This window comes from Nocardia sp. NPDC005978 (genome assembly GCF_040614455.1).
Lineage (GTDB): Bacteria > Actinomycetota > Actinomycetes > Mycobacteriales > Mycobacteriaceae > Nocardia.
In genome coordinates this window covers 115,343-173,013 of record NZ_JBEXUS010000003.1, presented here as the reverse complement: position 1 = coordinate 173,013, position 57,671 = coordinate 115,343, and the positions used below count along the sequence as shown (strand labels likewise).

Here is a 57,671-nt window from a genome sequence, read left to right as displayed (position 1 = left end):
CGTTGCGGGCCCGGGGCGCGGCGTACCAGCGCACCAGGTCGCCGGTGCGGAGCATGCGGGAGCCGGGGGCGCCCCACGGGTTGGCCACGAAGCGCACAGCGGTGGTGGCGCGGCGCGCGTGGTAGCCGCGGGCCAGGGCCGGACCGGTGAGGTACAGCTCGCCGGGGACGCCGGGCGGCACGGGGTTGAGGCGCTCGTCCAGGATCAGCGCGGACAGGCCGTTGACCGGATGGCCGAGGGTCAGGTGCCGGCCGGGTGCGGGCTCGGCCAGGGCGGCCACGACGGTGGCCTCGGCCGAGCCGTGCAGCTGCCGGTAGGCGCGCTCGGGCCGCTGCCACGAGCCGACCAGTTCCGGCGTGCTGTGCCCGCGCACCGCGACCAGGCGCAATCCGGGCAGGGTGCCCGGCTCCAGGGTCTCGGCGACGCGCGGGGTGAGCAGGGCATGGGTGACCTGCTCGGCGCGAATGACATCGGCCAGCGCCGCACCGTCGGCGGCGGCGGCCGGCGCGATGACCAGGGTGGCCCCGATCTCGAAGGCCGACAGCCATTCCAGGACCGACAGATCGTCGGCGGGGCTGCCCGCGTGCAGCACCCGGCTGCCGGAGTCCAGGCCGAACCGGCGCACGACCGATTCGAGCAGGCCCTGCGCACCGGCGTGCGTCACGACCACACCGCGGGTTCCCGCGGTGTACACGACATAGGCGGGATGGTCCGCGCGCAGCGGCGCGTTGCGATCGGCGTCGGTCACCGGATCGGTGGCCTCGGCCACGCACCGCGCGTCGGTGTCGGCGTCGTCGAGGCACAGCCATTCGACCGTGGCCGGCAGCACCGGCAGGAACGCCTTGACCGTGATGCCCACGGTGGCACCGGATTCGGTGATCCGCCGGGCGGCCGACGCGGCATCGGTGGGATCGACCGGCACGTACGCGCCACCGGACTTGGCGACCGCGAGCACCGCGGCCACGGCCTCGAACGAGCGCGGGAACGCCACGGCGACCAGGCTTTCCGGCGCCACCCCGCGATCGATGAGCACCCGCGCCAGCTGCGAGGAGTAGTCGTCGAATTCCCCGTAGGTCAGCGAATGCCCGCGGTAGCGCACCGCGACGCGGTCCCGGCCCAGACGCGCGCCGGCGGCCAGCAGATCCGGCAGCAGCCGGGTGACCGGCGCCGAATCGGTGACCCGGGTGAGCAATTCGTACTCGTCGTCGCCGAGCAGCGGCAGATCGCCGATCGGCGTCTCGGAGCTGGTGACCACGGCCGCGAGCAGCCGCACGAAGCGGTACGCGAACACGTCCACGGTCTCGTCGTCGAACAGGTCCCGCGCGAAACTCAGCGTGGCGAACAGCCCGGCGTCGTGATCGGTGCGCTCGCGAATGCTCAGCGCGAGATCGGTCGCGGTGTACTCGATTCCGGAATCGAGTGTGCTGACCCGCAATCCGGGCAGCTCGAACTCGGTCTGCGCGGGCCGCTGGAAGGACAGCGCGACCTGCGCGGCCCCGACCGGCAGTTCGGCCTGGGCGAACGCCTCGGCCTGGGCGTCCCCGGCCCGCGCGAGCAGCTGCGCGAACTTCAGGTGGCCTTCGACCCGGGTGCGCAGCACCACGGTATTGGCGTAAACGCCGACCGAGTCGTGCAATCCGGCCGCGTCCCGCCCGGTGACGGGGGTGCCGATGGCGATGTCCTCGGTCCCGGACAGCCGGGCCAGGAACAACGCCAGCGCGGTGTGCACCACGGAGAACAGCGTGGTGCCGTGCTGGCGGGCGATGCGATCGAGGCCGCGGTGGATGGCGGCGTTGACGGGGAACCGCACGCTGCCGCCGCGATGACTGGGCGTCGCGGGACGCGGCCGGTCGCCGGGCAGTCGCAGGTCGGCGAATCGCCGGGTGTCCGTGCGCAATCCGGTGTGATCCACCGAGCGCATGGGCAGCGGCGCCCACTGCGGGGCGGCGCCGGTGGTCCGGGACTCGTACGCGGTCACCAGATCTCGCACCAGCGGCCCGACCGAGCCCTCGTCGGCGCTGATCGCGTGCACGACCAGGCCGAGCACGTGCTCGATCTCGCCGCCCAGATCCACGCGGAAGAGCTCCGCCCGCAAGGGCAGTTCGGCGGCCACGTCGAACCGCCGGGTGAGCAGCCGTTCCAGCCGGTCAGGCAGGGTGTCGACGTCGATCAGCTCGGGGGTGACCTTCGGCGCGATCTGCACCCCGGGCAGCACCCGCTGATACACCTCGCCGTCGACCACCGGGTACAGGGTGCGCAGCGACTCGTGCCGCCGCACCACGTCCCCGAGGGCCTGTTCGAGGGCTCCGGCGTCGAGCTCACCGGTGAAGCGCAGCACGACGGGCAGGTTGTCGACCGCCGATCGCTCGCGGGACCAGATGCGCTGCTGGGCCGGGGATACCGGAACTCGCACGGTTTCCTCCGATTCGCCGCGTTCTCGGTCGGCGCGTTCGATGAGCTCCGCCAGCTTCGGTCCGATTTCGGCGAAGGCTTCGGCGGTCGTCATGAGCTGATGTCGTGTCTCGACAGAGTATTCACCGATGGGCCCGGTGACGTACGGTCGCCAGTCCGCGGCCGAATGCGGTTGTCCCGCGCCGTCCGGGCCGAATGTGGCCCGGAACAGGTCCAGGCTGCCGTCGAGTACGGCGTGGCGGTACTCGGAGCCGAGTTCCATGCTGCGCACCGCACCGCGATAGATCTGCCGGAAGCGTTCGAGCGTGAGCACCGCGAGGTCGACGGGGATGGCCGCGTGCACCGCGGCCAGCGCTTCGCCGTCCAGGTTCAGCAGATCGCCGTCCGGGAACGCGTCGGGGCCCACGCCGACCTGCGCGAGTTCGTCGAGCAGCGAACTGCGGAAATCGGTGAACTCCGATTCCGGGTAGGAGTCGAGAATGGCGAGCAGGTCGACGGTCTGGCCGTCGGCTCGCAGTTCGGTCGCGATGGCGTGCGCCAGGATGCCGCCGAGCGAGTAGCCGAGCAGCCGGTACGGCCCCTCCGGCTGGACGGCCCGGATCTCGGCGACGTAGCGGCGCGCGACCTCGCCCAGCGTGGCCGGGTCGTAGCCGGGTTCGGTGAGCGCGGGCGACTGCAGACCCAGGATGGGCTGGTCGTCGGGCAGGAACCTCGTCAGCCCCGCGTAGCACCAGGACATGCCCGCCATGGGCGGCGCGCAGAACAGCGGTGTCCGGGTGCCGGTGCCGCGAATGGGCAGCACGACCTGCAGGCCCGCTTCGGAGTTCTCGTCGTAGTCGCGTTCACCCGCGAGCGCGGCGACGATCTGCCCGGCGATCCCGCCAACGCTCGGATCGGTGAAGAACCACGCGACCATGACCTGGGCGCCGGTGAGGGTGCGCAGGCGGCTGACCACCTGGGTGGCCAGCAGCGAATTGCCGCCGAGGCCGAAGAAGTCGTCGTCGAGCCCGACCCGTTCGACGCCGAGCGTGTCGCCGAAGACGTCGGCGACCGTCTGCTCCAACGGCGTTCCGGGCGCGCGGTATTCGCGGGCCGCCACCTCGGGCCGGGGCAGCGCCTTGCGATCGAGCTTGCCGTTGACGTTGAGCGGCAACGCGTCCAGCACCACGAAGGCCGCGGGCACCATGTACGAGGGCAGGGCGGCCGACAGCGCCGACTTCACCCGCGCCACATCGATATCCGTGCCGACGAGGTAGGCGATGAGCCGGTCCCCGGTCCGCGCGTCGGAGGTGGCCAGCACCGCGGTCCGATCGACTTCCGGCAGCGCGAGCAGCGCGGCCTCGATCTCGCCGAGTTCGATGCGGAAGCCGCGAATCTTGACCTGGAAGTCGGTGCGGCCGCGATAGTCCAGCTCGCCGTTGCGGTTCCAGGCCACCAGGTCGCCGGTCCGGTACATCCGGGCGCCCGGGGCGCCGAAGGGATCGGCCACGAACCGATCCGCGGTGAGGTCCGGCCTGGCGAAGTAGCCGCGCGCCAATTGCGCTCCGGCCAGGTACAACTCGCCCGACACTCCGGCCGGGACCGGCCGCAGCCGCGAATCCAGCACGTAGGCGCGGCTGTTCCATTCGGGCGCGCCGATGGAGACCGACACCTGATCGCCGGAGTTCACCCGGTGACTGGTGATGGACACCGCGGCCTCGGTGGGGCCGTACAGGTTGAACAGCTCAACCTGCGGGAAGGTGGTGCGGTAGCGCTGGGCCAGCGCACCGGGCAGCGCCTCGCCGATGGCGAGTACCCGGCGCAGCGCACCGGCGCCCGCGGTGGCGGCGTCGGCCAGCAGCGCGTCCAGCATGGACGGCACGACGTGCAGGGTGGTGACCTGCTCGCGACGCATGAGCTCGTTCAGGTAGGCGGGATCGCGATGCCCGTCCGGCCCGGCGATGACGAGCTGTCCCCCGCAGACCGCGGCGGACCAGAACTCCCAGACCGACAGGTCGAAGGTGGCCGCGGTCTTGAGCAGCACCGCGTCGTCGGAACCGAGCGCGAATTCGTCCGTCTTCCAGAGCAATTGGTTGACGATGGCCGCGTGCGGCACCGCCACGCCCTTGGGCCTGCCGGTGGAGCCGGAGGTGAAGATGACGTAGGCGGTGTGCTCGGGCAGCAGGGTCCCGGACCGGTCCGCGTCCGAAATCGGGTCGCTCGCAACGGCTTCGAGATCCAGCTCGTCGATCCGCAGCACCGGCGCGAGGTCGGTGCGGAAGTCGGCGTCCGCGTTCGTCAGCACGCAGATCGGCGCGGCGGTCTCCAGGATGTACCCGGTCCGTTCGGCGGCCTGGTCCGGATCCACGGGCACGTACGCGCCGCCGGCCAGGGTGACCGCGTACATGGCCACGACCAGATCGGCCGAGCGCCGCAGCGCCAGCGCGACCCGCGTTTCGGGGCCCACCCCGGCCGAGATCAGGTACCGGGCCAGGCGATTGACCCGCTCCCCCAGTTCGGCGTAGGTCAGATCCGAGCCGGTGGCGTCCTCGAACAGGGCGATGGCCGACCCGTGCCGGGCGATGCTCCCGGTCAGCAGCGCGGCCAGCGTCGCCGTCGAATCCGTCTCGTGCGCGGTGGCATTGGCGTCGCGCACCAGGTGGTCGTACTCGGTGCGGGTCAGCAGTTCGTAGTCGCCGACCGCGCCGCCCGGGTTCGCCACGACGGCGTCGAGCAGGCGCATGAAGCGATCCGCGAAGCCCTGCACCGTGGCGCGATCGAACATGTCGGCCGCGTAGGTGACCAGGCCCGTGATGCCCGCCGCCGCGCCCGCTTCGTCGTGCGAGTCGGAGATGAGGAAATGCAGATCGAACTGCGACAGTTCGGTGTCCACCGCGACCGGCGCGACCGTGAGTCCGGGCAGTTCCAGTCCTGCCTGGGCAAGATTCTGGAACGACAGGCCCACCTGGAACAGCGGATGCCGGGCGGTCGAGCGCACCGGGTTGAGCACCTCGACCAGCCGCTCGAAGGGCACATCCGCGTTGGCGAAGGCCGCGAGGTCGGTGGTGCGCTGGCGGGCGAGCAGGTCGGTGAACGCGGCGCCCGCGTCGACCCGGGTCCGGAAGACGAGCGTGTTGACGAACATGCCGACCAGGTCGTCCAGAACCGCTTCGCCGCGGCCCGCGATGGGGGTGCCGACCGCGATGTCGTCGGTGCCGGAGAGCCGGGCCAGCAGCACGGCGAGCGCGGTGTGCACGACCATGAACAGGGTCGCGCCCTCGGCCCGCGCCAGATCCAGCAGGGCCTGATGGGTGCGCGGGTCGACGCGGAGTTCGGCCGTGCCGCCGGTGAAGGACTGCACCGGCGGGCGCGGGCGATCGGTGGGCAGATCCAGCTGGTCGGGCAGGCCGTCCAGGGCCTGCTTCCAGTAGGCGATCTGCTGCGCCGCGGGCGATTCCGGATCGTCCTCGCGGCCCAGGACCTCGCGCTGCCACAGCGAGTAGTCGGCGTACTGCACCGCGAGCGGTTGCCATCCGGGCGCCGCGCCGGCCGTGCGCGCGGCGTAGGCGAGCATGAGGTCGCGGGTCAGCGGACCCAGCGACCACCCGTCGGAACTGATGTGATGCGCCACCATCACGAAGACGTGCTCCGCCTCGCGGGAGGCGGTGTCGATGTGGAAGAGCTTGGTGCGCAACGGAACTTCGGTGGTCACATCGAACGGGCGCAGGAACAGCCCGCCCACGCGCTCCAGCACGTCGGCCGATTCGATGGTCTCCGGTGCGAGATCGGGGGCGACCCGCCCGACCGGCAGCACGACCTGATGCCCCACCCCGTCGATCTCGGGGTAGACCGTGCGCAGCGTCTCGTGCCGGGCCACCACATCGGTGACCGCGAGCCGCAGGGCCTCGACGTCGAGTTCCCCGATGAGTCGCAGGGCCACCGGCAGGTTGTAGGCGACCGAGGCGTTGTCGAGCTGATTGAGGAACCACATGCGCTGCTGCGCCATGGACAGCGGAATGTTCTCCGGGCGTTCTACGGCCGTCAGCGGCCGCCGGGCCCCGGTTCCGCGATGCTGCTCCACGCGCACCGCCAGGGCGCTCACGGAGGAGGCTTCGAACAGCGCGCGCACCGGCACCTGGATATCGAGCGCCGCGCCGAGGCGGGCCGCGACCTGGGTGGCGATGAGCGAGTTGCCGCCGAGCTCGAAGAAGTCGTCGTCGGCGCCGACCCGGTCCAGTCCGAGCAGATCGGCGAAGACGCCCGCCACGGTTTCCTCGACCGGTGTTGCCGGAGCGCGGAATTCCCGGGCCTCGAAGACCGGTTCGGGCAGCGCCTTGCGATCGAGCTTGCCGCTGGTGTTGAGCGGGAACTCCGTCAGCGTCACCACGGACGCCGGAATCATGTACGCGGGCAGGGTTTCGGCGACCCCGGCGAGCAGCGCGCGGCTGTCGACGACCTGTCCGGGCGCGGGCACCACGTACGCGACGAGCTGATCGCCGAGCGCGGTGGGCACCACCAGCGCCGCGGCCTGGCTGACCGAAGGCTGCGCCAGCAACGCGGTCTCGATGTCACCGAGCTCGATGCGCTGACCGCGGAACTTCACCTGGAAATCGGTGCGGCCGATGTACTCCAGCCGCTGCGACTCCCCGGCGGGCTCACGCCACACCACCAGGTCACCGGTGCGGTACATACGCTGCCCCGGCTCGAAGGGGTTGGCCACGAAGCGATCCGAGGACAGATCGGGACGGCGCACGTAGCCGCGCGCCAGCTGATCACCGGCGAGATACAGTTCGCCCGCCACGCCCACGGGAACCGGGCGCAAACGCGAATCCAGCACGTAGACACGGCTGTTCCACTGCGGAATACCGATCGGCGCGGTCCGGGTGTCGGCAGCGGTCACCTGCCAGTAGGTGATCGACACCGCGGCCTCGGTCGGACCGTACAGGTTGTGCACCGCGATATCGCCGAGTTCACGCACCGCGGCCGCGGTCTCCGGCGGCAACGCCTCACCGATCACGAACACATCGCGCAACGTCGGCAGCGAACCCGCGGGAGTGTGCGCGGCGAACACCGTCAGCATGGACGGCACGAAGTCGGTGACCGTCACCCCTTGCGCGGCAATGGTGTTCGCGATGTAGGTGGTGTCGCGATGACCGTCGTGGCTGGCGACGACCAGCTTCGAGCCCACCCGCAGCGGCATGAAGTAGCCCCACAGCGACACATCGAACGTCGTCGCGGTCTTCTGGAAATACACATCCGCAGCCCCCATCGGGTACTCGGCCAGCATCCACTCGATCTGATTGTCGATGGCCGCGTGCGTGACCGCGACACCCTTCGGGCGACCGGTCGAGCCCGAGGTGAAGATGACATACGCGGTGTTCGAGCCGCGCAGCGGGCCGAGCCGTTCCGCGGCGGCGATGGGCGTGCCCGGGTAGCCGGACAGGTCCTCGCGATCGATGTCCAGCACCAGCCGGTCACCCGCGTCGAAACCGTCACGGCTGGTGGACAGTACGCACACCGGTTCCGCGGTATCGAGCACGTGCCCGATGCGCTCGGCCGGATGATCGGGATCCAGCGGCACGTACGCGCCACCGGCCTCGAGCACCGCGTACATCGCCACCACGAGATCGACCGAACGCCGGATGCCCAGGGCCACCAGCGATTCCGGTCCGACCCCGGCCGCGATGAGGCGCCGGGCCAGCCTGTTCACCCGTCCGGCGAACTCGCCGTAGGACAGACTCGTCCCGCCGGACACGACGGCGGGCGCGTCGGGGGTGCGCCGGGCCTGGGCCACGAAGGGCGCGGTCAGCGTCGTACCGTGCAGCGCGGCCGCGGTCGCGTTCCAGTCGGTGAGCAGGCGCTGACGCTCGTCGACCGCGAGCAGGTCGAAATCGCCGACGGGCAGCTCCGGGTGCGCCGCGACCGCGACGAGCACGCGGCGGAAGCGATCGGCGAAACTCTGCACGGTCGATTCGTCGAAAAGGTCGGTGGCGTAGGTGAAGATCGCGGTGAGCCCGGTGGGCTCGCCCGCGTCGCCGGTCTGCTCCACCATCGAGAGCTGCAGGTCGAACTTGGCCAGCGGTACATCCAGATCGACCGCAGCCACCGCCAGGCCCGGCAGATCCAGCTCGGCCTTGGCCATGTTCTGGAACTGCAGCATGGTCTGGAACAACGGGTGCCGCGCCTGCGAACGCGCCGGATCCAGCAGTTCCACCAGGCGTTCGAACGGCACGTCCGCGTGCCCGAAGCCCTCGATGTCGCCACGCCGCACCGTGTCCAGCAGCGTGCCGAAGCTGACCGCGGGGTCGATGTCGGTGCGCAGCACCAGGGTGTTCACGAACATGCCGATGAGGCCGTCGAGTTCGGCCTCGCCGCGGCCGGCCACCGGGGTTCCGATGGCGATGTCGCGGGATCCGGACAGCCGGGCCAGCAGCACCGCGAAGGCGGCGTGCACGACCATGAACAACGTCGAATTGTGTTCCTGCGCGGTCGTGCTCAGCGCGCGATGCACGTGGCGGTCGATGTCGAAAACCAGTGTCGCGCCGCGACCGGTGGCGACCGCGGGCCGGGGCCGGTCGGCGGGCAGATCCAATTGGTCGGGCAGCCCGGACAATTCCGCGCGCCAGTACGCGACCTGCTGCGCCAGTGACGAATTCGGGTCGTCCTCGGCGCCGAGAGCTTCGCGCTGCCACAGCGCGTAGTCGGCGTACTGCACCGGCAGCGGCTCCCACCGCGGCGCCTCGCCCTGGATCCGATCGAAATAGGCGGTCATGAGATCGCGTGTGAGCGGGCCCATGGAGAAGCCGTCACCGGCGATGTGGTGCACGACCGCGACCAGCACGTGCTCGGTCTCGCTCAGCCGCAGCAGTCGCATGCGCAGCGGCGGCGCGGCCGTCACGTCGAAGCCCGCCATCGCATCGGCCGCGATCAGGGCCTCCAGCTCGCCCGCGGCCACATCGGTGACCGGCAACTGGGGCAGGGCCAGCGGATCGGTGACGGGCAGCACCAGCTGGTAGCCCTCGCCGTCGATTTCGGCGTAGCGCGTGCGCAGGACCTCGTGCCGCTCCACCACGTCCCGCAGCGCGGCACGCAGGGCCGCGGCGTCGAGCGCACCGGTGAGCCGGACCACGAACGGCAGGTTGTTCACGCCGCTCTCTGGATCGAACCGGTTGAGGAACCACATGCGCTGCTGCGCGTACGACAGCGGCACCCGGTCCGGGCGCGGCATGGGCCGCAGCGGCTGCGCGGCAGCGGAATCCGCGTGCTCGGCCAGATGGGCCGCCAGCTGCGCCACGCTCGGCGCGGTGAACAGCGCTCGCACCGGCACCCGGCCGCCGACCGCCGCGCCGAGCCTGGCCACGACCTGGGTGGCGCTGAGCGAGTTGCCGCCGAGTTCGAAGAATTCGTCGTCCGCGCCGACGCGCTCCAGGCCGAGCACGGCCGCGAACACCTCGGCCACGGTGTTCTCCAGCGCCGTGGCGGGCGCGCGGTAGGCGCGGGCCTGGAACTCCGGCTCCGGCAGGGCTTTACGGTCGAGTTTGCCGCTGGCGTTGAGCGGCATGGCGTCCAGGCGCACGATCGCCGCGGGGACCATGTACGACGGCAGCGCCTCGCGGGCGGGCGCGAGCAGCGCGGCGTCCGCGGGGTCGGCGCCCGGTTCGAGGACCACGTAGGCGACCAGTCGATCGCCGCCCGCGCCGCGCACCAGCGACACCGCGGCCCGGTGCACGTCCGGGTGCGCGAGCAGGACGGTCTCGATCTCGCCCAGCTCGATGCGCTGACCGCGCAGCTTCACCTGGAAGTCACTGCGCCCCAGGTACTCCAGGGCTTTCCCGGTCCAGCGCACCACGTCGCCGGTGCGGTAGAGCCGCTGCCCGTCGGTGTGGGCGACGAAGCGCTCGGCGGTGAGGGCGGGCGCGCCGAGGTAACCGCGCGCCAACTGCACACCCGCGACGTAGAGTTCACCGGCCGCGCCGACGGGCACCGGCCGCAGCTGGCGATCCAGCACGTGCACAAAGGTATTGGCGACCGGGCTGCCGATCGGCACCGCGAGTCCGGTGATCTCGCGCGCCGGATGGGCGGTGACCACGGTGGCCTCGGCCGGGCCGTACCAGTTCAGCAGGGCGGTGCCGGGCAGCCGGTCCGCGCATTTGGCGGCGGTCTCGGCGGTCAGCGCCTCACCGGCGGCGAAAATGCGCCGCAGCGACGGGAATCCGGCGCCGGTGGCGCCGTCCAGGAAGGCGTCCAGCATCGACGGCACGAAGTGCACCGTGCCCACGCCGTAGGCGTCGATGACCCGGGCCAGGTAGGCGGGATCGCGATGGCCGTCCGGCTCGGCGACGACCACGGCCGCGCCGGTCTGCAACGGCCAGAACAGTTCCCAGGTGGAGATGTCGAAGGTGATGGGGGTCTTGTGCAGCACCACGTCACCGGGGCCGTGCGGGTATTCGCGCTGCGCCCAGCGGAACTGGTTCGCCATCTGCCGGTGCGTGATCATCACGCCCTTGGGACGGCCGGTCGAGCCGGAGGTGTAGATGACGTACGCGGCGTTGTCCGGGTGCACCTGCGCGGCGGCGGCGACCACCGGGACCGAGCTGCCCGAGGTCAGCGCCTCGAGATAGAAGAGCGGTGTGCCCGAGGCGGTTTCGAACTCCTCGGCCCGGCGGGTGAGCACGCAGACCGGTGCGGCGCTGTCGAGCACGTACTCGTTGCGCTCGGCCGGATGGTCCGGGTCGACCGGCACGTACGCGCCCCCGGCGCGCAGCACCGCGTACACCGCGACGACGAGATCGATACTGCGCCGCAGCGCCACGGCCACCCGCGATTCGGGCCCGACCCCGCGCAGGCGCAGTTCCTCGGCCAGCACCCGCGAGCGCGCGTCGAGTTCGGCGTAGCTCAGCGTGGTGTCTCCGAAGATGACCGCGGTGGCCTCGGGGGTCTTCGCGACCTGCGTGTCGAACAGCGACAGCAGCGTCGAATCGTCCAGCAGCTCGGCGACTTCGGTGTCGTTGATCGCGGCCAGCGCGGTGCGCTCGCCGGCGGTGAGCGCGTCCACGTCCGCGACGCGCGCGGTGGGTTCGGCGCCGAATCGGGTCAGCAGCAGCGACAGTCGCTGCGCGAGCGTCTCGGCGGCGGCCTCGTCGTACACGTCGCGCAGGTACTTGACCTGGATGAGCAGCTTGTCGGCCCCGGGCAGCACCATGATCGTGACCGGGTAGTGCGTGCCGTTGACCATCTGGGTGCCGAGCAGATCGACGCCCGCCACCGGCGCGGCGGCCTCGGCCAGCTTCTCGCTGTCCACCGGGAACGAGGAGAAGACCACCAGCGAGTCGAAAAGTCCTTCGACGCCGACGATGTCCTGAATATCGCTCAGACCCAGGTAGTGATGCTCGAGCAGCGCGGCCTGCTCCCGCTGCAGTTGCCGCAGCAGTCCGGCCAGGGTGTCCTGCGCCCGCAGCCGCACGCGCACCGGAATGGCGTTCAGGAACAGCCCGACCATGGACTCGATGCCCGCGAGCTGCGGCGGGCGACCGGAGACCGTCGCGCCGAAGACCACGTCGTCGCGGTCGGTGCTGCGGCCGATGAGCAGACCCCAGGCGGCCTGCACGATGGTGTTGACGGTGACGCTCGCCTCGGCCGCGACCCGGGCCAGGGCGGCCGTATCCGCCACCGGCAGTTCGAATTCGACCTGCCCGATGCCGTCGGTGATCACGCGGGAGCGGTCGCCGGGCGCCAGCGGGGTGGGCTCGGTGATCCCCGCGAGCGCGGTCCGCCACGCCTCGTCCGCGGCCGTCCGGTCCTGGCCCGCGAGCCAGCCCAGGTAGTCCCGGTACGGGCGGGCGGGCGGCAGGTCCGCCGCCGCGTCGCCGAGCGCGTAGAAGGTGAACATGTCCTGCATCAGCAGGGGCATGGACCAGCCGTCGATCAGAATGTGATGGCTGGCGACGACGACGCGGTAGGCGTCGGCCGCGGTGCGGATGAGAGTGAACCGCAGCAGCGGCGCGGCCGCCATGTCGAAGTGGTCCGCGAGGTCGTCGGCGAGGATCCGGGCGGTCTCGGCGGCAGCGGCCTCGGCCGGCAGTTCGCCGAGATCGACGTAGCGCCAGGGCACTTCGAGGCCGTCGACGACGACCTGGACCGGATTACCGTCCCCGTCCTCGGCGAAGGCGGCGCGCAGATTCTGATGTCGGTCCAGGACCGCCTGCGCCGCGGCGTGCAGTCGCTCGATGTCGACCCCGCCGCCGATGTCCACGGTGAACTGGGTCATGTACGCGTCGACCGAGGACTCGGCCAGCAGCGCGTGGAAGAGCATGCCGGACTGCAGCGGGGTCAGCGGCCAGACCTCGGCGAGGCCGGGGTACTCGCGACGCAGTCGTTCCAGATCGGCCGCCGTGGGTTCGGGCAGCGCCGCCGGCACGAAATCCGGTTCGGCCCCGGCCTCTTCGGCGATCAGCGCGAGTTCGGCCAGCGTCCGGTTCTCGAAAAGATCCTTGGGTTTGAACGCCACACCCTGCGCACGAGCCCGCGAGACGATCTGGATGGAGGTGATGCTGTCCACGCCGAGCGTGAAGAAGTCGTCGTCCAGGCCGACGCGCTCGACCTTGAGCACCGCGGCGATGATGTCGGAAATAGTCTGCTGCACCGCGGTTTCCGGGGCCCGGAACTCGTTGACCGGCAGTTCGGGTTCGGGCAGCGCGGTGCGATCCAGCTTGCCGACCGGGGTCAGCGGGATCTCGTCCAGCACCATCACCGCGGCGGGCACCATGTGGCCCGGCAGCGTACGTGCGGCCAGGTCGGCGAGCTCGGCGACGTTCACGACGGCGCCGGGCGCGGGATGCACGTAGGACACCAGAACCGTGGCCCGGCCCGCGATCTCGTGTCCGACCGTCACGGCGAAGTCGACGCTCTCGTGCCCTGCGAGCACCGCGTCGATTTCCTCGAGCTCGATCCGCAGACCGCGGATCTTCACCTGGAAGTCGTTGCGCCCGAGGTATTCCAGCTCGCCACCGGCCGTCCAGCGCACCAGGTCGCCGGTGCGGTACAGCCGAGAACCGCTCTCCTCGAAGGGATTCGCCACGAACCGCGCGGCGGTGAGATCCGGCCGCCGATGGTAGCCGCGGGCCAGCAGCGCCCCGGCCACGTACAGTTCGCCCGCCACGCCCTCCGGGACCGGGCGCAACCGCTCGTCCAGCACGTGCGCGGTCGCGCCGCGGATGGCGGCGCCGATGGTCACCGGCCGATCCGGCGTCAGCTCGGCGCAGTTGGTCCAGATGGTGGTCTCGGTCGGGCCGTATCCGTTGAGCAGGCGGCGCTCGCCGTCCGCGATCGGCGCCACCCAGCGCCGCACCAGTTCGGGCGGGCACGCCTCACCCGCCGCCAGCACCACACGCAGTGCGTCCAGGCCGCTCGGATCGATGGAGGCCAGCACCGACGGCGTGATCACCGCGTGGCTGACCGCCTCGCGCGCGAGCAGCGCGCCCAGATCCTCACCGCCGTAGACCTCCGGCGCGGCGACGACCAGGGTGGCCGCCGATCCGACCGCCATCAGCAATTCGAAGACCGAGGCGTCGAAGGACGGCGACGCCACGTGCAGGACGCGGGATTCGGCGGTGATCCGGAACCGCTCGCGCTGCTCCTCGCAGAGGCCGGCGAGGCCCGCGTGGGTGACCAGAACGCCCTTGGGCAGGCCGGTGGAACCGGAGGTGTAGATGGCGTAGGCCGGATGCTCGGCGCGCAGCGGGCGCACCCGGTCGGTGTTGGTCACCGGTTCGGCCGAGAACGCCTGACCGAGGTCGGCGAACTCGGGGGTGTCGAGCTCGAGCCAGGTCAGCGTGTCCGGCAGCGCCGCGCGCCGGGCCGCGACGGTCAACCCGAGGACCGCCCGGGAATCGGACACCATGTGCAGAACGCGATCGGCGGGGTAGTTCGGATCCACGGGGACGAATCCGGCGCCGGACTTGGCGACCGCCCAGATCGCGACGATCGACTCCACCGACCGCGGAACGGCGATCGCGACCAGATCCTCCGGCCCGACGCCGCGATCGATCAGCACGCGCGCGAGGCGGGTGGAACGCTCGTCGAGTTCGGCGTAGCTCAACCGGGCGAGGGTGGCGGCGCCATCGGCCAGCACGAGGGCGGTACCGGCCGGCTCCGCCTCGACGGCGGTGGCCATGAGCTGCGGCAGCGTGGGAATCCGCGGCCGACGGGTGCGGGTGGGCCGGACCCGAGCGGTGCGGGTCATGCGCACACCGCCCCGGTCTCGTAGTGCCGGTCCCCGACCACCCGAATCATAAAGATGTTCCTCATCCTGTCCGTCGTTACTGCGCCGCCACGTCCATCGAGAACCATCGAGTTGACGTGGACCGTGTTACTCCTGCGGTTACTTCACCCCAGTGGGCGCGCGCCCGCAAACCCGGCGGTCCGAACTCACCTCATCACTCGCCGTCGACCGGCAGACCGGGTAGTGCGAGCACCGCCTCGACCTGCGTCCATGCCCCCGGCGCGGGCACGGCGTCCACCACGATCGCCCGCAGATCCTCGAGCACCTCGGGATCACCGAGCCCGGTGAGCCGATCGCGCGCCGCGAACAGGTGCGTCACCCATTCCTCGGCCAGATCGGCCAGGGCGGGCTCGCCCTCGGCCGCCGTCAGCACCACCGAGGCCCCGACCGCGCCGGCCGCGACGAGTTCGACCAGTGCGAGGACGGATTCGGGCGCGCCGTACTGATAGGTGCGGGATTCGAAGGTCAGCTCACCCGCCACGCGGACCCGTTCGACCGCGGCGGCGAGAGCGTCGTAGCTCAGGGTCGTCCCGGTCACGTATGCCGCGTCGTCGCCGCGCAGCGCCCGGGTCCGGCTGGCGTAGGTGACCGGCCGGGCGGATTCGGCGGCCGTTTCGGCGATGACCGCCGGATCGTCGAGCAGCAGCCAGTCCACGCCGTCCGCGGACACGGGCGCGACCCCGGCCGCGAGACCCACCTTCACATCGAGCCCGGGCGCGATGCCGTCCGAGAACGGCACCAGCGCCGCTCCGGCCTGCAGGATCGCCCAGGTCGCGACCGCCAGGTCCACCCCGCGATCGAGGCGGACCGCGACGCCGGTGCCCGGCCCGCTGCCCCGCGCGATGAGGATGCGGGCCAGTCGCGCCGACCGGGCCGCCAGTTCCTGGTAGCTGACCGCGTCCTCGCCCCACACCAGGGCGGGGCCGTCCGGATCGTCGTCGGCGGCGGTGACGAGCACCTGGCTCAGGGCCGTGCCGCGCGCCACGGCGACGACCGGCTCGGCGGGTGTGAGCGGCGCCGGTGACTCGGCCGCCTGCGCGCGCTCGTGCTCATCGAGCAGGTCGATGTCGCCGACCGGAATCTGCGGGTCGGCCGCCACGGCCGCCAGCACGCGTTCGAGCCTGCGGCCGAACGACCGCACCGTCGCCTCGTCGAAAAGGTCGGTGGCGTACGAGAACACGATGCCGAGATCGCCGAAATCACCGTCCACCGCGGGGCGGGGTTCGACGCCGATCTGCAGATCGAACTTGGCCACGGTGAGGCCGGAGTCCAGGGCCGAGACCGTCAGACCGGGCAGTTCCACCACCGGCTGCTCGGTGTTGAGCAGCGAAAGCACCACCTGCAGCAGCGGATTCGCGGCGCCGCGACCGGCGGCGGCCACCTCGGCGACCCGTTCGAACGGCACGTCGGCATTGGCGAAGGCCGACAGGTCGGCCTCGCGCGCCTGCTCGACGAGGGCGTCGAAGGGCGCGGTGGGATCGACCACCGTGCGCAGGGTCAGGGTGTTGACGAACATGCCGACCAGGTCGTCCAGCGCGCGTTCCCCGCGCCCGGCGACCGCGGTGCCCACGGCGATGTCGTTACCGCCGGACAGTCGCGCCAGCACCACGGCCAGCGCCGCGTGCACCACCATGAACAGCGAAGCGTTGTGGCGGCGCGCGATTCGATTCAGTTCCGCGTGCACCGCGGCGGGGACCGTGGTGTCCACCAGCGCGCCGCGCATGCTCGACACCGCCGGGCGGGGGCGGTCCAGCGGCAGCACCGGCGTGTCGGGGAGACCTGCCAGGCGATCCCGCCAGAACGCCAACTGCTGTGCCGCGCGCGAGGTCTCGTCGTCGTCGGCGCCGATGACCGTGCGCTGCCAGACCGCGAAATCACCGTACTGCACGGTCAGCGGCGTCCAGCCCGGCGTCGCACCCGCGGTGCGGGCCAGGTACGCGGTCATCAGGTCGCGCGCCAGCGGGGCCATCGACGAGCCGTCGGCGGCGATGTGGTGCGCGACCAGCACCAGCAGGTGATCCTCGGGATCGGTGCCGGTGAGCAGGCGCACCCGCACCGGAACCTGTGCCGCGACATCGAATCCGGCCGAGGCCAGTTCCACCAGTCGCGCCGGGACGTCGGCCATGCGCTCGGTCTCGAGCCCGCGCGGCAGCACATCGGCGACCGAGAGGATCTCCTGGTACGCCGGCGCGCCGGGCGCGGATTCGGGGTAGCGGGTGCGCAGCACCTCGTGCCGCAGCAGCACGTCCTCCGCGGCCTGCCGCAGCGCGGCCACATCGAGCGCGCCGGTCAGGCGGATGGCCATCGGGATGTTGTAGGCCGGGGACTCGGGATCGAACTGGTTGAGCACCCACATGCGCTGCTGCGCGAGCGAGAGCGGCAGCCGCTGCGGGCGCTGCCCGGCGGTCAGCGGCGGCCGCGCCCCGGCGCCCGCGCCGGGCACGATGCGCGCGGCCAGTCCGGCCACGGTGGAGGTCTCGAACAGCTCGCGCACCGCGACGTCGGCGTGCAGGGCCTCGTTGACCCGGGCCACCGCCCGCGTCGCGACCAGGGAGTTGCCGCCGAGTTCGAAGAAATCGTCGTCGGCGCCGACGCGCTGGGCGCCCAGCAGATCGGCGAACACCTGCGCCACGATCTCCTCGATCGGGGTCCCGGGCGCACGGAAGGCCTTGGCCTCGAACACCGGTGCGGGCAGGGCCTTTCGATCCAGCTTGCCCGAGGCGTTCAGCGGGAAGGCGTCCAGCACCACGGTGGCGGCGGGCACCATGTAGCCCGGCAGCGTGGCGGTCAGCGCGGATTCCAGTGCGGCGGTGTCGATCACCGCGCCGGGTTCGGGAACCACGTATCCGACCAGGCGATCCCCGGCGTGCGCGTCGGCGCGCACCACGACCACCGACTGCGCGATGCCCGGCTGGGCCAGCAGCGCCGCCTCGATCTCGCCGAGTTCGATGCGCAGACCGCGCAGCTTCACCTGGAAGTCGGTGCGGCCCAGGTATTCCAGCTCCCCGGAGGCGGACCACTTCACCAGATCGCCGGTGCGGTACATCCGTTCGCCGTCGACGAAGGGATCGGCCAGGAATCGATCCGCGGTCAGATCCGGGCGCCGCACATAGCCGCGCGCCAGCTGCGCACCGGCCAGGTAGAGCTCGCCCGCGACGCCGACCGGAACCGGCACCAGGCGCGAATCCAGCACGTACACGCGGGTATTGAAGACCGGGCGGCCGATCGGCACCGACACCGTGTCGGCGGCGGTGACCTCGTGATAGGTGACGTCGACCGCGGCCTCGGTGGGTCCGTAGAGATTGTGCAGGCGGGCACCGGTCAGCTCCCGCAGTCGCTGTGCCGTCGGCGCGGGCAGCGCCTCACCCGAGGCGAAGACGTGCCGCAGGCGCAGATCGGGGGTCGCCGCGTCCAGCCCGGCCACGAACACCGCGAGCATCGACGGCACGAAATGCGCCGTGGTGATGCCCGCTTCGGCGATGACGCGGGTCAGGTAGGCCGGATCCCGATGCCCGTCCGGGGTGGCGACCACCAGGCGCGCACCGACCTGAAGGGGCCAGAAGAACTCCCACACCGAGACGTCGAAGGTCGCCGGGGTCTTCTGCAGCACCGCGTCGTCGGCGGTGAGCCCGTATTCGGACTGCATCCACACCAGGCGATTCACGATGGCCGCGTGCGAGACCGCGACGCCCTTGGGGCGGCCGGTCGAACCCGAGGTGAAGATGACGTACGCCGAATTCTCCGGCCGCAGTGGGCCGGTGCGCTCGGCATCGGTGAGCGGTGCGCCGCTGTGCCCGAGCGCGGCGCGCTCGAGGTCCTCCACCAGGGCCGCGTCGGCCGCGGTGAATTCGTCACGCGCGGTGCTCAGCACCAGCCGGGGTTGCGCAGTGTCGAGAATGTGCGCGATGCGGTCCAGCGGCTGATCCGGATCCAGCGGCACGTACGCCGCACCGGTCCGCAGCACCGCGTACATCGCCACGACGAGTTCGGTGGAGCGCCGAATGGCCAGGGCCACCAGCGATTCCGGACCTGCTCCGGCGGTGCGCACCAGTTCGCGGGCCAGGCGGGCGGACCGCTCGGCCAGTTCCCGGTAGGTGAGCGCCTCGTCCTCGAAGACCAGGGCCACCGCGTCGGGGGTGGCCGCGACCTGCGCGTCGAACTGCGAAACCAGTGTCGCGGCGGGCATATCGACCGCGGTGGCGTTCCAGTCGTGCAGCACGCGCGCCCGCTCGCCGACGCCGAACAGGTCGATGTCGCCGACCGACGCGTTCGGGTCCGCGCTCACCGCGGCCAGAATCCGCGCGAACCGGTTCGCGAAGCCCGCGATCGTCGATTCGTCGAAAAGATCCAGCGCGTAGGAGAACTCGGCGGCCAGACCGGTGGCGTCGCCGCGCTCGTCCATCTCCTCCTGCACGGTGAGCTGCAGGTCGAACTTGGCGAACGGCACCTCGAGATCGGCGCCGGACACGCTCAGGCCCGGCAGTTCCAGCCGCGTGGGGGCCAGGTTCTGGAAGGCGAGCATGACCTGGAACAGCGGATTGCGCGCCTGGGAGCGCGCCGGATCGAGCAGTTCCACCAGTCGCTCGAAGGGCACGTCGGCATGCCCGAAGGCGCGCACGTCGTGCTCGCGCACCTGCGCCAGCAGTTCGTCGAACGACCGCGCGCCATCGACCTCGGTGCGCAGCACCAGGGTGTTGACGAACATGCCGATCAGATCGTCCAATTCGGCCTCGCCGCGACCCGCCACGGGCGTGCCCACGGCGATGTCGGCCGTGCCGGACAGCCGCGCCAGCAACACCGTGAGCGCCGCGTGCACGACCATGAAGAGCGTCGAATTGCGGCTCTCGGCCAGCCGGCGCGCGGCGGCGTACACATCATCGGCGAGCGTGAATCGGTAGGTCCCACCGCGATACGAGGCGACCGGGGGCCGCGGGCGATCCGCGGGCAGCACCAGTTCGTCGGGCAGATCCGCCAGCGCCTCGCGCCAGAACGCGATCTGCCGGGCCAGCACCGAGGTCTCGTCGTCCTCGCGGCCGAGCGTTTCCCGTTGCCACACCGCGTAATCCGCGTACTGCACGGACAGCGGCGCCCAGGACGGGGCCACCCCGCGCGCGCGTTCGGCGTAGGCGGTCACCAGATCCCGCGTCAGCGGTCCCATGGAGAAACCGTCGGCGGCGATGTGGTGCACCACGCACACCAGCACGTGCTCCTGCGCGCCGACGCGCAGCACTCGCAGGCGAATCGGCGGCGCTGTGGTCACGTCGAAACCGCCGGCGACCACCTCGCCCACGCGGGCGCGGATATCGGCGAGGTCGATGTCGAGCACGTCGAGCGCGGGCACCGCGCGGGGATCGTTCAGCGCCAGCACCTGCTGGAAGCCTTCGCCGTCGACCTCCGGGTAGATGGTGCGCAGCACCTCGTGCCGCTGCACCAGATCCCGTGCCGCGGCGCGCAACGCGTCGATGTCGATGGCGCCGGTCAGGCGCACCGCGAGCGGGATGTTGTTCACCGCGCTGGCGGGATCGAAGCGATTGAGGAACCACATGCGCTGCTGGGCGAACGAGAGCGGCACCCGCTCCGGGCGGGCCAGGGTGCCCAGCGCGGGACCGGTGGCCGCGACGCTCTCCCCCTCCAGGCGCGAAGCCAGCGCCGTGACCGAGGACGCCTCGAACAGCACGTGCACCGGCACCCGGACGCCGAGCGCGTTGCCGATGCGCGCGGTGGCCTGGGTGGCCAGCAGCGAGTTGCCGCCGAGTTCGAAGAAGTCGTCGTCCGCGCCGACCCGCACCGGGTCATCGGCCTCGGGTGGAGTCAGCAGGGCCGAGAACACCTCGGCGATCGCCTGTTCGGCGGCGGTGGCGGGCGCGCGGAAGGCGCGCGCGTTGAACTCCGGCTCGGGCAGGCGCGCGCGATCGAGCTTGCCCACCGGATTCAGCGGAATCTCGTCCAGCACCATGAGGGCCGCCGGAACCATGTACGCGGGCAACGACTCTCCCGCGAAGGCGGCCAGCGCCGCGGTGTCGACGACCGCGCCCGGGCGCGGCAGCACGTAGGACACCAGCGCGGCCGCGCCGGTCGGCAGGGTGACGCCGAGGGTGGCCGCGTAGTCGATATCGGGATGCGAGGCCAGCACCGCGTCGATCTCGCCGAGTTCGATGCGCAGACCGCGAATCTTCACCTGGAAGTCCGAGCGGCCGTGATACTCGAAATTGCCGCTGTCCAGGCGCTTCACGAGATCGCCGGTGCGGTACAGGCGCGATCCGGCCTCACCGTTCTCGGCGTCGCCGAACGGGCTGGCCACGTAGCGCTCGGCGGTCAGGCTCGGGCGATACAGATAGCCCTGTGCCAGACCGGGACCCGAGAGATACAGCTCGCCGACCACGCCCGCGGGCACCGGCCGCAGCCGCGCGTCCAGCACGTACGCGCCGATGCCGGGGATCGCGGTGCCGATGTGCTCGGGATCGCCGGGGGTGAGGACCTCGGTGCCGACGGAGATCGCGGTGACCTCGGTCGGGCCGTACTCGATATAGAAGGAGCGCGTCGGAGAGGACCAGCGATCCACCAGATTGGTGCTGACCCGCTCACCACCGCACATGATGGCGGCGAGATCGTCCAGCCCGGTGTGATCGATGGATTCGAGCACCGCGGGGGTGATGCACATGTGGGTCACGCGCTCGCGGCGCAGCACCTCGGCCAGCTCCGGCCCGCCGAAGACGTTCGGCGGCACCACGACCAGCGTCGCACCGGCGGTGAAGGCCATCAGCATTTCGACCAGGGAGAAGTCGAAGCTGGGGGTGGTCAGCTGCGAGACCCGCGATTCGCCGGTGACCCGGCGGCGCTCGCGCATGGCGGTGGCCAGGTGCGCCACGCCCGCGTGCGTGGTGGCCACGCCCTTGGGCTTACCGGTGGAACCGGAGGTGTAGATGATCCAGGCCAGATGCTGTTCGGCGAGCGGGCGCACCCGATCGGCGTAGGAGACCGGATGCGCGGGCTGCGCGGCGATGGCCGCTGCCAGCTCCGGATCGTCGAGTTCGAGCCAGGTCGAGGCGTCGTCCAGCCCGCCCCGGTGCGCACGCAGCGTCAGGCCGAAGTCGGTCCGGGAGTCGGTGAGAATGTGCTCGATGCGATCGACCGGATAGGACGGATCCACCGGCAGATACGCCGCGCCGGTCTTGGCGATGCTCCACATGGCGAGCACCGATTCCACCGACCGGGTGATCGCCATGGCGACCACGTCGCCCGGCCCGACCCCGCGCGCGATGAGTTCGCGCGCTATCCGCGAGGACTGCTCGTCCAATTCGCGGTAGGTGACCTCCCGCTGATCCTCGGGCGCGCCCGTCGGATTGAAGGAGATGGCGACGGTGTCGGCCGCGGACTCGACCGCGGCGGTGAGAAGCTGCCCGAAAAGGGGGCTGCCGGACCGACGCCGACGATTACCGCGAGCAGTACGGCGGGCAGTATCCATTCGAGTGCATTCACCTCTCGGGTCTAGCTTGATCCGCGCGCCGAAAACCTTCGGTCAACCCACACGGGACCCCGGTCAACCCCTGGGCCGGCGGACCGAGCAATCATATCGGGCGCGCGGAGCCGCGATAACGGCTCGAGCTCAGTGACTATCGGTGGCCAGGTCAGGGCGTTGCAGCCATGTGATCTGCGCCACAACCTGCTACAACCACCCCCGGCGCGTGGCCTGCACCCCCGCCTGGAAACGAGTGCTGGCGCCCAGGCGCTCCAGCAGGCTCGCGGTCCGGCGCACCACGGTACGCCGGGACAGGCCCAGGCGGCGGGCGATGGTGTCGTCGGTGGCGCCCATGCTCATGAGGGTGAGAATGGCCCGATCGCGTTCGTCGAGCGACTCCGCGGGATTCACCGAGACCGGAGTGGCCATGGACCACAGCGCGTCGAACGTCTTGACCAGCAGATCCAGCGTCGGCGACGGGCCGACCCGCACGCCCATGGGATCACCGCGGCGCTCATCGGTGTGCAGCACCAGCACCGCGCGGCGATCATCGGCGAGGATGATCTTCATCGGCGGATCGGGCAGCGTTCGCGCCTGCGCGCCGACGGCATTGGTGGCCAGCACGTGCCGCAGTCGCTCGGCGTCCTGGTAGATCGTCTCCTGGTACAGCGTGCGGTAGTCGATGCCCGCGGTGATGCGCGCGGACTTGAGTTCGAACAACCGCTCCTCGGTATCCACATCGGACAGGAACGGACCGCGCTCCACGACTTTCACGCAGTGATGCGCGGTGTGCTGCAGATCCTCGAAATCGGCCAGCAGCTGGCGGCGTTCGTAGACCGCGACCACCGCGCCATCGGCATCGGTCGTGCGGCGCACCGAGCGGAAGGTCTCGCCCAGGCGCGCGGCAGCGGACTGCATGCGCAGCATGTCGGAATTGCGGCGGCGAGTCTCGGCCTCGGACAAGGCTTCCGGAGCGTGCGCGTCCCAGCGCACGGTGCCATCGCTCTCGGTGAGGCGAACCGCGGCTTCGAGCCGGCACAGCGCGTCCAGCGCGGCTTCGGCCACCTGCGGCGGGCAGTCCAGTCGCTCGGCGACTTCGAGCGCGGTCGACCGGGGATGCTGAACGAGCGCGGCGTACGCGCGACCGTGCAGCGAAGCCGGGTCGAAAAGGTCATCCAGCGTTGTCACCGCGCCCACCGGCGATCGCCGGTCCGGGAAGCGCCCGTTCGCAGGGGCGGGTGCACGCTCTACTGGCCCGGGCCCCACTGCTGCTGCATGATGACGCCCTTGCTGGCCAGCCACGGCAGCGGATCCATCTTGCCGCCCGCGGCATCCCAGATCTCCAGGTGCAGATGCGGGCCGGTGGAGTTGCCGCGATTGCCGACGGTGGCGATGACATCACCGGCATTCACGCGCTGACCGGCATTGACCAGCATGTCGTTCACGTGGCCGTAGACGGCGATGGTGCCGTCGTCCTGCTGCACGCGCACCCAGAGTCCGAAGCCCGAGGCCGGTCCGGCCTCGATGACGGTGCCGCCCATGACCGAATGGATGGGAGCGCCGATCTGATCGGCGAAATCGACGCCGTAGTGCATGGCGCCCCAGCGCGCGCCGAAGCCGGAGGAGATGACGCCGGCGACCGGGCGCACGGCCGCGGCGGGGGCGAACTGCTGCTGCAACTGCTTGAGCGTCGACTCGGCCTGAGCCAGCGGCCCGGAGATCTCCGGCGGCAGATTCTGCAGGCCGAAGGGCGCGGGCGCGGCGGCGATCGGCGCGGCATTCGCGTCCGGAGCCGGAGCCTGCTCGGCGACGGGCGCGGCAGCGGGAACAGCGGCCTGCTTGAGAGATTGGGAGGCATCGGCGAGCGCGATATCCTCGGCGACCGACTTCTCCTCGTGATTGGGGAGCAGCGGCGCGGCGTGCGCGAGGGCCGGAACCAGCTGGGACGCGGTGCCCAGCAGCGCACCCGCGGCGACCGCGGCACTGGCCACGACCTTCACGCGATCGGCGGTGGTGGGATCGGCCCGATGCCGGCGACGACGTGCGGCGACGTCAACGCGCCCCGCACCAGAATCACCAAGCAAGTCCATAACGGATACGGAGTCTGCGGTCTCTCTGTGGTGCGGCAAAGCTCGTCCTAGCGTTCGGGGATCCGGTAACGATTCGGCATCGCTGTGATGGAAACTGTACTCGCCCGTGACCATTCCGCAACCTTGGATCGCGTTTATTCGTGTGCTAGGGAGGCGACGCGCGCATTGCCCGTTACCCGCGGGGCACACTGGTGCGGTGCTACTCGACACGCTCGACACACCGATAGTTCTGGCCCCGATGGCGGGCGGGCCGTCCACTCCCGAGCTGGCAGCAGCGGTTTCGGCCGCCGGCGGACTGGGTTTTCTGGCCGCCGGATATCTCTCCGCTACGGACCTCGCGGACCGCGTGCGGCAGACGCGGAAACTCACCGCCGCACCCTTCGGCGTGAATCTCTTCTTCCCCTCCGAACCCTCGCCGCCCGAGCGGTTCGCCGCGTATGTCACGGAACTGAGTCGTGACTTCCCGATCGGCGATGCCCGCTACGACAGCGACGACTGGACCGCCAAGCTCGACGTGCTCATCGCCGATCCGGTGCCGGTCGTGTCCACCACCTTCGGCTGCCCATCGGTAGCGGACATCGAGCGGCTGCACTCCGTCGGCACCGAAGTGTGGGTGACGGTCACCTCCGTGCCCGAAGCACTGCACGCCCGCACGGTCGGCGCGGACGCGGTCATCGCCCAGGGCGCCGAAGCGGGTGGGCATCGCGGCAGCTTCGAGGATCGGCCGGAGGACGACAGCGAGGACGCACTCGGGCTGCTCGCGCTGATCCAGCTGCTCGCGCCCGAAATGGACCGGCCGATCATCGCCGCCGGCGGCATCGCCACCGGCGCGGGCATGGCGGCCGCGCTCACCGCGGGCGCTCGCGCGGTACAGATCGGCACGGCCTTCCTGCGCTGTCCCGAAGCGGGCACCGCACCGCTCGTGCGCACGGCCATCACGAGCCAGACCCCCACCATGCTCACCCGCGCCTTCACCGGACGCCGCGCCCGCGGACTGCGCAACCGATTCATGCTCGACCACCCGAACGCACCCGCCGCCTATCCGGAAATCCATTACGCCACCGGACCTTTGCGCGCCGCAGCACGCACCGCGGGAGACGCCGAGCAAGTGAATCTCTGGGCAGGTCAAGCACATTCACTCGCACCCGAGCTACCGGCGGGCGAGCTGGTGCGGCAACTGTCCCGCGACGCGAAAAGTGCTCTGGAGCGGGTACTTTCGCTTCGAATTCAGGGTTATTGACAACGTTTGCCGATTAGACTCGGGTCACACCATCCGCCATCCCATGAGGAGAGCGATATGTCACTCGAAGTACCCACCGCACTACTCGAGCGTGCCGAACGCGGTGAAGTCAGCGACGAGGAATTCGTCGAATGTGTTCGGATTTCCCTGCCCTACGCCTACGAGGTAGTCAGCCGAGTCGCGGCCGATCTGCGTTCGGGCACCGAGGAATACGCGGACAACGTCATCCCGCCGCCGGATGAGACGGCCCGCGGCCAACTGCTGCGCGCCATGGCCTCGGACGCCATCCGCGGCGGCCTGGAACGCCACTTCAACATCAAGCTCGCCTTCCAGAACTGCCACCGGGTAGCGGCCTTCCCGGTGACCTCGGCGGGTGGCGACACCTACAACACCTTCGTCTCCACGCGCGCACAACTGCTCAACCAGAGCCCGGAACTGCGCAACTGCTGAGTCGTGGTCGGTGAATCGGCGCGTTCGCCCCCGGCGAGCGCGCCGATTCGCTTGCGACTCATGATGATCGAGCGCGAATCGACGCCACCGCTCGTTCAGCGCCCCTGGTGTTTGCGTACCTCGCGGCGCACCAGCCAGACGAATCCCGCCGTCGGCACATGGAAGAAGACGTTGATCGCGACGCGCGTCGCAATGCTCTGGTCGCCGACGAACAGCCCGAAAACGCAGACCATCGAGAGAAATCCGAAGAACACCGTGCACACGCCCAGCAGCACCCACCACAGCATCCGGCCGAGGTGATTGACGGGCTTGGGTCTGCCCGGAGCCATGGGTGCATAGCCCCAGGGCTGTTCGGAGTGACCCGGCTGATGAGTCGCCGGTTGCGGGGGCATCGGATACCGCAGCGGCGCTGCCGCTCCGGGCGGCACCGAGGGGTGCACGTAGTCGTACTGTGGCGCTGAGGGCGCGTAACCCGTTGGGCGAGGCTGACTTTCCGCCCTGCCCATCGCAGCCTGAAGTGGCGCGCCGTACGGCCGCGCAGCGGGCGGCGGCGGCTCGGGATAGGGCTGCGGTGCGGAATACGCCCCGGGCACCGCGTAGGACCGTGGCGAAGAACTCGGCTGCGCGGGTGGATAACTCGGTTGCGCAGGCGGAAAACTCGGCTGAGCGCTCGCGGGTACCGGATCCCGCGGTGGCGCGAACACCGCCCGCGGCGCGGTGGACTCCTGAATCGCGGCCAGCGCACTCGCGGCCAACTCACCGGCGGTGTCGAACCGCCGCGCGGGATCCTTGGCGAGACCGCGCACGATCACTTCGTCCAGGCCGGCCGGTACGGCCGAATTCTGACCGCTGGCACGCGGCGGCGGTGAAGTCATGTGCGCGAGCATCTGCTGCGCCGGAGCACTGTCACCGAAAGGCCGCCGGACAGTGAGGCATTCGTAGAGCACGCAGGCGAGCGAATACACATCGGAGGGAATCCCGCCCTCACCGGAGAATCGCTCCGGCGCCATATATCCCCAGGTGCCCACAGCCGCACCGGTGGAAGTCAGCGCGGTCTGCCCGGCGCCCCGGGCGAGGCCGAAATCGATGAGGTAGACGAAGCCATTGGGGAGCAGCAGGGTATTGGAGGGCTTGATATCCCGATGCACCAGTCCCGCATCGTGCGCGACGTCGAGAGCCTGCGCCAATTGCCGCACGATATCAACGGCCATGGGGACCGGCAGCGGCCCTCGATCATGCAGCACCTGTCCCAGATCGACGCCGTCGACCAGTTCCATATCGATGAACAGCCGGCCATCGAGTTCACCGAAATTGTGAATGGGCACCACATGCGGACCGCGTAACTTGGCCGCCAGCCGAGCTTCCCGCTCGAATCGCTGCCGATAGTCGGCGTCATCGGCGAGCTCGGCCGGTAGCACCTTCAGTGCGACATCGCGACCCATGCGAGTGTCGTAGGCCAGCCAGACCTGTCCCATACCGCCCTGCCCGAGCAGCTCTTCGAGCCGATAGTGGCCGAGCTTGCCATCCCCCAACACCTGTCCTCCAATTGCGGCACCGCTGCGCACACTGCCCTGCGCGCAGGGTCAGCATACGATCGAAAGGCACGTCAGCAGAGTCAGTCTCGAGGAGTTACCGTGGCCAGCGAACAGTCAGCCGACACTTTTGATCTCTGGGATCGCGACGGCGACGGGCTGATCTCCGCCGACGACATCCTCGCGGGCATCACCGCACTCGGACTGGATATCGATCCCGATGCCGTGCAGCGGCTCGTCGCCGCCGCCGACACCGACGGTGACTGGCTGGTATCGCGAGCGGAATTCGAAGCAGCTCGGATCGGGCGGGATCCCGAGATCAATGACGCGGATGCGGCTTTCGATGAGTTCGATGTCAATCGGAACGAGTTGATCGAGGTGGATGAGCTCGAATCGTTGTTGCGGACTTGTCCGGGGTTGTCGGATCAGAGTGCCGGAGAGTTGTTGGGGGCTGCTGATTTGGATGGGGATGGGAAGTTGTCGCGGGCCGAGTTTGCCGCGTTGCTGGCTCGGTTGGCGGGGTAGGGGTGCAAATCCATCCACAGCCTCCGCCACACCCTTCCGTCAGTACCGGAAGGAAAGTGGCGCGGTAGCCCCGCCGGCATAGAGCTGAAGCGAAGCGGGCGTCAGCACCGGTTCGAAAGTGGCAGATACCTGCGACCATTCGGTGCGGTTCGACGTGGCGGGGGCATCGAGCCGAGCCACGCGAATACGGCGCAGATCGTCAGCGCCGATGGTGTCGCTGGTGGAAGTTTCGGCGGTGAGCCAGGTTCCGGAGCTCGTGAACTCGATCCACGGATCGGCCAGGGCGATCTCGCCCAGGTGGAAGCGGGTCGAGGCGATCACGGTGCCGCGGTAGCGGAGTTCGCCGAGGCCGGTCGCCGGGTCGATGGCAGCCTCATCCAGCTCGAAGGTCAGGGTCTTGTCGCGGACCGCCGCGCCGTCCCTACCGGACATCGAACCCTGGAGCGGGCCGGTCACCGTGTCGGCGAAGCCGGGGGCCACCGCCCAGGTCAGGTCGGCGGCGGGGGGCTTGGGGGTGTTCGGGCCGGGGGCCGGGTCGTAGCGCACGGGGGCCGCGAGTTCCTGGGACGGGTTCACCGATTCGGCCGCCGCGTAGGTGTAGACGCCGAACACCGCGTCGGCGGGCGCCTTGGTCGGCTGGACCACGTCGATGACCGCCGTGAACGTGCCGTCGGACGCCAGCGGCACCCACTGATTGCGGATGGTGCGCTGGAGGTCGAAGGGGGCGCGGGGTACCTGGTTCAGGGCCGACTCGCCCATGATCCATTGCACCGCAGAGCGATTGACGCCCCGGGAAGCTCCGGGCGCGCCGGCGGAGGGACGCCAGTCGGGGGCGAAGCCGCCGAACGTCACGAAGGTGCCGTGCGGGACGCCCGGGGGAACCGGGACGGGGAGGCCGTCGGTGTTGGCGGACGGGTCGAAGCCGGTGCCGCGTACCACGATCTTGTCGCCGGGATGCACCACCGTGTCGGACAGCGGCGTCTTGCCGTCGGCCGTGAACAGCTCGATGGACGGGGACGGGTCCGCGGCGGACGGTGTTGCCGTCACGGCCCCGACGCCCGCCGCCGTCACGACGGCGAGTGCGGCGGCGGCCAACCGGTTCCGAATGCGACCCAGCGACACAGTGCTCATAAGGGCACCCTAACCCGGGGGTAAAATACCCGTGTTCAGGGGGTATTTTCCGGGGGTTCCGGTCCCTCAGACCTCCAGCAGTCTGCGTTTGAGCACCTTGCCGGTCGGGTTGCGGGGTAGCTCCACCAGGAACACCACCTCGCGGGGGACCTTGTAGCGGGCCAGATTGGTCTTCACGAACTCCCGGGTGTCCTCCGCGCTGAGCGAATGACCCTCGTGCACGACCACGAACGCCTTGAGACGAGCGCCGAAAGTCTCGTCGGGAACGCCGATCACGGCGGCCTCGCGGACGGCGGGATGGGTGTGCAGCAACTCCTCCACCTCGCCGGGGAAGACGTTCTCGCCGCCGGAGACGATCATGTCGTCGTCGCGGCCGTCGATGAAAAGCCTGCCCTCCCTGTCGAAATGGCCCACGTCGCCCGAGGACATGAGGCCGCGGACGATCTCCTTGTGGCCACCGCCGGTGTAGCCCTCGAACTGGATGACGTTGCCGACGAAGATCCGGCCGGTGGCGCCTGCGGGGAGACGGCGGCCGTTCTCGTCGAGGATCCGCACGCGCGCGCCGAGTACCGGGCGGCCGACACAGCCGGGCTCGGCGGCCAGATCCTCGGGATCGGCGACGGTCGCGTACGCGACTTCCGTTGAGCCGTACAGGTTGTAGATCACGGGACCGAAGGCCGCGGTGACCTCGCGGCACAGTTGGGCGCCGAGTTGGGAGCCCGCGACGAAGATGATGCGCAGTGCCGACAGGTCCCGGCCGGTCAGGGCGCGGCCGCCCAGATCCACCATGCGGGCGAGCATGACGGGCACCACGATCATGGTGGTGGCGCCGTGTGCGGCCGCGCTGTCGATCGCCGCCTGCGGGTCGAAGCGGCGGCGGATGACCAGGGTGGAGCCGAAACCCAGGGCCAGCATGGCCGAGGCGAAGCCGAGGGTGTGGAACATGGGGGCACAGCACTCGGTCACCTCCTTCGCGCGGAACGGCACCCGGGATAGCAGACCGCCCAGGGCCGCAAGGGATTTGGGTTCGGGTCGGGGTGCGCCCTTGGGGGTGCCGGTCGTGCCCGAGGTCAGCAGGATGATCTTGGGTTCGACGCCCGGGGCGGGCGGGGCCGCCGAGGAGCCGATCTCGATCAGCCATTCCAGGCTGTCTTCGCCGGGGTCGTCGGTCCAGGCGCGGTAGCTGCCCCGGCGCGGGGTCACGCCGTCGAGCATGTGGGCGTACTCGTCGTCGTAGACGAGTAGGTCGGTGCCTTCGCGGGTGGCCACGTCGCGGATCTGCGGGCCCGCGAAGTCGGTGTTGAGCAGGATTATTCGGGCGCCGCACTTGGCGGCCGCGAACGTGGCGTCCAGCAGGCCGCGATGGTTGCGCGCCAGGATCGCCACGCCCTCACGGGGTTCCAGGCCGCGTTCGCGCCAGGCGTTGGCCAGCCGGTTGGAACGGTCCTCCAGTTCGGCGAAGGTCAGTTCACCCAGTTCATCGATGAGGGCGGTGCGCCTGCCGTATCGGGCCGCCGAGAGGCGGAGGCCGGCGGCCAGGGTGCCGTACCTCAGCATGGCGGTGGCGGCGGCCAGCAGGACCGTCGGGGATTCGACCCGGGCCAGACCCGCCTCCATGATCAGGCGGGCGGACTCCACCTCGGTGTACGCCCGCTCCCCCACCGCGCGAATCAAGCCGAGTGTCATGCGCGTGCCCCGTTCGCCGGCCCGGCCGGACAGTGCACTGCCCGCGATTGTCCCTGCGCCCCTGCTGATTCCACCCGGACCTCCTCGTCCACCCCGTGCCGGCTGCCACCGGCGACCGCGGGCGTTCGCCCGCGAATCAACCGTACGACCGCGGGGGCTCGAACGGAATGGCTCGGTGAACCTCGCACCCCCGGGGCATCGCACATCCCGTGCCCGGCCGCCGCGACGGGAAACGCCCGCCCCGGGCGAACCGGGACGGGCGTGACCTGCGGGTAGACCCCGGGGACTACAGCGTGGTGACCGTCAGCTCACCCTCGGCGTACTGCGCGCGCAGCCGCTTCTTGTCGAACTTGCCGACCGAGGTCTTGGGCACCTCGGCGATGAAGGTCCAGTACTCGGGCAGCTGCCACTTGGCGAACTTGTCGGCCAGGAAGTCGCGCAGCTCTTCGGGCTCGGCGTCCGCGCCCTCCGCCAGCACCACCGCGACCAGCGGGCGCTCGTCCCACTTCTCGTCCGGAATGCCGATGACCGCGGCCTCCGCGACGGCCGGATGGCCGACGACCGCGTTCTCCAGATCCACCGAGGAGATCCACTCGCCGCCGGACTTGATGACGTCCTTGGACCGGTCGACCAGCGTCAGGAAGCCGTTGGGGCTGATCTTGCCGACGTCGCCGGTGCGCAGCCAGCCGTCGTCGAACTTGTCCGGATCGACCTCGGCGCCGGTGGGCGAGTAGTACGAGCCGGTGATCCAGGGGCCCTTCACCTCCAGCTCACCAAGGGCCACACCGTCATTGGGCACGACGCTGCCGTCATCGCCGACCAGGCGCGCCTGCACGCCGGCCGGGAAACGACCCTGGGTGTAGCGGTAGGCCCATTCCTCGTCGCCCTCCGCGCTGGCGGGAGCGTGCGCGACCGAGCCCAGCGGGGAGGTCTCGGTCATGCCCCACGCGTGCAGCAGGCGCACACCGTGCTGCTGCTGGAACGCCTGCATCATGGACGGCGGCACGGCCGCGCCGCCGACGACGCAGGTGCGCAGGTGCGAGATGTCCTGCGGCTGGGCCTGCAGGCCCGCGAGCACGCCGCCCCAGATGGTGGGCACCGCGGCGGCGAAGGTCGGCTTGACCGCGGCCATCATCTCCAGCAGCGGTCCGGGCTGCAGGAAGCGGTCGGGCATGAGCAGATTCGCGCCCGACATCATGGCCGCGTACGGCAGGCCCCAGGCGTTGGCGTGGAACAGCGGCACGATGGCCAGCACCGTGTCGGCCTCGGAGAAGCCCATGCCGTTGGGCGCGCAGACCTGCATGGCGTGCAGGAAGTTCGAGCGGTGCGAGTAGACGACGCCCTTGGGGTCGCCGGTCGTGCCCGAGGTGTAGCACATGCCGGCGGCCGAGCGCTCGTCCACGACCGGGAAGTCGTAGGTGTCGGGCTGGGCCGCGAGCAGCTCGGCGTAGGAGTGCACCTGCACGCCCTCGGGCGCGGTGAGCGCGCTCGCGTCGCCGTTGGCGACGATGACGTGCCGCACGGTCTTCAGGTTCGGCAGGTACTGCGCGAACATCGGCAGCAGCGTGCCGTCCACGATGACGACCTGGTCCTCGGCGTGGTTGGCCACGTAGACCAGTTGCTCGGGGAACAGGCGGATGTTCAGCGCGTGCAGCACCGCGCCCATGGCGGGCACGGCCACGTACACGACCATGTGCTCGTTGTTGTTCCACATGAAGGTGCCGACCCGGTCGCCTTCGCCGATGCCGAGGTCACGCAGGGCATTGGCGAGACGGGCGGCGTCCGCGCCGATCTCCCGGAAAGTCTGGGTGCGCACGCCGTCGCCGGTCCAGGTCGAAATGGTGCTCTCACCTTGGAAGGTGCTCGCATACCGCAGCAGCGTCGCGAGTGACAGCTGCTCGTCTTGCATGGTGCTCAACATTTCCCAACCGCTCCCTTGCACGTTTCCTCGCGACCGTGAACCAGGTCACTTATCCGGCAGAATAGTCGAATCGGACAGAGCTGTGACCTCGGGTAACCGAATTAGTGTTACCCGCAGTAACTGATGGCAGGGTGACCTCAGACACACGAGGCCGGTCGAACCCGGAAAATGACTGCGGGCGGCGAACCCCACATTCGCCGCCCGCAGTCTGCGCCGACCCGCCGCCGCGTGAACAGCGACCGGCCGGCCTCGAAGTCCCGATGAGGATCGACGGCTACGACACCCCCTGCGGCGCCGCAGAATAGCCAATCACTAACCAGGACAAGCAAATTGAAGCACAGTCTTCCGTGAATATAGGTAGTTCGCCCGCGGGCTGTCCAGTCGGCGACAGCGGCGCAGGTCAGACGGGGCTCACCGGCGCGCAAACCCGGCAGTGAGGTTGACCCGCGGGCGGCTCGGCAAACATTTTCTACCCCGCGACACGACAAGGTGGCCGAAAATATCGATTCAGTGTCCGCGGATGTCTTTCTGACCAGCGCCTATACCCAATACTGTCGGGTTATGAATCGTGAGCCGTCCATCCTCATCATCGGCGCCGGGTTCGCCGGGCTCGGCATGGCGCTGGAGTTGCAGCGTCACGGCCTGTCCAATTTCACGATCCTGGAGAAGGCCGCCGACCTGGGCGGCGTCTGGCGCGAGAACACCTATCCGGGCGCGGCCTGCGATGTGCCCTCGCCGCTGTACTCGTGGTCGTTCGAGCCGAAATCCGATTGGCCCCGGCGCTTCTCGCACCAGGCCGATATCCACGGTTACATGCGCGATGTCGCCGAGAAGCACCGGCTGCCCGAAAAGATCGAATTCGGGGTCGAGGTCACCGAGGCGGAATTCGATGAGCGAAACGGCATCTGGCGGGTGCGCACCGCCGACGGCAACACCCATCTCGCCGATATTCTCATTCCGGCGGTCGGCCAGCTCTCGCGCCCGGCGATGCCGAATCTGCCGGGTATCGACAGTTTCACCGGGGCCGCCTTTCACTCCGCGGAGTGGGACCATTCGGTCGACCTGACAGGTAAGCGGGTGGCCTGCATCGGCACCGGAGCCAGTGCCATTCAGTACATTCCGGCGATTCAGCCGCAGGTTCGGCACCTGACGCTGTTCCAGCGTTCGGCCGCCTGGGTGCTGCCGAAATTCGACACCGAGTACACGGCGCTGCATCACACGCTGTTCGAGCGCCTCCCCGTCACCCGGCTCGCCGAGCGGTTCGCGATCTGGAGTTTCTTCGAGGTGCTCGCGCTGGCGCTGACCGATATCCCGGCCATGAAGGCGCCCGTGATCGCCATCGCGGACCGGCACCGCCTGAAGCAGGTGCCCGATGCGGCATTGCGCGCCAAGCTGACTCCCGATTACGCGGCCGGCTGCAAGCGCGGGCTGTTCTCCAACGAGTACTTCCCGGCGCTGGCCCAGCCCAACGTGCACGTGGAGACCACCGCGATCGAGGCGGTGACCCCGACCGGCATTCGCACGGCCGACGGCGTGGAGCATCCGGTGGACGTCATCGTCTACGGCACGGGCTTCAAGGGCACCGAATTCCTTGCGCCCATGCACATCTACGGCCTGGGCGGCCGCAAGCTGACCGATCAGTGGACGCCCGAGGGCGCGCGCGCCTACCTCGGCATGTCGGTGCCCGAGTTCCCGAATCTGTTCATGATGTACGGCCCGAACACCAATGTCGGCTCCGGCTCGATCATCTACATGCTGGAGTCGCAGGCCCGCTACATCCGGCAGGTGGCGCAGTACCTCTCGGGCAAGTCCGGCCGCTATCTCTCCGCGCGCGCCGAGGCGGAGCAGTCCTGGGACGACTGGCTCCAGAAGCGCCTGAAGGACACCCCCTGGAACTTCTGCTCGAGCTGGTATCGCAACGCCTCGGGCCGGATCACCAACAACTGGCCCGGCGCGACGGTGCTGTTCCGTTGGAAGACACGCTCTTTCGATCCGGCGGACTACGAGGAGCAGCGAGCCGACCGCCGCTGAGTCCCCGGCGGCGCCGAACACGACCGCGCCGCCCCGATTCGATGCTGTCCCCCGGACCCGAACCAGGTAGACTCCCCCGGGTCCGGCTCGGTCACCCACCGCACCGGCCAGCCTTCGTAGCTCAGGGGATAGAGCAACCCTCTCCTAAAGGGTAGGTCGCAGGTTCGATTCCTGCCGAGGGCACCACAGCCGACCGAGGCCCCGCCCGATGTCCTAAAGGGCAGGCCACAAGTTCAATTCCCGCCCAGGGCACCTACCACCCTGCTTCGCGCCGCGCGCGGTCACCGACCGGCCGGCGCTCGGAAACTCCAACCGAGCCGCCGCGTAGATAAACACCCCCTACTGGCCGGCGACGTGGACCTCCCGCGGCTACTGCTCAGTCCAGAATATTGGTGTTGTGCAGCGCGGCGATCCACCATGCGCCGGACCGGCGGACCGCCACGAACGTTCCGTGGTTGGCGAACGCGCCGCCGTGGATCGTGGTGTCCTGGCGGAAGTGGGCCACGGCGGTGTCTCGGTCGAGCATCGCCACGCTCAGCATCCGGATCTGCGTTTTCCAGGTCGAGGCCGCGTTGGCCAGGCGCTCGGTGTGATAGGCGAACAGGTCGTCCCAGCCGCGGATCAGGGTGCCGTCGGGGACGACGATCACCGCGTCGCGGGCGAAGGGCCGATCGAGAACCGCGGCCTCCTTGCTGTTGAACCCGTCTTCCAAATGCGTGATGAGCGCGTGCAATTGCGCTCGGTCCTCGGCACTGACGGCGGCGGTGAAAACCTCGGGGCGCTCGGTTGTGGTCATGTCCGAAACGCTATGTGCGAGGCGCGCCGGGTGGCCTCTGTCGAATGACCGGGATTGCCGGGGCAACCGCGATCACGGCGTCGAGCGTGCGCGGATGTGGATCCGTTCGCCTTGGCCGCCGAACAGGCTCAGGATCTCCACCGGGCCCTTGCCGGTCGAGCCGAACCAGTGGGGGTGCTGGGTGTCGAACTCGGCCACCTCGCCGGGGCCGAGGGTGACGTCGTAGTCGCCGAGGACCAGGCGGAGGCGGCCGGTCAGGACGTAGAGCCATTCGTAGCCGGTGTGGGTTCGGGGGAACGGGTCGGACTCGGACTCGGGGATGAAGAGTTTGTAGGCCTTGGGTTCGCCCTGGGTGCGGGAGAGGGGGACTATCACGCGGCCCGCGGTGTGGCGGGGTTCCTGGGGTAGGCGGGGATCGAGGATGCGGGGGGCGGCGACGATGTCGTCCAGGGGGACGGCGAGGGCGGCGGCGATCGGGAGCAGGAGCTCCAAACTCGGTTTGCGGCCGCCGGATTCGAGGCGGGACAGGGTGCTCTTGGAGATGCCGGTCAGGCGGTTCAGGTCGGCGAGCGAGAGGTCTTTGCTTTCGCGCAGGCGGCGCAGGCGCAGGCCGACCTGGGCGAGGGTGGCGGCGAGGGCGGGGTGATTCTCCACCGCGTCCAGTAGACGTGAGCGTCCCTGTTTCGGCAACGATTCATTGCCGGTCCGTGCGGGGCGCAGCACGCTCCGAGGTATGAGTTCGAGTATCGAGACGGGTGTCGGCACGGCCGCCCCGCAGGCCGGCGGCCGGTTGCCCGCCGGGGTGTATCTGCTGGCCTTCAGTCTTTTCGCGATGGGCAGCGCGGAGTTTCTGCTCGCCGGGGTGCTGCCGGCGGTGGCCGCCGACGTCGGGGTCGGGCTGGCCACGGTCGGCGGATTGATCACCGCGTTCGCGATCGGCGTCGTGGTGGGCGGGCCGCCGTTCGCGGTGGTGAGTCTGCGGTGGCCGCGGCGCACCGCACTGGTGTTGTCGCAGTTGGTGTTCGCGGCGAGCATCGCGGCGGGACTGCTCGTCGGCACGTATCCGGCCCTGCTGATCACGCGATTCGTCGCGGGCCTCGCGTACGCCGGATTCTTCGCGGTGGCCGCGGTGACGGCGGTCGGGCTGGTGTCCCCGGATCGGGCGGCCCGGGCGTCGGGGGTGGTGATCAGCGGGTTGAGCCTGGCCATGATTCTGGGCGGTCCGGCGGGCACCTTCATCGGCTATCGCACCGGCTGGCAGGGCGGGTTCTGGCTGGTGGTGGCGCTGACCGTGGTGGCGGCCGCCGCCGTCGCGCTCCTGTTGCCGCCGACCGCGGGGGCGGCCGAGCCGAGTATCGGGCGTGAGCTCGCCGCCATGCGACGGCCCGGGCTCTGGCTCGTCTACGCGGTCACCCTGCTGAGCACCGCGGCGTACATGATCACCTTCAACTATCTGGCCGAGTTGCTGACAACCGTCACCGGCATCGAGAACGATTGGCTCGCACCGATTCTGGTGCTGTTCGGGATCGGCGCGTACGTCGGCCTGGCCATCGGCGGCCGGATCGCCGATCGCCGTCCGCATCGTGCGCTGCTGGCCGGTGCGGCCGGAATCGCGCTGTGCTCGGCGCTGATCGCGGTGTTCGCCGGGCAGGCGATCACCGTGGTTCCGCTCGTCGCGCTGCTCGGCATCGCGGGCTTCGTGCTGAATCCCGCGATCTACGGCCGCGTCTTCACCGTGGCCGCCGATGCCCCGACCCTGGCGGGCGCGACCACGGTCTCGGCCTTCCAGCTCGGAATCGCCCTGGTGCCGATCATCGCCGGGGTCGCGCTCGACGCGGGCGCGAGCATTTCCGCCGTTCCGTGGCTGGGCGCGGGCCTGGCCCTGCTCTGCGTCCCGGTCGTGCTGCTGGAACGATCCCGCGCGTGAAGAGTCTTCCGGTATTCAGATTCCATGGGTATCTTGATACCCATGGCACGGATGAACCGGGCGGAGAGCCGAGCCCACACCCGTAACGCGCTGGTCCGGGCGGCCCGCGACCTCTTCGTGGCCGAAGGGCCGGCGAATACCTCGCTGGCCCGGGTGGCCGAAGCGGCCGGGTACTCGAAAGGTGCGGTGTACTCGAATTTTCAGAGCAAGAACGAGCTCTGCCTGGAGGTTCTCGAACTGATCCACGCCGAGAACGCACAACGCGCCGAAGCCGCCGCCGCGACCGTGACCGCCGGGAGCCGGGCACCCGCCCAACCGGCGGCCGAGGGGTTGAAAGATTTTCAAACTCCCCCGCAGCCCACCGTTGAAGATCTTTCAACCGGCCGCGGCGGTGCGCGGACCGCGCTGCTGGCGGCCGCCGTCGACATCTTCACCGCGCAGCGCTTCGACGAGGTCTCCACCACCGAGATCGCCCGCCGCGCCGGCGTCGCCATCGGCCTGATCACCTATCACTTCGGCGGCAAGCGCGGCCTGTACCTGGCCGCGGCCGAGGCGGTGGCGACGGAGTTCTGGGAGAGCCTGCGGGCGATGCGCGGTCCGGCCGTCCCGCGCCTGGTGCGCGGCCTCGACCTGTACTTCGACCATGCCGAGCGCTACCTGGGCTCGCCGCTGGCCCCCACCGCCCGCGCCACCGATCCGGAATTGCGCGCCATTCACGAGCGGTACTTCGACCAGCTGGTGAACGGTCTGCTGCAGGAGGTCTCCGGCGGACCCGGCACCGCGCTCATTCGCGCCTCGGTGGCGGGCTGGCTCGGTTTCGTCGAGGGCGTTGTCGCGGAGTGGCTGCGCACCCGCGAGCTCACCCGCGAGCAGGTGCGAGAACTGCTGCTGGCCAACTTCTTCGGCACCGCCCAGGCCGTGCTGTCCATGGACCCGGGCACGCCCCTGTCCTCGCGCGCGATCACCGCGCTGTTCGATCACTCCCGCCCCGGCCACTCCCCCACCGCACACGCACTCGACGACGAGACGGAGCACGACAGATGACCACATCGCTCGACACCGGGCCGACCAACAGACTCGCGGCGGGCCCGCTCGGCCGCGGCATCGCCTGGCTGATCGGCCCGCGCGGCCTGCGGAATCCGGACCGGTTGCGCCGCGAGGTGGACGGCAAGATCGCCGTCGTGACGGGCGCGTCCTACGGCCTCGGCGAAGCCACCGCGCGCATGCTCGCCGCGGCGGGCGCGACGGTGGTGCTGGGCGCGCGCTCGGCCGATCAGCTCGATCTGATCGTGGCCGAGATCAAGGAGGCGGGCGGCAGCGCGGTCGCGATCCCGCTCGACCTGGCATCGGAGGATTCCGTCAATTCCTTTGCCGGACAAGTGCTCACGCAGTTCGGCCGGGTCGACTACCTGGTGCACAACGCGGGCAAATCACTGCGTCGTTCGATCCACCTGTCCTACGACCGGCCGAAGGATCTGGCCGCCACCACCGCCGCGAACTACATCGGCCCGATGCGGCTGACCCTCGCGCTGCTGCCGGGCATGCGCGAGCGCGGATCCGGTCACATCGTGAATGTCTCGACCGTGGGCGTGCTGTTCCCGGTGGCCCCGAAATGGGGGTTCTATCTCTCCTCCAAGGCCGCGTTCGACATCTGGATGCGCGCGGTCGGCATGGAGGCCCGCCCCGACGGCGTCACGCTGACCACCCTCTACGCGGGCGCGATGTTCACCCGCATGAGCGCGCCCAGCGGCTGGATCTCCGCGCTCCCCGGGCATTCCGCGCGCGAGGCCGGGTACATCATCGCCCGGGCCGTGGTGCGCAAGCCGCGCACGCTGACCCCCGCCTACGGCCGGCCGAGCGCGGTGCTGGCGGCGCTGCTGCAGAATCCGCTCGAGATCGGGGCCGGCCTGCTGTACCGCTTCCTCGGCGACACCCGGGCCTCGCTGGCCGTGATCAAGGGGGACGGCAATGCCGCATGACACCAAGGGTTTCCGCTGGCGGGACGCGGCGCTGCCGCTGCTTGCCTCGGGTGCGCTGACGCCGGTCGGCCCGGTCACCGCGGTCCGGATCGGCGCCGCGCTGCGGCGGTACGGCCCCTCGCTGGCGACGGTGCTGGCCATCTCGGCCGCCCGGCACGCCGATCGCACCGCGATCATCGACGAGCGCGGCGCGGTCACCTACGGGACCCTGCAGCGGCGCGCAGAGGCCGTCGCCGCGGCTCTGCACGCGCTGCACCCCGGCGCGAAAACCCTTGCGGTGCTGTGCCGCAATCATCGCGGCTTCATCGAGGCGACCGTGGCCGGAGCGCAGCTCGGGTGCGAGCTGGTCTTCCTCAACACCGATCTGCCCGCCGCTCAGCTCGCGCAGATTCTGGACCGGCACCGTCCGGACATCCTGGTGCACGACGCGGAGTACGAGACCGCCATCGCCGCGACCGGGTTCGCGGGTACTCGCCTGTGCGCGGATGGCGGCACGGCCGAGCCGAGCCTGGATTCGCTCGCTCGGCAGTCGCATCCGGCTGCGCCGCGCGTGCGGGTACCGGTGAAGATCACCCTGCTGACCTCCGGCACCACCGGTCTGGCCAAGGGCGTTTCCCGCCCGATCAGTCAGCGCGTACTGCTGGAGATGGTGGCGACCTCGATGTCCGCCACCCGCTTCGGCACCCGTGATGTCCTGGTGCTCGCACCGCCCTTCTTCCACGGGTTCGGCCTCGCCCTGCTGACCGGAGCGCTGGCGCTGGGCGCGACGGTGATCACGCGCACCCGCTTCGACCCCGAAGTCGCCCTGGGCGATATCGAGCGGCACCGGGCGACGGTCTTCGTCGGCGTCCCGGTCATGATCCAGCGTCTGATGGCGGTGCCCGAGCAGCGCCGCCGCGAGTTCCGCACCGATTCACTGCGTTTGGCGGTGACGGGAGCGGCTCCCATCGCACCGGTGACGATTTCGAGGTTCCTGGCCGCCTTCGGCCCGATCCTGGTCAACGGCTACGGGTCCACCGAGGCGGGGGTGGTGTCCATCGCCACCGCCGACGATCTGCTGTTCTCACCCAAGACCGCCGGACGGCCCGCCATCGGGGTCTCGGTGCGCGTCCTGCGCGCCGACCGCACGCCCGCCGCGACCGGGGAGACCGGAACCATCTTCGTGCGCGGCGGCCTCGGCTATCACGGCTATGTGGCGGAAGCGAATTCGCCGGCCCCGGCCAAGGAGATCGTCGACGGCCACGTGAACACCGGCGATATGGGCCACCTCGACGCCGACGGCCGCGTGTACGTGGACGGCCGTGACGACGACATGATCGTCTCCGGTGGCGAGAACATCTATCCCAAGGAGGTGGAAGACGTGCTGGCCGACCATCCGGCGATCGGCGACACCGTCGTGATCGGCGTTCCCAGTGCGGAATTCGGTCAGGTGCTGCGCGCCTACGTGGTGCCCGCGGCCGGTCACGCGGCGCCCGGGGACGACGAGCTCAAGGCTCATATTCGCGCCCGGCTCGAGCGCTACAAGGTCCCCAAGGAGTTCCGCGCGCTGGACCGGATTCCGCGCAATCCGAGTGGCAAGGTGCTGCGCAAGCAGCTCGACGCCCGGCCGAGCGACCTCACGAACTGACCGAAGATCCTGTGCCCCGGCATTTTCCAGCGGCCGGGGCATCGGGTTGCGAACAGCCCGCCGCGTGGAATCGTGCCCGGGGCAGCGCGACTCGGTGTACGGCACATCCTCCCCGGCCGGCGCGCTGTCGCCGGGCCACCTACTTCGCCGGGAACGCCCCCTCGGCGCCGCCGACGTCCACGACCTGCCAGCCCTGCGCCGCGTCCACGCTGACGGTGTAGGTGGCCGTGGTCTGAACCCCGTCGGGGTTCTGCGCGCTCTTGGAGGTGACGTTCACGAAGACGTTCACCCTGTACAGCTCCCCCTGTGTATCAGCGACTTTCGCGGCAAGGGGTGCGGCGGTCGATGTCCATTGGAGCGGGACCAGGATCTCCTGGAGTTTGCCCGCGGTGGCGTCGAACTTGCCGGCCAGCTGCGGCGAGGTGTTGGCCTTGAGCTTGCCCACCCAGGCGTCGGCCTGCCGGTAGTCGATGGTCGCCGCACCGACCGCGTAGTCGGTGGCGACCTGTTCGGCCCGGCGCTCCGCGCTCCGGGCGGCGTCCGCCGCGCTCAGGTCGGAGCGGGCAGACAGCCACAGTGTCGTGGTCGTTCCGGCGACCGCCGCCGCGGTCAGCAGTGCGACCCCGGTGACCAGGGTGGAACGGCGTATCGAGACGGTGCCGCTGATCGGCCGTGCAGGTGGCTTGTCCAGGCGCGCTTGGCTCTCCGATGCCGTTGCGCTGCCCGATGTCTCGTCGCTCATGGGTGTCCTCGAACCTCTAGTTGACGGTGACCCGGAGCCGGATCGCGCCGTCGGGCGCGGTGGCGGCCAGGGCCTGGCTGATCAGCGCGCCGATATCGATGCGCGGGGCGGCGGCGGAGCTCTCGGCCAAGGGCCGCAGCACCGGAATCAAGGGCTGGAGTTCGGGGCCCGCCTTGTCGATCCAGGCGGTGAGCCGGTCCAGGAACGGCACCAGGCCCTGGCCCTCGAGGTACATGGCCGGGGTGTCGCCGGTACGCACCAGACGTTCCACGGCCCTGGCGATCTCGTCGACGCGCTGCCCGAACTCCACGAAATCCGGTGCGGCGGCGGTGAACGCGGGACCGGTCCAGGCCGTGTCCGGGACCATCGACTGCAGATCGGTGAGCATGGACGCGATCTGCGGGGACCGGGTCAGCACGGTGGCGGCGAGCAAATCGGTGGCGCGCGCGAGATCCGGCACCACGGCCTCGGTGCCCGCCAATGCCGTTCCGGCGGTGCCGATCAGGGATTCGATGGCGCGGGGATCGAGCTGGTTCATGACCTGGGTGACCACCCGGGCCACCTCGGGAATCGACGGCGGAACGCGCACGGCCTCGGTGCGCACCCGATCGCCGTCGACCAGGTGCGGTCCGTCCTCGGTATCGGGCACGAACTCGAGATAGGGCTCGCCGAGCGCGGACAGGGTTTCGATGGTCACCGTGCTGTCGACCGCGATCGGTCGTTCGGGTTCGACCTCGAGCCCGACCTCGATGCCCGCGGCCGCGCGCCGCAGCGAGGTGACCTCACCGACCTTCACCCCGAGCAGCAGCACCGGCGAACCCACCTGCAGCCCGGCTGTTTCCGGCAGCGCCATGGCGACCCGGATCGGTTCGGACAGCGGGTCGGCGCGCAGCACACCGAAACTCAGGTAGGCCACGCAGACCGCGCAGATGACGGCGATCCCGCCGAGGGAGAACACGTTGCCCGCCTTCATCGCACGGCTCCGATCATGCGCAGGGCGTCGAGCATGTGCTCGATCTGTTCGTCGGTGCCCGGGGTCTCCCCCGCACCGGTGATCCGCGCGGCGGTGATGTTCGCCTTCGGGCCGTGCTCGACCCACGGAATGATTTTGTCGCGAATCAGGGCGACCAGGGCGTTGAGATTGGACGGCGCGTTCAGATCCAGTGGCCGCCCGGTCAGGGCCAGCGGCACGAACGCGGCCGCCGCCGCGTCACCGGATTGCGCGAGCGGAGCCAGCCAGGCCAGCGAGTGCGCGACGTCACCGAGCGCGCCCAGCACGCCGACCACACCGACGATGGAGGTCACCGAATCCGACACCTGCCGCACCCCGTCATCGGTGAGCAGTTCCGCCAGTTCGTCGCCGTTGGCGCGCACGCTCGCCGCGGTGCCGCCGAGCCCGTTCAGCAGGGATTCGACCTGCGCGAGATTCGCCGCGAGATCGATGGCGTCGCCGCCGACCACCTGCGCGATCCGGGCCGTTTGCGCGGGGTCCTCGGGCAGCACGGCGTTGAACCGGTTGACGATCTCCTGCATCCGATTGATCGCACCGCCCTGCACGAACGTCGCCATACCCGCGAGGGTGTCCTCGATCTGAATCGGCGGCCGGGTCTGCCGCAGCGGAATGGTGCCGCCCGCGCCGAGCAGCTCGCCGAACCCGTCCGGCGGCGTGGTCAGGGCGAGGTGGATATCGCCGAGCACCGTGTCCTGCCGCAGGTCGGCGGTGGTCGTGACGGGCAGGCGCACCGATTCGCTGATGCTCGCGCGCACCACCACGTAGCCGCCGTGCCCGCCGGGTTCCGCCGATTCGTGCACCGTGACGTCCTCGACCGTCCCGATGCGCACGCCGTTCGCGAAGATCTTGGCCCGCATGGGCAGATTCAGCGCGTTGCTGAACTCGATGCCGATCTCGTACGCGGGCCCGGAGACCTCGGTGCCCGGGATGGGCACGGCGGCCGGATCGAACGCGCACCCCCCGAGCAGCAGCGTGGTGGCCGCCAGCCCGGCCAGGGCGCGCCCGGTCCCGGCCCGCCACCGGCCGGCGGATCCGGTCGCCGTGGACCTGATCATCCGACGCCGGACGATCGAACGCCGCGTCATCGCGCACCCGCCATTTCCAGCACCAGCTGCACGAGTCGAAGGTCCACCAGGCCGTTCGCCGCACCCGCGCAGGTGCCGGCGGTGACCGCGTTCACCGCAGCGCAGACCTGCTCCGCCTGCGGCTGCGGAATCGCGAAACGAGGTGGCCGATAGGAGATTCCGGTGGCATCGGGCCGCAGATCGGTGACGGCGGCGAACGCGCCGGTCAGCACGGGAGCGGTACCGATGAGGTCACGCAGCGTATTCGCGTGTGCCCCGATGAATTCGGCCAGCGGCACGGTGGAGTCGAGCACCCGGAAGATGGGATCCCCGAACAGCGTGGTGATGTCGTTGAGCATCGGCAGCACCCGCTGGAAGCCATCGATGATCTCGACCGTGCGGCTGAACAATTCGTTGTTCACCTGGCCCAGTACCGAACTCAGCCGCACCAGCATGGATTTGATGTCGCCCCAGTTCCCGGCGATGCTGCGCGAGAGGGCCGACAGCGAGTCGATCACGCCGGCGAGGTGACCGATGGCGGCGTCGGGCGAATTCAGCGCGGTGCCGAGTTTCCGAATGATCTCGTTGAGCTGCGGCCCGGTGCCCGTGGTCGCCGCGTCCAGGACGGCCACACCCCGCCGCAGCGCCTCCGGGCTCTCGCCGTCGGGACCCAGTGTCTGCCTGGACAGTTCGGCGAGCGCGCCGAGGGTCTCGGTCATGCTCTTGGGGGTCAGCGTCTTGGTGATGCACTGCGAACCGTCCCGGCGCGGCCCGCCCGGGTCGGGGCTCAACAGCGCCAGCGCGCGGTCCGCGATGATGGTCGGCGACACGGTCGTGGCCGAAATATCGCCCGCGAGTGCGTAGTCCGCGTCCACGTCGAAGTCCACCCGTACGGTGCGCCCCCGGGGTTCCACCGAACGCACGGTGCCGATGGGTACGCCCCGCATGGTGACCTCGTTGCCGGGGTACAGCCCGATACCGTCGGACATGATGGCGCAGTACGCGTTCTGCGCGCGCAGCGGCTGGACGATGATCAGGTAGCCCACCACCGCGAGCACCGCCACCGCGAGCGCGCCCACGGCCGACATGAATCCGCGCGAGCCGAGAAGTCGGATGATCATCGGCAGTCCCTGCCCCGCACCGGAACACAGAACTCGCCGAACGCGGCCGGGTCTATCGCGGCCTGGGCGTCCAGAACCACCTCGGACCGGTCGACGGTGACGCCGGGTTCGGCTGTGGTCAGTGCGCGCAACTGTCCGGCCAGCGCCTGCACCGCGCCCAGCAGTGGCTCCAGTTGCGCACCGAGCCTGTCCAATTCGGGGACCACGGCGGCGATCCGCTCGGCCATCGGTTTCAGGGTTCCCTCCCAGGCCGGTTGCACTCCGGCGAGCCGGCCGACGACCCGGTTCAGCGTCTCCACGGCGAGGCGCACTTCGGTGCGCTTGTCGCCGAGCACCGTTTCGAGCACGTTGACCTTGTCCACCAGTCGCTTCAGTTCACCGCGGGCGGTGACGAGTCCCCGCAGGTATTCGTCCGAGATGGAGATCGCCTTCGACACATCGGAGCGCTGCTGGGTGAGGACGTCGACGAAATTCTCGACGCCGTCGAGCATCCGGCGCAGCCCGTCCGGCGCGGTGGTCAGTGCCCCGGCCAGGGCATCGAGATTGCCGCGCAACGTCGCGCCGTCGACGCCGCGGATCGGCGCGGCCGCGTCCTGAAAGGCTTCCGCGAGACTGTAGGGCAGCCGCACTCGATCGGCCGGAATGCGCTCCGAGCCCAATGCGGTTGTCCCGGCGGGGAACAGCGCCACGTAGTGGCCCCCGACGACGGTGAGCATCCGGATGTCGAGGGAGGTTTCGCGGCCCAGGAACACGGCGCTGTCGACCGTGAACGTCATGAGCACGCGGTCGGGCCGCAGTTCCAGGCTTTCGACCTTGCCGACGGAGATGCCGGCCAGGCGGACGTCGTCTCCGGCCCGCACCGACTGCGCCTCGGTCAATTCGGCGGTGTACGTGTGCTTTCCGAAGGGCACGGCGTACAGCACCGCGACCGCGGCGAGCGCTATGACGACCGCGAGCGCGCCGAACAGGCCGCGCCGGGTTTCCCAGCGGCGCTGGGCGGCCGCGTCGCGCGGGCTGTCGTCCCGGCGGAATCGGTTCCGCACACCGGCGGGAATCCTCAGCGACGGCATATCGTCACCTGCTGTCCGGCAACGAGGATGGCCAGCGGCGCGGGGATGTCCGCGGCGCCGCGGCCGCATTCGGCAGCACCGCCACCGGGCAGCGTGGCGCTGAGACCGGCCACGACGCCGGGCAGCCTGCTCAACATGTCGAGGATGTCCTGTGGATTCGGGAACGCCGTGCGCAGCAGGGCGTCCAGATCGGGATTCCGCTGTTCGGTGAGGCCGGCCGTGGCGAGCAGCCGGTCGATGGGATCGAGCACCGGCGGGGCGGTGAGGGCGAAGTCGATCAGGCCGTCGATCTTGACCTGCAGGGATTCGAAGACATCGGAGAGCTTGGCGAGCAGTGTCACCAATTGCGGTGAGCGACCGCCGATGCGGTCGGAGATCTCCGCGAGATTGCGCACCAGCGTGGAGATCACGGCCTGCCGATCGGACACGTAGGAACTGAGCTGACCGATCGCGTCGAGCGCGGGGCCGATGCCGCTGCCGTTGCCGTCGATGACCGCCAGCATGCTCTCACCGAACCGGTTGAGCGCCTCCGGGGAGAGCGTGGACAGCACCGGTTCGAGCCCGTTGAACAGGCTCGTCACGTCGTAGGACGGCACCGTGCGATCGGTGCCGACATCGGTACCCGGGGAGGTTCGGGTACCCGGGGTTGCGGCCTGCTGAATGTCCACGTACCGCTGGCCGGTCAGGTTCTGGTAGCGGATGGCGAACCTGCTGTTGTCGTAGATCGCGGAGTCGTTCTCGACGTCGAGCTCCACCGCGGCCAGGTTCCCTTGCAGGCGAATAGTTTTCACCTTTCCGACCTGCACGCCGTACATGCGGACGTCGTCGCCCGTCTTGAGCCCGTTGGCGTCGGTGAACAGGGCCTGGAACTGGGTCGTCTCCCCCGCCACCGGCCGGCGGATGGCGGTGACGATCAGCGCCAGCACCACGAGCATGGCGGCCGCGAACACCAGGAGTCGCCAGCCCGCGCGCCACGCCGTATTCATCGTGCCTCCCCGGCGACGCCCAGCGGAACCGCCAGGGCCGGAACCAGTCTCAGATCCAGATCCACGTTCAGGACCGGGCCCGCCCCGGTATCGGGCATGGCCGCGCGCAGGCTGTCCAGTAGTGCGCGCAGTTCGGCGCCGGCTCGCTGCGGGTCCGGCACCATCCCGGCAGCATGGGACAGGATCGGAGCGAGCATGCCCGCGTACTCCGAGAACTGATCACCGGCGTGGTAGAGGGTGTTCTGCAGCGCGGGGAACAACCGCTGCACCACCATGTCGATGGTGGCGTCGAACTTCGTTCTGTCGGTACGCAATACGTCGATGCGGTACACCTGCCCGATCACGTCCACGAGCGCGTCCGCGAAGACGCCGACCCCGTCCAGCGTGGACCCGTAGGCCCCGAACTGCTCGGACAGCGGCACGGTGCGGGTGTCCGCGACCGTGCGGGCCAGCACGACCATCGACTGCAGCAGCGGGGTGAAAGCGCCCACGTCACTGGCGATTCGCGCGAGCACACTCGACAGCTGCGGGGTGAGAACATCATTGGTCACCTGCGACAGCGAGCGCAGCAGACTGCCCATGGTGGCGTCGTACGCTTTGGCCGCGGCCGGACCGGTCAGATCGATCACCGCGCGCGCCCGCAGCGGCGCACCGCCCGCGCCCCGGCGCAGGTCGATCTCGCTGATGCCGAACAGGTTCGCGGCGGCGTAGTCGACCAGCATGCTGTCGTCCAGCGCCCGTGCGGCCTCGGGGTCCAGTCGCAGCCGAATGTATTGCGTACCGAGCTCTCCGGGCTCGATATCGTCCACCGTGCCCGCGGCGAGCCCGTCCAGCCGGACGTCGATGCCGGGCCGAATACCTTCGCCGATCCGCTCGGTCCGCAGGGTGACCGGCACCCGGTCGGGTTCGCGCAGACCCGAGGTCACCGTCCAAGCGACCACGATGGCCGTCACGACGACGGTGATCACGGCCCCCGCCGAGAGCGCTTGTTTCCTGTCGACCTGTACGCCAGGCATTCCGTAGTGCGGCATATCCCTATCCCGTGAAACTGATGGCCGCGTTGAATCCCCACAGCGCGATGGAGAGCACCATGTCGATCGCGATGATGGCGACGAAGCTCGCGCGGACCGCCCGGCCCGAGGCGATGCCGACGCCTTCCGGGCCGCCGACGGCGAAAAACCCCTGATAGCAATGGATCAGAATGACGGCGGTGCTGAAGATGGCGACCTTGGCGACCGCCGCGAGCATGTCGAATCCGGAGATGAACTGAAAGAAGTAGTGGTCGTAGACGCCGGCGGGCTGCCCGTGCACCAGGGTGATCAGCCCCCGGCAGGCGAGGTAGCTCAGCACGAGGGCGACCAGGAAGGTCGGCACGATGGCGACCACCCCGGCGATCACCCGGGTCGTTACCACGAAGGGCACCGACCGCAGGCCGAGCGATTCCAGCGCGTCGATCTCCTCCGAGATGCGCATGGAACCGATCTCGGCGGTCATGCGGCACCCGGCCTGGGCGGCGAATCCGATCGCCGCGGCGATGGGGGCGAGTTCGCGGGTGGTCGCGAAGGCCGAGACCACGCCGGTCACCGGCCCGAGGCCCAGCATGTTCAGCGTCGCGAAGGACTCCACGCCGACCGAGGCGCCCATGGCCAGCCCGAGCACGATCATCATGGGCACGGTCCCGCCGCCCACGATCACCGAGCCGCGGCCCCAGGTCATATTGGTGATCGCCCGCAGCGTCTCGGCGCGATAGTGCATGAGCGCCAAGGGAACAGCGGAGAGCACCTGCCAGGTGAAACCCGCCGCGAAGCCCAGCGATTCGAACGGGCGCAGCACACCGCGCGGGCCGGGCAGCCGGTAGGTCCAGGCCAGCGCGCGCGGCTTGTACGGCGCGGCCATCACGCGAGCCTGGTCGGCAGGAACATCGCGGTGAGCTGGGTGATGGCGAGGTTCACCACCACGATGGAGACCACGGACAGCACCACCGCGGCATTGACCGCGTCGGCCACGCCCCGGGGTCCGCCCCGGGCCTCGAGCCCGCGCTGGCAGGCCACGATCACCACCAGGAAGCCGAAGACCAGCGCCTTGATCAGCGAGACCCAGACGTCGGCGGTGGTGGTGAACGAACCGAAGGTCGCCCAGTAGCTGCCCGGGGTGACGCCCTGCCCGCCGATGGCCACGACGTATCCGGCGAGCACGCCGATGAAGATGATCAGGATGTTGAGCAGCGGCGCGACCAGCAGCATGGCCGCCATGCGGGGCACGACCAGACGCTGAATCGGGTTGATGCCCATGGTTTTCAGCGCGTCGATCTCCTCGCGGATGGTGCGCGCACCCAGGTCCGCGGCGATGGCCGCCGCGCCCGCGCCGCCGAGCAGGAAGCCGGTGGCCATGGGCGCGCCCTGTTTGATCACGCCGAGGCCGCCGGTCGCGCCGAGCAGCGAATCCGCACCGAGCGTGTGGATCAGATTGCCGACCTGCACCGAGACGATGACGCCGAAGGGAATCGCCATCAGCAATCCGGGCAGCGCGGTCACGGTGATCAGCCGCCAGGCCTGAATGATCGTCTCGCGCCACTGGAATCGGTTGCGCGCCATATCGCCGAACGCGACAGTGATCGACTCCTCGGCCATTCCGACGGCTCGACCGAAGGTGCGAATCGCGTCCACAACCGTTTCAGCGAAATTCTGGCGAACCACCGATCTCATGGTTCGCGGACTCGAGGCCCCGGCATTCCGAATCTCCCCCGCGCCGACCTCGACTACCACCCTGCGGCATCCTTCCCCTGGCCCGAATGCGACGGCCCGAAAAATCCGGACCGGTGTTCGAATCTAGGGCGGGCGCGTGAGGAGTGTCACTGCACGGATAGCAGAAGATCCCGATCGGTTTTTGTCTCCCGAGTGCAAGACAACTGTCCAGCGGCGATGTTCTTCAGGAAACTTGCCGCAAACTCTGTCGCCGGTGACAATTTGGCGATGGTCGCCGTACGCCCCGAGCTCGATCTCGACTCCGCCCTCTTCCAGCGTTTCACCGCGCTGCTGCCCACCGCGGCGGAGGAACTGTTCGGGGCATCACTGGCCACCATGCCGGAGGTGGCCGAACTTCCGGACGATCACTTCACCCCGCACGTGCTGCCCGCCATCGTGGCGACCATGACCGGATTCCTGCACTCGCTACAGGAACAGCGTCCCTTCAGCGTCGCCGAGATCTCGGACCACATGACGCCGGTGATCCAGCGCCACGTCGAAGAGCGCATTCCGGTGCGCGCGCTCATCGACGCCTTCTTCGGCGGCGCGCGCCGGCTGTGGACCATGGCGCTGGAACTGGCCGAGCCCGAGGATCTTCCGGACCTGGTCGCGTTCTCACTCACGCTGTTCGACCTGCTGAACAATCTCACCCTGGCCATGGCCGACGACTACCTGGCGGTCGAGCAGTCGTTCACGGGCATCGAACGCGACGCCCGGCGGGCACTGTGCGCGGCACTGCTGCGGGGTGCGGACGTCGGCGAGCTCGCCGTCAGCGCGGACCTGACCCCCGCCGCGGAGTACGACGTGCTCGCCATCCGCGTCCGCTCGGCGGCCCACGCCGAACCGCTCGCCGGGCACGCCATGGCCCGCCGCCGGCTGCGCCTGGTGCAGAACGCGCTCGACGATCTCGTGGGCACCAGCGCGCTGCACACCTTCGACGGCAGCTCCGGCATCGCCCTGCTGCCGGTCCGTTCCGACGGCGGCCGGGCCAGGTACCTGCGGCTGGCCACGATGCTCACCCAGCAACTCGGGACCGCGGTGCTGCTCGTACCGTGGCCCCGGGTCGCCACCGCCGAACTGCCGGAACCCGCGCGGCAGGCCGCCGAACTCGCGGAGCTGGCCGCCATGCTGGAACGCCCGGGCGGGGTCTACGAATTGGACGATCTACTGCTGGAATTCCAGTTGACGCGGCCCGGCCCCGCCCGGGACCGGCTCGCCGACCGCATCGCGCCGCTGCTCGATCATCCGCATCTGCTGGAATCGCTGGACGCCCACATCCGATTCGGCGCCGATCGCAAAGCGGCGGCGGCGGAAGTGCACGTGCATCCCAACACCTTCAGCTACCGTTTGCGCCGCGTGGCCGAGCTGACGGGCATCGATCCGGCCGATCCCGGGGGCTCCCGCCTGATCGCCGCGGCCCTGATCATCCACCGGCTCTATCCGGCGGAGAGCCCTGCGCGCGTGGACAATACACCCGTCGAGCGCCTTGTTTCCGGAGACTAATCGGCCCGCGCGCTTTCTCCTCTCGGTGCAGTGACGCGCCCGTCCTGGACTGCCAATACTGATGATTCGGCCGCGGCGACAGGTCGTGTCCACCGGTGCCCGGAGACTATCCGGGCACCGGCCGGGCGCCTCCTGCCGACACCGGCCCCGGTCCCGCCGGCGGTGCATCCTCGGCGGAACCGCGACGACGGCGCACCGGCGCGCCGCCGTTTCGCAGCAGAGGGAGGCAGGGGCATGGGCTCCGAATTCATGGACGCGGCAGCGGCGTTCGCGCGCACCGATTTCGACGGGGTGAGTCGACAGGGTCGGATGGTGCACGCGTTCGTGCGCGGCACCGTCAAACCCGTCATCAACGTGTGGTCGCGCGGTCCACAGCGGCGCTGGCCCTACCCGGCTGTCGATCAGCTCGGCCGTGTGCTGCCGCCGGTGCGCGGGGTGAAACGCGAAATCCGTTCGCTCCCGCACTGTTCCGCAACGCTGACCACCCCGGCACGACGCGTGGGCGGGCGGTTCGTCGTCTACGCGCACGGTGGCGCGTTCCTGGTCGGGGGTCGTCAACTGCATCGGCACATGGTCGGTCGCCTGGCGACGCTGCTCGGCGCGCAGATGCTGAGCGTGCAGTACCGGAAACTGCCCCGGCACACCATCGCCGACGCGGTCTCGGACTGCGTCGACGCGTACCGGCACGCCCTGGATTCGGGAGCGGACCCTGCGGAAATCGTGGTGATGGGCGATTCCGCGGGCGGCTATCTGACCATGATGACCGCCATCGAGATCAAGCGCCGAGGGCTGCCCGCGCCCGCCGCGCTGGTGGCCATGGCACCCCTGGCGGACTGGGATTTCACCGCCAAACTGGCAGCGCCGTCGGCGGCCACCTGCGCGGTGTTCCCCTCCGCCATGGTGCCGATCTTCGGCGAGTTCGTGCGCGCGGCCGTTCGCGACACGGCGCTGGAGTCACCCGCGCATTGCGACCTGACCGGGTTGCCGCCGACGCTGATTCAGGCCAGCCGCGACGAAATGGTCTATCCCGACGCGGTTCTGCTCGCCGAGCGTCTCGGCGCCCACGGTGTGCACACCGAACTGCAGACCTGGCCCGGTCAGGTGCACGTGTTCCAGGCGGCATCCGGTTTCGTCCCGGAGGCCACCCGCGCGCTCGGCGAGATCGCCGGTTTCGTCGACCGCATGCTCGCCGGGCCGCGGTTGTCCCGCACGGCCTGAGCGAGAACCGCATTGCCCGAGCATCATTCATCGCACCACCGTGCGATCAACCCGACAGGAGCATCGCCCGAATGACGGACCCCAGGGCCGAGCTGTACACCGAACTCGGGGGTGAGCCGCGCACCGTACTGGACGCGCTCACCGACCGGGAGGCCGAACTCCTGCTGCGCCACCTGCGGCAGGCCCGGACCGATCAGCACGAAAGCCTGTTCCAGGCGATGGATTCGGCCCTGGGGGTGCTGCCCGCGCTGCTGCGCAGGCCCGCCCGCTCGATTCTGTTCGGAAAGTGAGCACGATGACCGACCTGGTGACCCGTGGCCAGCTCGACCTGCTGGCCCAGACCGTGGCCGCCCCGGCGGCCGAGCTGGAATCGCTGGCCCGGCTGGGCGCGGACGACATTCGCGCACTGCGCGAACGGATTTCGGCGCTGCTGTACGACGCGCACGCCGACACCTTCGCGCGGGTGTCGAAGCTGGCCCCGTTGATTCCGAATGCGCTGGCCGCCAAGGTGGCGCTCAAGGCGGTGCCACCGGAGGTCGCCGGTCGCGCGGGCGGCGCGATCGGCATCGACCACCCCGATCGCGCGGCGGGGCTGCTCGGCGCGCTGACCACGACCTATATGGCCGATGCCGCGCCGTTCCTGGATCCGCGCGCCATCGCGGTCCTCGCACCGCGCATCCCGGCCGCGGTGCTCATTCCGGCCGCGAACGAACTGCTCGCCCGGCGGGACTACGTGACCGCCGCGAGCTTTCTGGACCACGCGCCCGACGAGCTGATCGCGGACTTCGAGCGCGGCATCGACGACGACGCCGGGCTGCTGCGCACGGCCGCGCTCAGCTCGTCCGCCGAGCGGCTCGCGCATGTGATCCGGCTGCTGCCGCCCGGACGCCGCGACCGGATTCTGCGCGCGGCGACCTCCGGCGACACGGCGACGGCACTGGCCGGGCTGTCCGTGCTCGCCAGGCTGAACTCCGATATCGGGCGTGAGCTGTGCGACACGCTGTTCAGCGGACCCGATGTCGAGACCGGCATCCTGTTCACCGCCGCGCACGCCGCGGGCGCGCAAGGTGAGTTGCTCACCTGCCTTGCCGCACTTGATGATTCGGTCCTCACCGGTCTCGCCCAGCTTCCGGCACTGGCCGAACGAGAGACGGTCGAAAAGCTGGCTGCGGCGGCCGGCGCGGACGAGCACCGGACGGCGTTGCTCGCCATCGCGTCGTACGGTGGCGAGGAGCTGCGCGGCTGGATCGCCGCCACCCTGCCCGAACCCGCCGATCAGCTGACGGAGGCCGCACGATGAGATGCTCGACCATCACCGATGTGCTGAGCGGGCACGATCAGCCGTCCGAGGCGCGCTGATGCGGCGGCCGACCACGCCGCTGCGCGCGGCTGCCCTGCGTCACCGCGACTTCTACCGTCCGGCGGCGGGCGGCGTGGCGGCGGGGCCGCCCGGAACCCTCGTGCGCGCCGAGCCCATGATCGCGCGGCTGCTGCCGGGCATCGCCCTGCGGGCGCACGCGTGGCGCGTGCTGTACACCAGCACCACCGCGCTGGGCGCGCCCATCGACGTCTCCGGGACGGTGCTGGTGCCGCGCCGGCCGTATCCGGGGCAGCGGCCGCTGATCGGTTACGCGATCGGCACGCAGGGACACGGAGCCCATTGCGCGCCGTCACTGCAACTGCTCACCGGGCTCGAGTACGAGACGGCGCTGATCATGGCGCTGCTGCGGCGGGGATGGGCCGTCGCCCTCACCGACTATCCGGGACTCGGCGCTTCGGGGCGGCACCCCTACATCGTCGGGCGCGCGCTGGGGCCGGCGGTGCTCGACAGCATGCGCGCCGCGCGGCAGCTGGAGGCGGCCGCGCTGCCGCCGGAGGGACCGGCGGCGCTGTTCGGCTATTCCGAAGGCGGGACCGCGGCGGGCTGGGCCGCACAGCTCCAGCCCACCTACGCACCCGACATCCCGCTGGCCGCGGCCGCGCTCGGCGGGGTGGCCGCGGATCTGGAATTCCAGGGCGAGTTCCTCGACGGCGGGCGGTTTGCCTGGCTGCTCGCGTACACCGCGCTCGGGATGGACGTCGCGTATCCGGAGCTGGACCTCGACGGCTACCTCACCCCGGCCGGGCGGAAAATGGCCGCGCGCCTGGCGGATACGCACATCGTCACCCAGATCCTGACCGGGCTGCCGTTCCGCTTCGACCGGCACCGGTATCTGACCGAGGACCTGATGGCGCACCCGGACTGGCTGGCGCGGTTCCGGGAGAACCGGCTCGGCGGGATCGCACCGGCCGCGCCGGTACTGCTCACCCACGGGCAGCGGGACCAGGTGCTCGGCTACGCGCAGGCCCCGGTCCTGCGCGACGATTGGACCCGGCTCGGGGTCGATGTCACCTTCCGGGGCTTCCGCGGGCTGGAACACCTGACCGCGGGCCCGGCACATACGCGGGTGGCCGTGCCCTGGCTGGCCGGGCAGCTCGGCGAGGGTCGCCGCCGGCGCCGCGCCGCCTGACCCGAAGCGCTGCGGCGCCCACTCGGCGGGTGCGGTGTCGAACCCGACCACCGGACACCGCTTCGCCCACACGGGAGGCCCGGATCCGGATTGAATCGGTTGCGGTACAGCTTCTTTCGCTTGGCAGCGCCATGCGGGCCCAGCGGGCCGCCGCCTCGGCCGGGCCACCCGAGTGGGCCGTGCGAATCCCGTCGCCGGATGAACCGTGGAGCCGAATCGGCGTGTGGGCCGGCGGATTCGCCGACGTGCCGGCCGAGCGGCGGATTCCCGCCGTTCACACGGGAAAGGCCCGGAGCCGCACCGAATAGGTTGCGGGGCCGGGCCTTTCGGCTGACCGTGACACGGGGGGCTCAGCGGACGGCCACCTCGGCGGGGGCCTGCCAGAGCGTGCTGCGCAGGTCCCGGCCGCGAATCACCTGGATGCGCCAGGGGTCGAGCTTCAGCATGTGCAGCTTCGGATCTTCGATGCCGGTCCAGAAATTGCTCAGCGGATAGCCCGCGCCCCGGGGGCTGGTGTTCAGGTACAGATTCCAGACGTGCTGACGAGTGGTCAAGTCCTCCAAGGGAATCCAGTCGGCGGTGGCGTCGATGTGCACCGAGTTCTGTTTGCGATTCCAGTAGGAGAACGTGGTGTTCGGGTTGTTCGCCAGGTGCGCCTCCTTGACGGGGGTGCGGTAGGTGGCGAGCCAGCCGACGGGGTTGCCGTCCACCGTCTCCCACACCGGGATGAGCACCCGGGCGCGAGGGCGGTTCTTGCGATCCACGGTCACCATGTGGGCATAGACGGTTTCGCCGATGTAGTCGTCGAACTGGGTCTCGATATCGGCGAAAGCCGTTGTCTTGGCGGTCATGTCGATCTTCCTCTCGAATCGAACAGTGGTCAGGCCGTGGCGGTGGCGGTGATCTCGGCGGGCTCGGCTGCCGTGGAGCCGGTGCCGCGGCGCAGGCCGAAGGCGCCGAGCAGGCCGGCGAGCACCACGGCGATCACCGGGACGAACAGGGCCGAGCGAATCGCGTCCATCCCGCTCGCGCCGGAGGCGATGGCGGCCACGTGCACCGCGGTGACCGCGGAAACGCCCAGGGCGAAGCCGAATTGGAAGGCGGTGTAGAGCAGCCCGCCCGCCAGGCCGTGCTCCCGCTCGTCGATGCCGTCCGTACCCGCGATGGTCAGCGGGCCGTAGACCAGGGCGAAGGAGATGCCGAGCAGGATGAGCGCGGGCAGAATCGCGGTGTAGGCGGTGTCCAGACCCATGGGCAGCAGGAGCAGGTAGGCCACCGCGGCGATGACGACGCCGCCGAAGACCACCCGGCCGTTGCCGAAGCGTTCCACCAGTTTCGGGGTGAGCAGCGGCGCGAGAATCGCGTCGATGCCGATCACGGCCATGGCCAAACCGGTCTCCATGGTGCTCCAGCCGCGCAACTCCTGGAAGTACAGCGCCGCCAGGAACTGGAAGCCGGCGAAGGAGCCGATGAACAGCAGGGCGATCACGTTGGTGCGCACCAGGTTCGGATTGCGCAGGATGCCGAGGCGCACCAGCGGATCGGCCACCCGCCGCTCGGTGAGCACGAAGAGTCCGAGCAGCGCCAGACCCGCGGCGAACACCGCCGCTGTCAGTGCGGGCCCCTCACCCGGGTGTTCGAGCCGGACGACGCCGTACACCAGCAGCATCATCGCGCCGGTCACCGAGATCGCGCCCACCACATCGACCGTGCCGCGCTCGGACCGCGGTCCCTCGGCGTCGCGCACCAGGGCGAGCGCGGCCACCAGGATCAGCGCCGAGAGCACCACCGGCGCGAAGAAGACCCAGCGCCAGCCGAAGGTGGTGAGCACGCCGCCGACCACCATGCCGAGCGAGAAGCCGCCCGCACCCACTCCCGCGTAGACCAGCAGCGCGCGGTTGCGCACCGGCCCCTCCGCGAAATTGGTGGTGATCAGCGAGAGCCCGGCCGGCGCCATGAACGCGGCGGCGACACCGGTGACGAAACGGGCGGTCAGCAGCATCCAGCCCTCGGTCGCGAAACCGCCGAGACCGGAGAACACCACGAATACCGTGAGCCAGAACAGGAATACGCGCCGGCGACCGAACAGATCCGCGGCGCGGCCGCCCAGCAGCATGAACCCGCCGTAGCCCAGGACATAGGCGGAGACGACGCCGCTGAGCATGCCGGTGGTCAGGCCCAGATCGGCGCGAATGGACGGCAGCGCGACGTTGAGCATCGCGACGTCGATGCCCTCGAGGAAGATGGCCCCGCTCAGGACGGCGAGTACCGCCCACGCACGGGCGGACATGTCGGTGAAGACCGCGGGCGGCCTGGATTGCAACATCGTGCAACTCCCTTGATCAACGGTTCCCCAGCGTGGGGTCGGTTACTTCTTGTTACCAAGGGAAGTTTCGGGCAAGATTCGATCTCATGGAAGACGGCACATTCAAGTCACCCGGTGACTGCGGGGATACCGACCCTGACCTGTACGCGGTGCACTGGGACGCGCGCAACGACTGCGAGGTGCGCCAGATTCTGGACCGCGTCGCCGACAAATGGTCGCTCCTGGTGATCGCGCTCCTCGAGGAGCGGACCCTGCGCTTCAGCGAACTCAAGTACAAGATCGACGGGGTGAGCCAGCGGATGCTGAGCCG

Annotated in this window: 35 protein-coding genes and 1 tRNA gene (2 of these 36 running past the window's edge); 15 read left to right on the top strand and 21 right to left on the bottom strand. The window is 70.0% G+C overall.

Annotation, left to right across the window (positions count from 1 at the left end; all coding sequences use genetic code 11):
* The 4 genes from ABZ319_RS02665 to ABZ319_RS02650 form a co-directional block, all read right to left on the bottom strand.
* On the bottom strand, positions 1–14,632 hold the 5' portion of the coding sequence (locus ABZ319_RS02665) for an amino acid adenylation domain-containing protein (RefSeq protein WP_354984537.1). Its footprint begins 4,301 nt before the window's first position; the window shows 14,632 of its 18,933 coding nt (coding positions 1–14,632); the start codon lies at positions 14,630–14,632; its stop codon lies off the left edge, out of view.
* Positions 14,633–14,825: 193 nt separating this feature from the next.
* Positions 14,826–22,136: an amino acid adenylation domain-containing protein gene (locus ABZ319_RS02660; protein WP_354984536.1), complete on the bottom strand. Its 7,311-nt coding sequence runs from the start codon at positions 22,134–22,136 to the stop codon at positions 14,826–14,828.
* Positions 22,137–22,337: 201 nt separating this feature from the next.
* A complete protein-coding gene (locus ABZ319_RS02655; protein WP_354984535.1) occupies positions 22,338–23,318 on the bottom strand; it encodes a helix-turn-helix transcriptional regulator in 981 nt (326 codons plus the stop codon).
* A gap of 59 nt (positions 23,319–23,377) precedes the next feature.
* On the bottom strand, positions 23,378–24,220 hold the full coding sequence (locus ABZ319_RS02650) for a M23 family metallopeptidase (protein ID WP_354984534.1): 843 nt from the start codon (positions 24,218–24,220) through the stop codon (positions 23,378–23,380).
* A 196-nt stretch (positions 24,221–24,416) separates the two neighbouring features.
* On the opposite strand from ABZ319_RS02650, the gene ABZ319_RS02645 reads away from it, so the two are divergent.
* Together ABZ319_RS02645 and ABZ319_RS02640 are read left to right on the top strand one after the other, a co-directional pair.
* Complete coding sequence (locus ABZ319_RS02645; protein ID WP_354984533.1) at positions 24,417–25,460, top strand: nitronate monooxygenase; 1,044 nt, start codon at positions 24,417–24,419, stop codon at positions 25,458–25,460.
* Positions 25,461–25,517: 57 nt separating this feature from the next.
* The gene (locus tag ABZ319_RS02640; RefSeq protein ID WP_354984532.1) at positions 25,518–25,910 is read left to right on the top strand and encodes an SCO5389 family protein; all 393 of its coding nucleotides are present in this window, start codon (positions 25,518–25,520) and stop codon (positions 25,908–25,910) included.
* A gap of 95 nt (positions 25,911–26,005) precedes the next feature.
* Here the strand turns inward: ABZ319_RS02640 and ABZ319_RS02635 are convergent, their stop codons facing one another.
* Positions 26,006–27,445: a protein kinase gene (locus ABZ319_RS02635; RefSeq protein ID WP_354984531.1), complete on the bottom strand. Its 1,440-nt coding sequence runs from the start codon at positions 27,443–27,445 to the stop codon at positions 26,006–26,008.
* A gap of 99 nt (positions 27,446–27,544) precedes the next feature.
* Between ABZ319_RS02635 and ABZ319_RS02630 the strand changes: the two genes are divergently transcribed.
* Positions 27,545–27,967: an EF-hand domain-containing protein gene (locus ABZ319_RS02630; RefSeq protein WP_354984530.1), complete on the top strand. Its 423-nt coding sequence runs from the start codon at positions 27,545–27,547 to the stop codon at positions 27,965–27,967.
* Between the two features lie 39 nt (positions 27,968–28,006).
* Here ABZ319_RS02630 and ABZ319_RS02625 read toward each other — a convergent pair whose 3' ends face one another.
* From ABZ319_RS02625 to ABZ319_RS02615, 3 genes are all read right to left on the bottom strand, one after another.
* The gene (locus ABZ319_RS02625) at positions 28,007–29,098 is read right to left on the bottom strand and encodes an HtaA domain-containing protein (RefSeq protein WP_354984529.1); all 1,092 of its coding nucleotides are present in this window, start codon (positions 29,096–29,098) and stop codon (positions 28,007–28,009) included.
* A 66-nt stretch (positions 29,099–29,164) separates the two neighbouring features.
* On the bottom strand, positions 29,165–30,784 hold the full coding sequence (locus ABZ319_RS02620; RefSeq protein WP_354984528.1) for an acyl-CoA synthetase: 1,620 nt from the start codon (positions 30,782–30,784) through the stop codon (positions 29,165–29,167).
* A gap of 286 nt (positions 30,785–31,070) precedes the next feature.
* Positions 31,071–32,705: a long-chain fatty acid--CoA ligase gene (locus ABZ319_RS02615; protein WP_354984527.1), complete on the bottom strand. Its 1,635-nt coding sequence runs from the start codon at positions 32,703–32,705 to the stop codon at positions 31,071–31,073.
* 561 nt (positions 32,706–33,266) lie between these two features.
* Here ABZ319_RS02615 and ABZ319_RS02610 point away from each other — a divergent pair.
* Positions 33,267–34,736 carry an NAD(P)/FAD-dependent oxidoreductase gene (locus tag ABZ319_RS02610; RefSeq protein WP_354984526.1) on the top strand — a complete coding sequence of 490 codons (1,470 nt, stop codon included), beginning with the start codon at positions 33,267–33,269 and terminating at the stop codon, positions 34,734–34,736.
* A 110-nt stretch (positions 34,737–34,846) separates the two neighbouring features.
* Positions 34,847–34,922: transfer RNA gene (locus ABZ319_RS02605), tRNA-Arg, on the top strand.
* Between the two features lie 190 nt (positions 34,923–35,112).
* Here the strand turns inward: ABZ319_RS02605 and ABZ319_RS02600 are convergent.
* Both ABZ319_RS02600 and ABZ319_RS02595 read right to left on the bottom strand, forming a co-directional pair.
* Positions 35,113–35,532, bottom strand: a complete 420-nt coding sequence (locus ABZ319_RS02600; RefSeq protein ID WP_354984525.1) for an SgcJ/EcaC family oxidoreductase — start codon at positions 35,530–35,532, stop codon at positions 35,113–35,115.
* 72 nt (positions 35,533–35,604) lie between these two features.
* Complete coding sequence (locus ABZ319_RS02595) at positions 35,605–36,186, bottom strand: helix-turn-helix domain-containing protein (RefSeq protein WP_354984524.1); 582 nt, start codon at positions 36,184–36,186, stop codon at positions 35,605–35,607.
* 79 nt (positions 36,187–36,265) lie between these two features.
* On the opposite strand from ABZ319_RS02595, the gene ABZ319_RS02590 reads away from it, so the two are divergent.
* From ABZ319_RS02590 to ABZ319_RS02575, 4 genes are read left to right on the top strand one after another with little or no spacing between them, the layout of a single operon-like run.
* A complete protein-coding gene (locus ABZ319_RS02590) occupies positions 36,266–37,459 on the top strand; it encodes an MFS transporter (protein ID WP_354984523.1) in 1,194 nt (397 codons plus the stop codon).
* A gap of 42 nt (positions 37,460–37,501) precedes the next feature.
* A complete protein-coding gene (locus tag ABZ319_RS02585; RefSeq protein ID WP_354984522.1) occupies positions 37,502–38,503 on the top strand; it encodes a TetR family transcriptional regulator in 1,002 nt (333 codons plus the stop codon).
* Positions 38,500–39,438, top strand: a complete 939-nt coding sequence (locus ABZ319_RS02580) for an SDR family NAD(P)-dependent oxidoreductase (RefSeq protein ID WP_354984521.1) — start codon at positions 38,500–38,502, stop codon at positions 39,436–39,438. Before ABZ319_RS02585 ends, ABZ319_RS02580 begins: the two co-directional genes overlap by 4 nt.
* A complete protein-coding gene (locus ABZ319_RS02575) occupies positions 39,428–41,065 on the top strand; it encodes an AMP-binding protein (RefSeq protein ID WP_354984520.1) in 1,638 nt (545 codons plus the stop codon). Before ABZ319_RS02580 ends, ABZ319_RS02575 begins: the two co-directional genes overlap by 11 nt.
* Before the next feature lie 139 nt (positions 41,066–41,204).
* On the opposite strand, the gene ABZ319_RS02570 is transcribed toward ABZ319_RS02575, so the two are convergent.
* Genes ABZ319_RS02570 through ABZ319_RS02530 form a run of 9 tightly spaced genes read right to left on the bottom strand, consistent with a single transcriptional unit; the run spans position 41,205 to position 49,765 of the window.
* A complete protein-coding gene (locus ABZ319_RS02570; protein WP_354984519.1) occupies positions 41,205–41,807 on the bottom strand; it encodes a hypothetical protein in 603 nt (200 codons plus the stop codon).
* A 16-nt stretch (positions 41,808–41,823) separates the two neighbouring features.
* Positions 41,824–42,780: an MlaD family protein gene (locus ABZ319_RS02565; RefSeq protein WP_354984518.1), complete on the bottom strand. Its 957-nt coding sequence runs from the start codon at positions 42,778–42,780 to the stop codon at positions 41,824–41,826.
* Entirely contained in the window at positions 42,777–43,874 is a 1,098-nt protein-coding gene (locus ABZ319_RS02560; RefSeq protein WP_354984517.1) for an MlaD family protein, read from the bottom strand. Before ABZ319_RS02560 ends, ABZ319_RS02565 begins: the two co-directional genes overlap by 4 nt.
* Before the next feature lie 26 nt (positions 43,875–43,900).
* Positions 43,901–45,004: an MlaD family protein gene (locus ABZ319_RS02555; RefSeq protein ID WP_354984516.1), complete on the bottom strand. Its 1,104-nt coding sequence runs from the start codon at positions 45,002–45,004 to the stop codon at positions 43,901–43,903.
* Positions 45,001–46,047 (bottom strand): MlaD family protein, encoded by a 1,047-nt coding sequence (locus ABZ319_RS02550; protein ID WP_354984515.1) that lies wholly within the window; start codon positions 46,045–46,047, stop codon positions 45,001–45,003. The genes ABZ319_RS02555 and ABZ319_RS02550 overlap by 4 nt, the downstream gene beginning before the upstream one ends.
* Positions 46,048–46,061: 14 nt before the next feature.
* On the bottom strand, positions 46,062–47,060 hold the full coding sequence (locus ABZ319_RS02545; RefSeq protein ID WP_354984514.1) for an MCE family protein: 999 nt from the start codon (positions 47,058–47,060) through the stop codon (positions 46,062–46,064).
* Positions 47,057–48,091, bottom strand: coding sequence for a mammalian cell entry protein (locus ABZ319_RS02540; RefSeq protein ID WP_354984513.1), 1,035 nt, complete (start codon positions 48,089–48,091; stop codon positions 47,057–47,059). The genes ABZ319_RS02545 and ABZ319_RS02540 overlap by 4 nt, the downstream gene beginning before the upstream one ends.
* A gap of 4 nt (positions 48,092–48,095) precedes the next feature.
* The gene (locus ABZ319_RS02535; RefSeq protein ID WP_354984512.1) at positions 48,096–48,956 is read right to left on the bottom strand and encodes an ABC transporter permease; all 861 of its coding nucleotides are present in this window, start codon (positions 48,954–48,956) and stop codon (positions 48,096–48,098) included.
* Complete coding sequence (locus ABZ319_RS02530; RefSeq protein WP_354984511.1) at positions 48,956–49,765, bottom strand: ABC transporter permease; 810 nt, start codon at positions 49,763–49,765, stop codon at positions 48,956–48,958. The genes ABZ319_RS02535 and ABZ319_RS02530 overlap by 1 nt, the downstream gene beginning before the upstream one ends.
* A gap of 267 nt (positions 49,766–50,032) precedes the next feature.
* Here ABZ319_RS02530 and ABZ319_RS02525 point away from each other — a divergent pair, with 267 nt between their 5' ends.
* The 5 genes from ABZ319_RS02525 (at position 50,033) to ABZ319_RS02505 (ending at position 55,035) form a co-directional block, all read left to right on the top strand.
* Positions 50,033–51,307 (top strand): helix-turn-helix domain-containing protein, encoded by a 1,275-nt coding sequence (locus ABZ319_RS02525; protein WP_354984510.1) that lies wholly within the window; start codon positions 50,033–50,035, stop codon positions 51,305–51,307.
* Positions 51,308–51,541: 234 nt separating this feature from the next.
* Positions 51,542–52,525: an alpha/beta hydrolase gene (locus ABZ319_RS02520; RefSeq protein WP_354984509.1), complete on the top strand. Its 984-nt coding sequence runs from the start codon at positions 51,542–51,544 to the stop codon at positions 52,523–52,525.
* A gap of 71 nt (positions 52,526–52,596) precedes the next feature.
* Entirely contained in the window at positions 52,597–52,815 is a 219-nt protein-coding gene (locus tag ABZ319_RS02515) for a hypothetical protein (protein ID WP_354984508.1), read from the top strand.
* A 5-nt stretch (positions 52,816–52,820) separates the two neighbouring features.
* Positions 52,821–53,825 (top strand): hypothetical protein, encoded by a 1,005-nt coding sequence (locus ABZ319_RS02510; protein WP_354984507.1) that lies wholly within the window; start codon positions 52,821–52,823, stop codon positions 53,823–53,825.
* A gap of 58 nt (positions 53,826–53,883) precedes the next feature.
* Complete coding sequence (locus ABZ319_RS02505) at positions 53,884–55,035, top strand: lipase family protein (protein ID WP_354984506.1); 1,152 nt, start codon at positions 53,884–53,886, stop codon at positions 55,033–55,035.
* 350 nt (positions 55,036–55,385) lie between these two features.
* Here the strand turns inward: ABZ319_RS02505 and ABZ319_RS02500 are convergent, their stop codons facing one another.
* Positions 55,386–55,886 carry a pyridoxamine 5'-phosphate oxidase family protein gene (locus tag ABZ319_RS02500; protein WP_354984505.1) on the bottom strand — a complete coding sequence of 167 codons (501 nt, stop codon included), beginning with the start codon at positions 55,884–55,886 and terminating at the stop codon, positions 55,386–55,388.
* 29 nt (positions 55,887–55,915) lie between these two features.
* Entirely contained in the window at positions 55,916–57,361 is a 1,446-nt protein-coding gene (locus tag ABZ319_RS02495) for an MFS transporter (RefSeq protein ID WP_354984504.1), read from the bottom strand.
* An 86-nt stretch (positions 57,362–57,447) separates the two neighbouring features.
* Between ABZ319_RS02495 and ABZ319_RS02490 the strand changes: the two genes are divergently transcribed.
* On the top strand, positions 57,448–57,671 hold the 5' portion of the coding sequence (locus tag ABZ319_RS02490; protein ID WP_354984503.1) for a helix-turn-helix domain-containing protein. 235 nt of this gene lie beyond the right edge of the window; only the first 224 of its 459 coding nucleotides appear in the window; its start codon is at positions 57,448–57,450; its stop codon lies off the right edge, out of view.

What these genes read in the sequence shown, in the direction of transcription:
- ABZ319_RS02500 (WP_354984505.1), bottom strand. Translation starts at nt 55,886, where the DNA reads ATGACCGCCAAGACAACGGCTTTCGCCGATATCGAGACCCAGTTCGAC.
- ABZ319_RS02545 (WP_354984514.1), bottom strand. Translation starts at nt 47,060, where the DNA reads ATGAATACGGCGTGGCGCGCGGGCTGGCGACTCCTGGTGTTCGCGGCC.
- ABZ319_RS02640 (WP_354984532.1), top strand. Translation starts at nt 25,518, where the DNA reads ATGTCACTCGAAGTACCCACCGCACTACTCGAGCGTGCCGAACGCGGT.
- ABZ319_RS02600 (WP_354984525.1), bottom strand. Translation starts at nt 35,532, where the DNA reads ATGACCACAACCGAGCGCCCCGAGGTTTTCACCGCCGCCGTCAGTGCC.
- ABZ319_RS02535 (WP_354984512.1), bottom strand. Translation starts at nt 48,956, where the DNA reads ATGGCCGCGCCGTACAAGCCGCGCGCGCTGGCCTGGACCTACCGGCTG.
- ABZ319_RS02540 (WP_354984513.1), bottom strand. Translation starts at nt 48,091, where the DNA reads ATGCCGCACTACGGAATGCCTGGCGTACAGGTCGACAGGAAACAAGCG.
- ABZ319_RS02515 (WP_354984508.1), top strand. Translation starts at nt 52,597, where the DNA reads ATGACGGACCCCAGGGCCGAGCTGTACACCGAACTCGGGGGTGAGCCG.
- ABZ319_RS02495 (WP_354984504.1), bottom strand. Translation starts at nt 57,361, where the DNA reads ATGTTGCAATCCAGGCCGCCCGCGGTCTTCACCGACATGTCCGCCCGT.
- ABZ319_RS02505 (WP_354984506.1), top strand. Translation starts at nt 53,884, where the DNA reads ATGCGGCGGCCGACCACGCCGCTGCGCGCGGCTGCCCTGCGTCACCGC.
- ABZ319_RS02650 (WP_354984534.1), bottom strand. Translation starts at nt 24,220, where the DNA reads ATGGACTTGCTTGGTGATTCTGGTGCGGGGCGCGTTGACGTCGCCGCA.
- ABZ319_RS02580 (WP_354984521.1), top strand. Translation starts at nt 38,500, where the DNA reads ATGACCACATCGCTCGACACCGGGCCGACCAACAGACTCGCGGCGGGC.
- ABZ319_RS02590 (WP_354984523.1), top strand. Translation starts at nt 36,266, where the DNA reads ATGAGTTCGAGTATCGAGACGGGTGTCGGCACGGCCGCCCCGCAGGCC.
- ABZ319_RS02565 (WP_354984518.1), bottom strand. Translation starts at nt 42,780, where the DNA reads ATGAAGGCGGGCAACGTGTTCTCCCTCGGCGGGATCGCCGTCATCTGC.
- ABZ319_RS02620 (WP_354984528.1), bottom strand. Translation starts at nt 30,784, where the DNA reads ATGACACTCGGCTTGATTCGCGCGGTGGGGGAGCGGGCGTACACCGAG.
- ABZ319_RS02585 (WP_354984522.1), top strand. Translation starts at nt 37,502, where the DNA reads ATGGCACGGATGAACCGGGCGGAGAGCCGAGCCCACACCCGTAACGCG.
- ABZ319_RS02575 (WP_354984520.1), top strand. Translation starts at nt 39,428, where the DNA reads ATGCCGCATGACACCAAGGGTTTCCGCTGGCGGGACGCGGCGCTGCCG.
- ABZ319_RS02530 (WP_354984511.1), bottom strand. Translation starts at nt 49,765, where the DNA reads ATGAGATCGGTGGTTCGCCAGAATTTCGCTGAAACGGTTGTGGACGCG.
- ABZ319_RS02525 (WP_354984510.1), top strand. Translation starts at nt 50,033, where the DNA reads ATGGTCGCCGTACGCCCCGAGCTCGATCTCGACTCCGCCCTCTTCCAG.
- ABZ319_RS02625 (WP_354984529.1), bottom strand. Translation starts at nt 29,098, where the DNA reads ATGAGCACTGTGTCGCTGGGTCGCATTCGGAACCGGTTGGCCGCCGCC.
- ABZ319_RS02555 (WP_354984516.1), bottom strand. Translation starts at nt 45,004, where the DNA reads ATGATCATCCGACTTCTCGGCTCGCGCGGATTCATGTCGGCCGTGGGC.
- ABZ319_RS02570 (WP_354984519.1), bottom strand. Translation starts at nt 41,807, where the DNA reads ATGAGCGACGAGACATCGGGCAGCGCAACGGCATCGGAGAGCCAAGCG.
- ABZ319_RS02660 (WP_354984536.1), bottom strand. Translation starts at nt 22,136, where the DNA reads ATGGATACTGCCCGCCGTACTGCTCGCGGTAATCGTCGGCGTCGGTCC.
- ABZ319_RS02510 (WP_354984507.1), top strand. Translation starts at nt 52,821, where the DNA reads ATGACCGACCTGGTGACCCGTGGCCAGCTCGACCTGCTGGCCCAGACC.
- ABZ319_RS02560 (WP_354984517.1), bottom strand. Translation starts at nt 43,874, where the DNA reads ATGATCAGGTCCACGGCGACCGGATCCGCCGGCCGGTGGCGGGCCGGG.
- ABZ319_RS02615 (WP_354984527.1), bottom strand. Translation starts at nt 32,705, where the DNA reads ATGTTGAGCACCATGCAAGACGAGCAGCTGTCACTCGCGACGCTGCTG.
- ABZ319_RS02610 (WP_354984526.1), top strand. Translation starts at nt 33,267, where the DNA reads ATGAATCGTGAGCCGTCCATCCTCATCATCGGCGCCGGGTTCGCCGGG.
- ABZ319_RS02520 (WP_354984509.1), top strand. Translation starts at nt 51,542, where the DNA reads ATGGGCTCCGAATTCATGGACGCGGCAGCGGCGTTCGCGCGCACCGAT.